55 protein-coding genes and 1 riboswitch (2 of these 56 cut by a window edge) are annotated in these 55,237 nt (G+C 73.0%); of the genes, 31 read left to right on the top strand and 24 right to left on the bottom strand.

Translation table 11 applies throughout. The features are described from left to right. A protein-coding gene (locus tag ACN9MM_RS06960) for a MerR family transcriptional regulator (RefSeq protein ID WP_382872945.1) crosses the window boundary here: on the top strand, positions 1-610 show its 3' portion. It extends 14 nt beyond the left edge of the window; the window shows 610 of its 624 coding nt (coding positions 15-624); its start codon lies off the left edge, out of view; it ends in the stop codon at positions 608-610. 241 nt (positions 611-851) lie between these two features. Beyond that, positions 852-2,210: a DNA polymerase IV gene (locus ACN9MM_RS06955; RefSeq protein WP_426362824.1), complete on the top strand. Its 1,359-nt coding sequence runs from the start codon at positions 852-854 to the stop codon at positions 2,208-2,210. A 52-nt stretch (positions 2,211-2,262) separates the two neighbouring features. On the opposite strand, the gene ACN9MM_RS06950 is transcribed toward ACN9MM_RS06955, so the two are convergent. After that, positions 2,263-2,637 (bottom strand): PRC-barrel domain-containing protein, encoded by a 375-nt coding sequence (locus ACN9MM_RS06950; RefSeq protein WP_382872951.1) that lies wholly within the window; start codon positions 2,635-2,637, stop codon positions 2,263-2,265. A 113-nt stretch (positions 2,638-2,750) separates the two neighbouring features. Further along, positions 2,751-2,850, top strand: a riboswitch (glycine riboswitch). Between the two features lie 179 nt (positions 2,851-3,029). Here ACN9MM_RS06950 and gcvP point away from each other — a divergent pair. After that, positions 3,030-5,915 (top strand): aminomethyl-transferring glycine dehydrogenase, encoded by a 2,886-nt coding sequence (gene gcvP, locus ACN9MM_RS06945; RefSeq protein WP_426362823.1) that lies wholly within the window; start codon positions 3,030-3,032, stop codon positions 5,913-5,915. Positions 5,916-5,997: 82 nt separating this feature from the next. Here gcvP and ACN9MM_RS06940 read toward each other — a convergent pair whose 3' ends face one another. Further along, the gene (locus ACN9MM_RS06940) at positions 5,998-6,204 is read right to left on the bottom strand and encodes a DUF5999 family protein (RefSeq protein WP_361406387.1); all 207 of its coding nucleotides are present in this window, start codon (positions 6,202-6,204) and stop codon (positions 5,998-6,000) included. Between the two features lie 332 nt (positions 6,205-6,536). Continuing rightward, positions 6,537-7,127, bottom strand: coding sequence for a hypothetical protein (locus ACN9MM_RS06935; protein ID WP_426362822.1), 591 nt, complete (start codon positions 7,125-7,127; stop codon positions 6,537-6,539). Positions 7,128-7,607: 480 nt separating this feature from the next. On the opposite strand from ACN9MM_RS06935, the gene ACN9MM_RS06930 reads away from it, so the two are divergent. Next, positions 7,608-9,107 carry a glutamate--cysteine ligase gene (locus tag ACN9MM_RS06930; protein ID WP_426362821.1) on the top strand — a complete coding sequence of 500 codons (1,500 nt, stop codon included), beginning with the start codon at positions 7,608-7,610 and terminating at the stop codon, positions 9,105-9,107. Positions 9,108-9,178: 71 nt separating this feature from the next. Then, the gene (locus ACN9MM_RS06925) at positions 9,179-10,018 is read left to right on the top strand and encodes a CPBP family intramembrane glutamic endopeptidase (RefSeq protein WP_426362820.1); all 840 of its coding nucleotides are present in this window, start codon (positions 9,179-9,181) and stop codon (positions 10,016-10,018) included. 55 nt (positions 10,019-10,073) lie between these two features. Here the strand turns inward: ACN9MM_RS06925 and ACN9MM_RS06920 are convergent, their stop codons facing one another. Then, a complete protein-coding gene (locus ACN9MM_RS06920) occupies positions 10,074-10,883 on the bottom strand; it encodes a PhzF family phenazine biosynthesis protein (protein WP_426362819.1) in 810 nt (269 codons plus the stop codon). Between the two features lie 122 nt (positions 10,884-11,005). Between ACN9MM_RS06920 and ACN9MM_RS06915 the strand changes: the two genes are divergently transcribed. Further along, the gene (locus tag ACN9MM_RS06915) at positions 11,006-11,368 is read left to right on the top strand and encodes a hypothetical protein (protein WP_426362818.1); all 363 of its coding nucleotides are present in this window, start codon (positions 11,006-11,008) and stop codon (positions 11,366-11,368) included. On the opposite strand, the gene ACN9MM_RS06910 is transcribed toward ACN9MM_RS06915, so the two are convergent. Genes ACN9MM_RS06910 through ACN9MM_RS06900 form a run of 3 tightly spaced genes read right to left on the bottom strand, consistent with a single transcriptional unit; the run spans position 11,346 to position 13,402 of the window. Further along, positions 11,346-11,891, bottom strand: a complete 546-nt coding sequence (locus tag ACN9MM_RS06910; protein WP_426362816.1) for a GNAT family N-acetyltransferase — start codon at positions 11,889-11,891, stop codon at positions 11,346-11,348. The genes ACN9MM_RS06915 and ACN9MM_RS06910 overlap by 23 nt on opposite strands. 17 nt (positions 11,892-11,908) lie before the next feature. Then, positions 11,909-12,649, bottom strand: a complete 741-nt coding sequence (locus tag ACN9MM_RS06905; RefSeq protein WP_426362815.1) for a GNAT family N-acetyltransferase — start codon at positions 12,647-12,649, stop codon at positions 11,909-11,911. Between the two features lie 27 nt (positions 12,650-12,676). Next, on the bottom strand, positions 12,677-13,402 hold the full coding sequence (locus ACN9MM_RS06900) for a TioE family transcriptional regulator (RefSeq protein WP_426362814.1): 726 nt from the start codon (positions 13,400-13,402) through the stop codon (positions 12,677-12,679). 68 nt (positions 13,403-13,470) lie between these two features. Here ACN9MM_RS06900 and ACN9MM_RS06895 point away from each other — a divergent pair, with 68 nt between their 5' ends. Together ACN9MM_RS06895 and ACN9MM_RS06890 are read left to right on the top strand one after the other, a co-directional pair. Then, positions 13,471-14,688 carry an erythromycin esterase family protein gene (locus ACN9MM_RS06895; protein ID WP_426362813.1) on the top strand — a complete coding sequence of 406 codons (1,218 nt, stop codon included), beginning with the start codon at positions 13,471-13,473 and terminating at the stop codon, positions 14,686-14,688. 290 nt (positions 14,689-14,978) lie between these two features. After that, positions 14,979-15,401 (top strand): PadR family transcriptional regulator, encoded by a 423-nt coding sequence (locus ACN9MM_RS06890; protein ID WP_426362812.1) that lies wholly within the window; start codon positions 14,979-14,981, stop codon positions 15,399-15,401. 64 nt (positions 15,402-15,465) lie between these two features. On the opposite strand, the gene ACN9MM_RS06885 is transcribed toward ACN9MM_RS06890, so the two are convergent. Together ACN9MM_RS06885 and ACN9MM_RS06880 are read right to left on the bottom strand one after the other, a co-directional pair. Beyond that, positions 15,466-15,894 (bottom strand): type II toxin-antitoxin system Rv0910 family toxin, encoded by a 429-nt coding sequence (locus tag ACN9MM_RS06885; RefSeq protein WP_382869654.1) that lies wholly within the window; start codon positions 15,892-15,894, stop codon positions 15,466-15,468. Between the two features lie 69 nt (positions 15,895-15,963). Continuing rightward, entirely contained in the window at positions 15,964-16,188 is a 225-nt protein-coding gene (locus ACN9MM_RS06880) for a hypothetical protein (protein WP_426362811.1), read from the bottom strand. Between the two features lie 196 nt (positions 16,189-16,384). Here ACN9MM_RS06880 and ACN9MM_RS06875 point away from each other — a divergent pair, with 196 nt between their 5' ends. From ACN9MM_RS06875 to ACN9MM_RS06865, 3 genes are all read left to right on the top strand, one after another. Beyond that, positions 16,385-16,969: a Clp protease N-terminal domain-containing protein gene (locus ACN9MM_RS06875; RefSeq protein WP_382869658.1), complete on the top strand. Its 585-nt coding sequence runs from the start codon at positions 16,385-16,387 to the stop codon at positions 16,967-16,969. Positions 16,970-17,010: 41 nt separating this feature from the next. Further along, positions 17,011-18,027, top strand: a complete 1,017-nt coding sequence (locus ACN9MM_RS06870; protein WP_426362810.1) for an EamA family transporter — start codon at positions 17,011-17,013, stop codon at positions 18,025-18,027. Between the two features lie 175 nt (positions 18,028-18,202). Next, entirely contained in the window at positions 18,203-19,168 is a 966-nt protein-coding gene (locus ACN9MM_RS06865) for a DMT family transporter (RefSeq protein WP_426362809.1), read from the top strand. Between the two features lie 43 nt (positions 19,169-19,211). Here ACN9MM_RS06865 and ACN9MM_RS06860 read toward each other — a convergent pair whose 3' ends face one another. Together ACN9MM_RS06860 and ACN9MM_RS06855 are read right to left on the bottom strand one after the other, a co-directional pair. Continuing rightward, positions 19,212-19,853, bottom strand: a complete 642-nt coding sequence (locus tag ACN9MM_RS06860) for an FMN-binding negative transcriptional regulator (RefSeq protein WP_426362808.1) — start codon at positions 19,851-19,853, stop codon at positions 19,212-19,214. 20 nt (positions 19,854-19,873) lie between these two features. Further along, positions 19,874-20,581: a pyridoxamine 5'-phosphate oxidase family protein gene (locus ACN9MM_RS06855; RefSeq protein ID WP_426362807.1), complete on the bottom strand. Its 708-nt coding sequence runs from the start codon at positions 20,579-20,581 to the stop codon at positions 19,874-19,876. A 35-nt stretch (positions 20,582-20,616) separates the two neighbouring features. Between ACN9MM_RS06855 and ACN9MM_RS06850 the strand changes: the two genes are divergently transcribed. From ACN9MM_RS06850 to ACN9MM_RS06840, 3 genes are all read left to right on the top strand, one after another. Next, positions 20,617-21,951: an aminotransferase class I/II-fold pyridoxal phosphate-dependent enzyme gene (locus ACN9MM_RS06850; protein WP_426362806.1), complete on the top strand. Its 1,335-nt coding sequence runs from the start codon at positions 20,617-20,619 to the stop codon at positions 21,949-21,951. Between the two features lie 265 nt (positions 21,952-22,216). Then, positions 22,217-23,080, top strand: a complete 864-nt coding sequence (locus ACN9MM_RS06845; RefSeq protein WP_426362805.1) for an isocitrate lyase/PEP mutase family protein — start codon at positions 22,217-22,219, stop codon at positions 23,078-23,080. Further along, positions 23,077-23,376, top strand: coding sequence for a hypothetical protein (locus tag ACN9MM_RS06840; protein WP_426362804.1), 300 nt, complete (start codon positions 23,077-23,079; stop codon positions 23,374-23,376). The genes ACN9MM_RS06845 and ACN9MM_RS06840 overlap by 4 nt, the downstream gene beginning before the upstream one ends. A gap of 71 nt (positions 23,377-23,447) precedes the next feature. Here ACN9MM_RS06840 and ACN9MM_RS06835 read toward each other — a convergent pair whose 3' ends face one another. Both ACN9MM_RS06835 and ACN9MM_RS06830 read right to left on the bottom strand, forming a co-directional pair. Continuing rightward, positions 23,448-23,633, bottom strand: coding sequence for a hypothetical protein (locus ACN9MM_RS06835; RefSeq protein ID WP_426362803.1), 186 nt, complete (start codon positions 23,631-23,633; stop codon positions 23,448-23,450). Beyond that, complete coding sequence (locus tag ACN9MM_RS06830) at positions 23,630-24,697, bottom strand: DMT family transporter (RefSeq protein WP_426362802.1); 1,068 nt, start codon at positions 24,695-24,697, stop codon at positions 23,630-23,632. The genes ACN9MM_RS06835 and ACN9MM_RS06830 overlap by 4 nt, the downstream gene beginning before the upstream one ends. 73 nt (positions 24,698-24,770) lie before the next feature. On the opposite strand from ACN9MM_RS06830, the gene ACN9MM_RS06825 reads away from it, so the two are divergent. Continuing rightward, positions 24,771-25,673 (top strand): LysR substrate-binding domain-containing protein, encoded by a 903-nt coding sequence (locus ACN9MM_RS06825; protein WP_426362801.1) that lies wholly within the window; start codon positions 24,771-24,773, stop codon positions 25,671-25,673. A 16-nt stretch (positions 25,674-25,689) separates the two neighbouring features. Here the strand turns inward: ACN9MM_RS06825 and ACN9MM_RS06820 are convergent, their stop codons facing one another. Further along, entirely contained in the window at positions 25,690-26,157 is a 468-nt protein-coding gene (locus tag ACN9MM_RS06820) for a pyridoxamine 5'-phosphate oxidase family protein (RefSeq protein ID WP_426362800.1), read from the bottom strand. Between the two features lie 76 nt (positions 26,158-26,233). Between ACN9MM_RS06820 and ACN9MM_RS06815 the strand changes: the two genes are divergently transcribed. Continuing rightward, a complete protein-coding gene (locus tag ACN9MM_RS06815) occupies positions 26,234-26,905 on the top strand; it encodes an isochorismatase family protein (RefSeq protein ID WP_426362799.1) in 672 nt (223 codons plus the stop codon). On the opposite strand, the gene ACN9MM_RS06810 is transcribed toward ACN9MM_RS06815, so the two are convergent. Continuing rightward, entirely contained in the window at positions 26,892-27,290 is a 399-nt protein-coding gene (locus tag ACN9MM_RS06810) for a Rieske (2Fe-2S) protein (protein WP_382869682.1), read from the bottom strand. The two genes, ACN9MM_RS06815 and ACN9MM_RS06810, sit on opposite strands and share 14 nt — an antisense overlap. A 163-nt stretch (positions 27,291-27,453) precedes the next feature. Between ACN9MM_RS06810 and ACN9MM_RS06805 the strand changes: the two genes are divergently transcribed. Together ACN9MM_RS06805 and lepB are read left to right on the top strand one after the other, a co-directional pair. Then, on the top strand, positions 27,454-28,485 hold the full coding sequence (locus tag ACN9MM_RS06805; RefSeq protein ID WP_426362798.1) for an AraC family transcriptional regulator: 1,032 nt from the start codon (positions 27,454-27,456) through the stop codon (positions 28,483-28,485). A gap of 103 nt (positions 28,486-28,588) precedes the next feature. After that, positions 28,589-29,197: a signal peptidase I gene (gene lepB, locus ACN9MM_RS06800; protein ID WP_426362797.1), complete on the top strand. Its 609-nt coding sequence runs from the start codon at positions 28,589-28,591 to the stop codon at positions 29,195-29,197. 6 nt (positions 29,198-29,203) lie between these two features. On the opposite strand, the gene ACN9MM_RS06795 is transcribed toward lepB, so the two are convergent. Continuing rightward, positions 29,204-29,803 (bottom strand): TetR family transcriptional regulator, encoded by a 600-nt coding sequence (locus ACN9MM_RS06795; RefSeq protein ID WP_426362796.1) that lies wholly within the window; start codon positions 29,801-29,803, stop codon positions 29,204-29,206. A 135-nt stretch (positions 29,804-29,938) separates the two neighbouring features. Between ACN9MM_RS06795 and ACN9MM_RS06790 the strand changes: the two genes are divergently transcribed. From ACN9MM_RS06790 to ACN9MM_RS06755, 8 genes are all read left to right on the top strand, one after another. Continuing rightward, positions 29,939-30,625: a DUF6230 family protein gene (locus tag ACN9MM_RS06790; protein ID WP_189803731.1), complete on the top strand. Its 687-nt coding sequence runs from the start codon at positions 29,939-29,941 to the stop codon at positions 30,623-30,625. A gap of 87 nt (positions 30,626-30,712) precedes the next feature. After that, the gene (locus ACN9MM_RS06785; protein WP_426362795.1) at positions 30,713-31,168 is read left to right on the top strand and encodes a DUF6114 domain-containing protein; all 456 of its coding nucleotides are present in this window, start codon (positions 30,713-30,715) and stop codon (positions 31,166-31,168) included. Next, positions 31,165-31,929, top strand: coding sequence for a DUF6230 family protein (locus tag ACN9MM_RS06780; protein WP_426362794.1), 765 nt, complete (start codon positions 31,165-31,167; stop codon positions 31,927-31,929). The genes ACN9MM_RS06785 and ACN9MM_RS06780 overlap by 4 nt, the downstream gene beginning before the upstream one ends. After that, positions 31,923-32,309 carry a DUF6114 domain-containing protein gene (locus ACN9MM_RS06775; RefSeq protein ID WP_426362793.1) on the top strand — a complete coding sequence of 129 codons (387 nt, stop codon included), beginning with the start codon at positions 31,923-31,925 and terminating at the stop codon, positions 32,307-32,309. The genes ACN9MM_RS06780 and ACN9MM_RS06775 overlap by 7 nt, the downstream gene beginning before the upstream one ends. Then, entirely contained in the window at positions 32,306-32,914 is a 609-nt protein-coding gene (locus ACN9MM_RS06770; RefSeq protein ID WP_426362792.1) for a hypothetical protein, read from the top strand. Before ACN9MM_RS06775 ends, ACN9MM_RS06770 begins: the two co-directional genes overlap by 4 nt. Beyond that, the gene (locus tag ACN9MM_RS06765; protein WP_426362791.1) at positions 32,911-33,603 is read left to right on the top strand and encodes a DUF6230 family protein; all 693 of its coding nucleotides are present in this window, start codon (positions 32,911-32,913) and stop codon (positions 33,601-33,603) included. Before ACN9MM_RS06770 ends, ACN9MM_RS06765 begins: the two co-directional genes overlap by 4 nt. Before the next feature lie 126 nt (positions 33,604-33,729). Next, the gene (locus tag ACN9MM_RS06760) at positions 33,730-34,818 is read left to right on the top strand and encodes a BTAD domain-containing putative transcriptional regulator (protein WP_426362790.1); all 1,089 of its coding nucleotides are present in this window, start codon (positions 33,730-33,732) and stop codon (positions 34,816-34,818) included. Positions 34,819-34,832: 14 nt separating this feature from the next. After that, positions 34,833-36,494: a peptidase M23 gene (locus ACN9MM_RS06755; RefSeq protein ID WP_426362789.1), complete on the top strand. Its 1,662-nt coding sequence runs from the start codon at positions 34,833-34,835 to the stop codon at positions 36,492-36,494. Between the two features lie 84 nt (positions 36,495-36,578). Here ACN9MM_RS06755 and ACN9MM_RS06750 read toward each other — a convergent pair whose 3' ends face one another. From ACN9MM_RS06750 to ACN9MM_RS06715, 8 genes are all read right to left on the bottom strand, one after another. Continuing rightward, positions 36,579-39,206 (bottom strand): P-loop NTPase fold protein, encoded by a 2,628-nt coding sequence (locus ACN9MM_RS06750; protein ID WP_426362788.1) that lies wholly within the window; start codon positions 39,204-39,206, stop codon positions 36,579-36,581. A 287-nt stretch (positions 39,207-39,493) separates the two neighbouring features. Next, positions 39,494-40,540: an alpha/beta hydrolase gene (locus ACN9MM_RS06745; RefSeq protein WP_426368690.1), complete on the bottom strand. Its 1,047-nt coding sequence runs from the start codon at positions 40,538-40,540 to the stop codon at positions 39,494-39,496. Positions 40,541-40,598: 58 nt separating this feature from the next. After that, positions 40,599-43,094: a penicillin acylase family protein gene (locus ACN9MM_RS06740; RefSeq protein WP_426362787.1), complete on the bottom strand. Its 2,496-nt coding sequence runs from the start codon at positions 43,092-43,094 to the stop codon at positions 40,599-40,601. Positions 43,095-43,200: 106 nt separating this feature from the next. Beyond that, a complete protein-coding gene (locus ACN9MM_RS06735) occupies positions 43,201-44,619 on the bottom strand; it encodes a serine/threonine-protein kinase (RefSeq protein WP_426362786.1) in 1,419 nt (472 codons plus the stop codon). Next, positions 44,616-45,425 (bottom strand): serine/threonine protein kinase, encoded by an 810-nt coding sequence (locus ACN9MM_RS06730; protein ID WP_383694309.1) that lies wholly within the window; start codon positions 45,423-45,425, stop codon positions 44,616-44,618. The genes ACN9MM_RS06735 and ACN9MM_RS06730 overlap by 4 nt, the downstream gene beginning before the upstream one ends. 503 nt (positions 45,426-45,928) lie before the next feature. Further along, complete coding sequence (locus ACN9MM_RS06725; protein WP_426362785.1) at positions 45,929-47,965, bottom strand: family 43 glycosylhydrolase; 2,037 nt, start codon at positions 47,963-47,965, stop codon at positions 45,929-45,931. A 10-nt stretch (positions 47,966-47,975) separates the two neighbouring features. Then, positions 47,976-49,475, bottom strand: coding sequence for a peptidoglycan DD-metalloendopeptidase family protein (locus ACN9MM_RS06720; protein ID WP_426368689.1), 1,500 nt, complete (start codon positions 49,473-49,475; stop codon positions 47,976-47,978). 76 nt (positions 49,476-49,551) lie between these two features. Then, positions 49,552-50,541 carry an alpha/beta hydrolase-fold protein gene (locus tag ACN9MM_RS06715; protein WP_426362784.1) on the bottom strand — a complete coding sequence of 330 codons (990 nt, stop codon included), beginning with the start codon at positions 50,539-50,541 and terminating at the stop codon, positions 49,552-49,554. A gap of 175 nt (positions 50,542-50,716) precedes the next feature. Here ACN9MM_RS06715 and ACN9MM_RS06710 point away from each other — a divergent pair, with 175 nt between their 5' ends. The 5 genes from ACN9MM_RS06710 to ACN9MM_RS06690 all read left to right on the top strand — a co-directional run. Then, positions 50,717-51,562 carry a HipA family kinase gene (locus tag ACN9MM_RS06710; RefSeq protein WP_426362783.1) on the top strand — a complete coding sequence of 282 codons (846 nt, stop codon included), beginning with the start codon at positions 50,717-50,719 and terminating at the stop codon, positions 51,560-51,562. Continuing rightward, positions 51,559-51,942 carry a DUF3037 domain-containing protein gene (locus ACN9MM_RS06705; protein ID WP_030686313.1) on the top strand — a complete coding sequence of 128 codons (384 nt, stop codon included), beginning with the start codon at positions 51,559-51,561 and terminating at the stop codon, positions 51,940-51,942. The genes ACN9MM_RS06710 and ACN9MM_RS06705 overlap by 4 nt, the downstream gene beginning before the upstream one ends. Before the next feature lie 168 nt (positions 51,943-52,110). Beyond that, a complete protein-coding gene (gene fabG, locus ACN9MM_RS06700) occupies positions 52,111-52,872 on the top strand; it encodes a 3-oxoacyl-ACP reductase FabG (protein WP_382869722.1) in 762 nt (253 codons plus the stop codon). A gap of 31 nt (positions 52,873-52,903) precedes the next feature. Beyond that, positions 52,904-53,671, top strand: a complete 768-nt coding sequence (locus ACN9MM_RS06695) for an SDR family oxidoreductase (protein ID WP_426362782.1) — start codon at positions 52,904-52,906, stop codon at positions 53,669-53,671. Between the two features lie 148 nt (positions 53,672-53,819). Then, positions 53,820-55,237 carry the 5' portion of an ABC transporter substrate-binding protein gene (locus tag ACN9MM_RS06690; protein WP_426362781.1) on the top strand. Its footprint extends 160 nt past the window's final position, so the window shows 1,418 of its 1,578 coding nt (coding positions 1-1,418); the start codon lies at positions 53,820-53,822; its stop codon lies beyond the right edge, outside the window.

The raw sequence follows: 55,237 nt of genomic DNA, 5'->3' as shown, positions 1-55,237 counted from the left end.
CGGTACGGCAGGGAGCTCGCTCGGGCGCGTGTCCGGGGAGAGCGGTCCGTATCCGCTTCACGGCAGTGTGGGCGACTTCGGGACGGACACCGGTGCCGGTGGTGGCATCGCCGACGCGGCGATCGGCTACCGCGGGCCGACGGCCTGCGCGGCCGCCGGGATCACCTATCGCCAGCTGGACTACTGGGCACGCACCGGGCTCGTGGAGCCGAGCGTGCGGCCCGCGTACGGGTCGGGGACACAGCGGCTGTACAGCTTCCGCGACGTCGTCGTGCTGAAGATCGTCAAGCGTTTCCTCGACACCGGGGTGGCCCTCCAGAACATTCGGGCCGCGGTGCAGCACCTGCGCGCCCGGGGCTTCCGGGACCTGGAGCGGATGACGCTCATGAGCGACGGGGCCACGGTGTACGAGTGCTCCTCGCCGGACGAGGTCGTCGACCTCCTCCAGGGCGGGCAGGGCGTCTTCGGTATCGCCGTCGGGGTGGTGTGGCGCGACGTCGAGGGCGCGCTGTCGCAGCTCCACGGGGAGCGGGTCGACACCGGCGAGACGCTCGTCGGGCACAACCCGGGCGACGAGCTGGCGCGGCGACGGCGCGACAAGGCGGTCTGAGGGCGGTTCTCCGTCCGGCGGATCCTTTCGGGGGCTTCCGAAGCCCCCGGTGCGTCCGCAGGGTCCTCCTGGGCCTCCGCTACATTCGCCGGGGTCCTCCTGGGCCCCCGGTACGTCCGCCGGGGTCCTCCTGGGCCCCCGGTACGTCCGCCGGGGTCCTCCTGGGCGTCCGGTGCGTTCTGCGGGGGCTCCTGGGCGTTCCGCCGGGGCGTTGTCAGTGGCGTAGGGCAGCATCGGACGTGTGAGAGCCGCGCCCACGATCCTGCATCTCGACATGGATGCCTTCTTCGCCGCCGCCGAGCAGGCGTCGAAGCCCAGCCTGCGCGGAAAGCCCGTGGTCGTCGGCGGTCTCGGGCCGCGGGGCGTCGTCGCCACCGCCTCCTACGAGGCCCGTCGGTTCGGGGTCCACTCGGCCATGCCGATGGGCCAGGCCCGGCGGCTCGCGCCGAACGCGGCCTATCTCGTGCCGCGCTTCGCCTTCTACCGCTCGATCAGCGACCAGGTCATGGAACTGCTCCGGCGGCTCTCCCCGCTCGTGGAGCCCCTGAGCCTCGACGAGGCGTTCGTCGACCTGGAGGCCGGCGGCGTCGCCGACGACAGCGCGAGCGCGCGGGCCTCGGGGGAGCGGCTGCGGGTCGACATCCTCGCGACCACCGGTCTGACCGGCTCCGTCGGGCTCGCCGGGTCCAAGATGATCGCGAAGATCGCCTCCGAGGAGGCCAAGCCGGACGGTCTCGTCCTCATCGAGCCCGGCACCGAGCGGGAGCTCCTCGGGCCCCGGTCGGTACGGATCCTGCCCGGGGTCGGTCCGGCCACGGGGGAGCACCTGAGACGCGCCGGGATCATCACCGTCTCCGATCTCTCGGAGGCGGGCGAGGACGAGCTCGTACGGCTCCTGGGGCGGGCGCACGGGGCCTCGCTGCACCGGATGGCCCAGGGGTACGACGACCGGCCCGTGGTGGCCGAGCGGGACGCGAAGTCGGTGTCGGTCGAGGACACCTTCGACGTGGACCTGCACGACCGGGTACGGATCCGGATCGAGGTCGAGCGGCTCGCGGAGCGGTGCGTGGGGCGGCTGCGTGCCTCCGGGCACTCCGGGCGGACCATCGTCCTGAAGGTCCGGCGCTACGACTTCTCGACGCTCACCCGGTCCGAGACGCTGCGCGGGCCCACGGACGATCCGGGCGTCGTGCGGGAGGCCGCGGGGCGGCTCCTGGAGGCCGTGGACACCACGGGGGGCGTGCGGCTCCTCGGGGTGGGGGTGAGCGGGCTCGCCGACTACACGCAGGAGGACCTGTTCGCCCAGGCCGAGGCCTCGGAGCGGCCGGCGGAGGACGTCGCGCCCGCGGGGGCCGACGAGGTGCAGGAGGCGCCTTCCGCCGCGACGGAGACCGCCGAGCGGGTGTGGTCGCCCGGGCACGACGTACGGCATGCCGTGTACGGGGCCGGGTGGGTCCAGGGGAGCGGGGTCGGGCGGGTCACGGTGCGGTTCGAGGACCCGTGGTCCGGGCCGGGGCGCGTGCGGACGTTCGCCGTGGACGACCCGGAACTCGAGCCCTCGGAGCCGTTGCCGCTGGTGCGGCGGGAGGAGGCGGCGTGACGGTGCCCACCCGCGCCGCCGCGCGAGTGGGTCCGTCCTCGGGGCCGGGTGCTCAGGCGCCGTCCTGGCCCGCCAGGCGGCCGAAGTCCTGGTCCGGGGCGTCCGTGGGCGGGGGCGGGAGCGCCAGGCTGTAGTGGCGGTAGAGCTGGAGTTCCTGCTCGGGTGAGAGATGGCGGCCCACGCCGAAGTCAGGGGCGTCCTTGATCAGGGCCCTTTCGTACGGGATGTGGAGGCCGTCGTCGAGCAGGTCGCTCGGCTCCAGGGGGACGAAGGCGTCCCGGCTGAACAGCCCGGTGCGGACCGCGGCCCATTCGGGGATGCCGGTCGCGTCGTCCAGGTACACCTCGTCCACGGTTCCGATCTTGTGCCCGCTCCGGTCGAACGCCTTGCGGCCGATCAGGCTGCGCGGATCGATATCGGTCTGCACGGTCCCTCCAACTGGTCGCAACTGCTCTACACCCCTACGAAAGTGCACAACTGGGATGTCGGCCACTTGAGCGATGGGAGCCGCAACCTCGCTGGTAGGCTGGTTGTGGCTGTCGACCCCGTGCGGGAGAGTCCCCCGGAGAAACCTTCCGGTGGGCGCCGAAGGAGCAAATCCTCCCCGGAATCTCTCAGGCCCCTGTACCGCGCGGACGAGGTCACTCTGGAAAGCAGAGCGGATGTCCGACGGCATCGCGCTCTCACCGACGGTGAAAGCCGGCGTGCCGCGAGGCGTGCCGGTGAAACTCTCAGGTTGAGATGACAGAGGGGGAGGCCGTCCGGGTACCCGCGCCGTGGTGCCCCTCGCAGGTCGTGACGACCAGGAGGCCTCCGTACATGACCGCCAACCGCACTCCGCTCTCCGAGCTCGAACAGGGCATCCCGTTCGAGCAGCGGCACATCGGGCCCGACGCCGAGGCCCGGGCCAAGATGCTCGCCCAGGTCGGTTACGGCTCGCTCGACGAGCTCACCGCCGCCGCGGTGCCGGACGTGATCAAGAACGCCGAGGCGCTGGGCCTGCCGGCCGCGCGCACCGAGGCCGAGGTCCTCGCCGAGCTGCGCACGCTCGCCGACCGCAACCAGGTCCTCGCCCCGATGATCGGTCTCGGCTACTACGGGACCTTCACCCCGCCGGTCATCCTGCGGAACGTGATGGAGAACCCCGCCTGGTACACGGCCTACACGCCGTACCAGCCGGAGATCTCCCAGGGCCGCCTGGAGGCCCTCCTCAACTTCCAGACGATGGTCGCCGACCTCACCGGTCTGCCCACCTCCGGTGCCTCCCTCCTCGACGAGGGCACCGCCGCCGCCGAGGCCATGGCGCTCGCCCGGCGGGTCGGGAAGGTCAAGAACGGTGTCTTCCTCATCGACGCCGACGCCCTGCCGCAGACCGTCGCCGTCATCCAGACCCGCGCCGAGCCGACCGGTGTCGAGGTCGTCGTCGCCGATCTGAGCGACGGCATTCCCGCCGAGATCGCCGAGCGCGGCGTCTTCGGTGTGCTGCTCCAGTACCCCGGTGCCTCCGGCGCCGTCCGCGACATCAAGCCGCTGATCGACGCCGCGCACGAGCTCGGCGCGATCGTCACCGTCGCCGCCGACCTGCTCGCGCTCACCCTGCTCACCTCGCCCGGCGAGCTGGGCGCCGACATCGCCGTCGGCACGACGCAGCGCTTCGGCGTCCCCATGGGCTTCGGCGGTCCGCACGCCGGCTACATGGCCGTCCAGGACAAGCACGCCCGCTCCCTGCCCGGCCGCCTCGTGGGCGTGTCCGTCGACGCCGACGGCAACCGCGCCTACCGCCTGGCCCTGCAGACCCGCGAGCAGCACATCCGCCGCGAGAAGGCCACCAGCAACATCTGCACCGCCCAGGTGCTGCTCGCCGTCATGGCCGGCATGTACGCCGTCTACCACGGTCCGGACGGCCTGAAGCAGATCGCCGAGCGGACCCACCGGTACGCGGCCATCCTCGCCGCGGGTCTCACCGCCGGCGGCGTGGACGTCGTGCACGGCTCGTACTTCGACACCCTCACCGTCCGCGTGCCCGGCAAGGCCGACGAGGTCGTCGCCGCCGCCCGCGAGGCCGGGGTCAACCTCCACCGCGTCGACGCCGACCTCGTCTCGGTCTCCTGCGACGAGACCACCGGGCGTGAGCAGCTCGCCGCCGTCTGGGGCGCCTTCGGTGTCGAGGGCGACATCGAGGCCCTGGACGCCGCCGTCGAGGACGCGCTTCCCGCCGCCCTGCTGCGCTCCGACGCGTACCTGACCCACCCGGTCTTCCACGCCCACCGCTCCGAGACCTCGATGCTGCGCTACCTGCGCAAGCTCGCGGACCGCGACTACGCGCTCGACCGCGGCATGATCCCGCTCGGCTCCTGCACCATGAAGCTGAACGCGACCACCGAGATGGAGCCGGTGACCTGGCCCGAGTTCGGCCAGATCCACCCGTTCGCCCCGATCGACCAGGCGCAGGGCTACGTCACGCTCATCACCGAGCTGGAGGAGCGCCTCGCCGAGGTCACCGGCTACGACAAGGTGTCGATCCAGCCGAACGCCGGCTCGCAGGGTGAGCTCGCGGGTCTGCTCGCCGTCCGCGCGTACCACCGCGCCAACGGCGACCTCCAGCGCACCGTGTGTCTCATCCCGTCTTCCGCGCACGGCACCAACGCCGCCTCCGCGGTGATGGCCGGCATGAAGGTCGTCGTCGTCAAGACGGCGGAGGACGGCGAGGTCGACGTCGTCGACCTGCGCGCCAAGATCGAGCAGTACCGCGACGAGCTGTCCGTGCTGATGATCACCTACCCGTCCACGCACGGTGTCTTCGAGGAGCACGTCGCCGACATCTGCGCCGAGGTCCACGAGGCCGGCGGTCAGGTGTACGTCGACGGTGCCAACCTCAACGCGCTGGTCGGTCTGGCCAAGCCGGGTCACTTCGGCGGCGACGTCTCGCACCTGAACCTGCACAAGACCTTCTGCATCCCGCACGGCGGCGGCGGCCCCGGCGTCGGCCCGGTCGGCGTCCGCGCGCACCTCGCCCCGTACCTGCCGAACCACCCGCTCCAGCCCACCGCGGGCCCGGAGACCGGCGTCGGCCCGATCTCGGCCGCCCCCTGGGGCTCCGCCGGCATCCTGCCGATCTCCTGGTCGTACGTGCGCCTCATGGGCGGCGAGGGCCTCACCCGCGCCACCCAGGTCGCCGTCCTCGCGGCGAACTACATCGCCAAGCGCCTCGAGCCGCACTTCCCGGTGCTCTACACCGGCCCGAACGGGCTGGTCGCGCACGAGTGCATCGTGGACATCCGTCCGCTGGCCAAGGCCACCGGCGTCAGCGTCGACGACATCGCGAAGCGCCTCATCGACTACGGCTTCCACGCGCCGACGATGTCCTTCCCGGTGGCCGGCACGCTGATGATCGAGCCGACCGAGTCCGAGGACCTGACCGAGCTCGACCGCTTCTGCGACACCATGATCGCGATCCGTGCCGAGATCGAGAAGGTCGCCTCGGGCCAGTGGCCCGCCGACGACAACCCGCTGCACAACGCCCCGCACACCGCGGCCGCGCTGGGCGGCGAGTGGAACCACGCGTACACGCGTGACGAGGCGGTCTTCCCGGCCGGTGTCTCGGCCGCCGACAAGTACTGGCCGCCGGTGCGCCGCATCGACGGTGCCTTCGGCGACCGCAACCTGGTCTGCTCCTGCCCGCCGCTGGACGAGTACGACAACTGAGCACGCGTCGAGGGCCGGTTCGGAGGATCTCCTCCGGGCCGGCCCTCGGCGTTTCCCTCGTACGGCGTCCGGCCGCGCGCCGTCAGGCGGCGGTCGTCACCCGTCCGGCCGTCAGCGGCCGGTGCGGGGCGATGATCTGCCCGTCCGGCAGCAGCTCACCGGTGTCCTCGAAGAGCAGGACGCCGTTGCACAGCAGGCTCCAGCCCTGCTCCGGGTGGTGTGCCAGGAGTCGGGCCGCCTCCCGGTCGGCGGAGTCGGCGGTCGGACAGGCAGGCTGGTGCTGGCACATGGGTGGGTTCTTTCGCTGCGTCGTGGTGGATGTCCTGCGGCTCTGCGCGCTCATGGCCGCCCCCGTCGGTCGGTTCGGTTCCGGTCCCAGTCTTGCCCCACGGACGGTCTTCCGCAGGTATTTCGCGGCAGCTCGTCCTTTCCTGGGAAGACGCATCACCCGCAGGGGCGGTTCAGGTCAACTGCACCGTCTCTTCGGGTGGTTCGGAATGGTCCGAGCGGGCTAGTCCGTACGGGAGGGGCGTTCGGGAGGCGCGTTCGGGCGCGCGGCCCGGACACGAGTGCGCCCCGTGACCCGGTCGGGTCACGGGGCGGGGACGCGCGTGCGGCGGATCAGGCGGGCGCCGGCGACCCCAGGAGGGGCGGCGGCGCGAGTCGCGTACTGAGCACGGGCAGGAGGTCGGCGACCTGGTACGGGCGGTGGGCCGCGATCCCCGGGGGTGCGGGGGCCAGGGGCACCATCAGATCGGCCGCGGCCGGGGCGACGGTCGTGCCGTCCGCCTCGGAGCCGGCCTGGAGCCAGAGCGTCAGCATGTAGAGCTCCGGTACGGACAGGAGCCTCGGCCGGTACGTGACGGGCAGGGCCTCGGCCTGGAGCAGGGCCCGCTCGGTGGCGGAGACGTACGGACCCTCGAAGAAGTGGGAGAAGGTCCAGCCGTCCGGGGTGAGCATGGTGTCCGCGGCGGCGATCGCCCGGTCCCCGTTGTGGATCAGGAAGCGCCAGCCGGAGAGCCGGGTGCGGGGGGTGAGCGCCGGTGCTCCGGTGACGTCGAGGACGTGCACGGGCAGGGGGTGTTCGGGGCTCAGGGGTCCCTGTGCGGCCCGCAGTGCGGGAGTTCGCGGCTCGCGGACGGCGGTCGGTGAGCCGAGGGCCGCGAGGACACTGCGGAGGGCCGGCGCAGGGGCCGGGGAGGGTCGGAGCATGGTGGGTCGCCTCTCACTCAGGAGACACGGTGATGCGTGGGCAGGTACGACGGCGCTGTCGGCGGCGGGGCCAGAGAGGGGCCATGGGGCCATGGCCGGGCGCCAACACTCTGCCTCGTCCGCGGAGTTTATACGACACGTGTTCACACAGTGTTTCCGCTAGACCTCGCGGATATTCCTGACAAGGCGTCATCAGGCCGTATTCGCAGGGAGTTGAAGCAGAATCGCAAGGACCGTACCGCCCTCACCTGCGTATTCCTCGCGAAGGTGGACGGCTGAATTCCAACCCCGGCTCCGGGGACAATACGACATTGGTATATGTCGCTTGTTCCTTGCCTTCGGGATGTGCCGGTGGAGTGCTTCGTCCAGCCTATCCTCCGACAGGCCGGTTCCGCAGGCGTTGTGGATCAGCGGGGTGGGCATCATCGTCCGTGACGCGCGGCCGTCCCGGCGGCTGCCCACCTTGGGAGGGACGCTTCGATGGGGGAGAAGGTCGTGGCCGACGGGTTCGGCCCGTCCGACCGGCAGCAGTACCGGAGAAAGCTCCAGCAGTGTCTGGCGGGACTGGCGCGACTGCTGGCGGAGAAGAGGTTCGACCGGCCGCGCAATCTCATGGGAGTGGAGATCGAACTCAATCTCGCAGGCTCCGACGGGCTGCCCAGGATGCTCAACGGCCCGGTTCTCGAAAAGATCGCCAGCCCCGATTTCCAGACAGAACTCGGAATGTTCAACCTCGAAGTGAACATCGCGCCCCACCAGCTCGACGGCCGTGTATTCGACCGGCTCGCGGAGGAGATCGGGACCGGCATCGGATATGCCGACCGCAAGGCGTCGGAACTCGACGCCGGCGTCGTCATGATCGGCATACTTCCCACGCTCAGCCAGCGCGACCTGGTCCCCGAGAACCTCTCGGACAACGACCGCTACACCCTCCTCAACGATCAGATACTCGCCGCCCGCGGCGAGGACTTCACCCTCGACATCCACGGCGTCGAACGCCTGCTGTGCACGTCGGAGTCGATCGTGCCCGAGGCGGCCTGCACCTCGGTGCAGCTGCACCTCCAGGTGACACCGGCCCGGTTCGCCGCCGTGTGGAACGCGGCGCAGGCCGTGTCCGGCGTCCAGATCGCCCTCGGCGCCAACGCGCCCTTCGTCTTCGGCCGCGAGCTGTGGCGCGAGTCCCGCCCGCCGCTCTTCCAGCAGGCCACCGACACCCGCCCGCCCGAGCTGCAGTCCCAGGGCGTACGGCCGCGCACCTGGTTCGGCGAGCGGTGGGTGGACTCGGTGTACGACCTGTTCGAGGAGAACGTCCGCTACTTCCCCGCCCTGCTGCCGCTCTGCGACGAGGAGGACCCGCTGCTCGTCCTGGACCGGGGCGGGGTGCCGCGCCTCCAGGAGCTGGTCCTGCACAACGGCACCGTCTACCGCTGGAACAGGCCGGTGTACGGCTGGGTCGACGGGGTCCCGCACCTGCGCGTCGAGAACCGGGTGCTGCCGGCGGGACCGACCGTCACCGACGTGATCGCGAACGCGGCCTTCTACTACGGGCTCGTCCGCTCGCTCGCCGACGACCCCCGGCCGGTGTGGAAGCGGATGGCCTTCCAGGACGCCGAGGCCAACTTCGACACCGCCTGCCGCCACGGCATCGAGGCGGAGCTGCGCTGGCCCCGCTCGGGGCGCGGCGGAGGCATCGCGACCCTCCCGGCCGTACGGCTCGTCCTCGACGAGCTGCTGCCGCTGGCCGCGGCGGGGCTCGACGCCTGGCACATCGAGCCGGCCGACCGGGACTTCTACCTGGGGGTGATCGAGCAGCGCTGCCTGCGGCGGGTGAACGGCGCCTCCTGGCAGGCCGACACCTTCCACCGGGCCGTGGAGTCGGGCCTCGACCGGGAGGCGGCCCTCGCGGCGACCACCCGCCGCTACCGGACGCTGATGCTCGCGGGCGAGCCGGTGCACACCTGGCCGGTGGGGATCGACTGACCTCCTCCGCGTCCCCCTCCATGGGTGATCATGTCAAGGTGGTCCCGGGCGGCCGGGGCCGCCGGAACGGCATGAGCCCGCGAGGGGAAGTGGAGACAGGTGTGGTGTCGGAGCAACGACTGAGGGACCCTTCCCCGCCCCCCGACGGCCTGCCGCGCGGGGTGCTGCGCTCCGAGACGCTCATCGTGCTCGCACTGTCGCTCGGGGCGAGCGGGGTGTCGGCGCTCATCAGCTTCATCGGCTCGCTGACCAGGCCGGGCTCGCTGAAGGAGCAGGCCGCGACGCTCAACGGCTCGTACGCCCCCGGGCGGCCCTGGCTCGACCTGTCCTGGCAGCTCTTCGGCATCGCCACCGCGCTCGTCCCGGTCGTGCTCGTCGCCCATCTGCTGATGCGGGAGGGGCCGGGGGCACGGGGGCTGCGGGCCATCGGCTTCGACCGGACCCGCCCGTGGTCCGACCTCGGGCGCGGAGCCCTCGTCGCCGCGGGGATCGGGAGCGCGGGCCTCGCGTTCTACCTGGCGGCGCGGGCCTCCGGGTTCAACCTGACGGTGGTACCCGAGTCGCTTCCCGAGGTGTGGTGGAAGTACCCGGTGCTTATCCTCTCGGCGGTGCAGAACTCCGTCCTGGAGGAGGTCGTCGTCGTCGGCTACCTGCTGCGCAGACTCGGCCAGTTGGGGTGGTCGCCGATGGCGGCCCTGGTGGCGAGTTCGGTGCTGCGCGGCTCGTACCACCTCTACCAGGGGATCGGCGGCTTCATCGGCAACATGGTGATGGGCGTGGTCTTCGTGCTGCTCTACCGGCGCTGGGGGCGGGTCGGGCCGCTGGTCGCGGCGCACGCGCTGCTCGACATCGTGGCCTTCGTCGGGTACGGGCTGCTGGCCGGGAAGGTGGGCTGGCTGCCCACCGTGTGACGGGGAGGGAAGGGAGGGGGCGGGCGGATCGGGCCGTACGCCCCCTCTTCGTGCGTCAGGCGTGCAGCTCGCCCTCGACGACCGTGACGGCGTGGCCGTTCAGGAGGGTGCGCTCGCCCCTCAGGCGGGTGCGGACGAGGCCCGTGCGGGCGCCGCCCTGGAAGCCGGTGAGCTCCTCGCGGCCGAACCGGGCCGACCAGTACGGGGCGAGCGCGGTGTGGGCGCTGCCCGTCACCGGGTCCTCGTCGATCCCGACGGCGGGGAAGAAGCCCCGCGAGACGAACTCGTATCCGCTGTCCGGGCGTTCGGCGGCGGCGGTCGCGATGATGCCGCGCGAGGAGAGGTCCTTCAGCGCGGCGAAGTCCGGCGTGAGGGAGCGGACGGTGGCCTCGTCGCGCAGCTCGACGAGGAGGTCGCCGATGTGGTCGGCGGTGTCGTGGACGGCGACGATCTCGGCGCCGAGCGCCTTCTCCAGGCCCTCGGGGACGGCGATCGGGGTGAGGGAGGAGGTCGGGAAGTCCATCGTGATCGTGCCGTCGGCCTCGGCGGTGGTGATCAGGAGGCCGCAGCGGGCGGCGAAGCGGACGGTGCCGCTCGCGGTGCCGGTGGTGTGCAGGACGTGCGCCGTGGCCAGGGTGGCGTGGCCGCACATGTCGACCTCGGTGGTCGGGGTGAACCAGCGCAGCGCCCAGTCGGCCTCCCCGCCGGCGGGGAGCGGGTGGGCGAAGGCGGTCTCGGAGAGGTTGACCTCGGCGGCGACCTTCTGGAGCCAGGCGTCGTCGGGGAAGGAGTCGAGGAGCAGGACTCCGGCCGGGTTGCCGGAGAAGGGCCGGTCGGTGAAGGCGTCGACGATTCGGATGCGCATGCCACCGACCGTACCGGGGACGGAAATCCGCGGGCCAAGGCCAATCGCGGAGAACTGGACCCGTTCTCCCGGGCGTCGTCCTCGACGGTCGTACGTGGGAACGAGTGGGCCCGGGGGCTTCGATGATGTTCGGCTACGGGGACGAGTGGTGGCTGCTGCTGTTCTATCCGGTGCTGCTGTGGGTGCCGTTCGGGCCGTTCCTCATGGGCGCGACGGGGGTGTGGTGCGCCCGGCGGCCCGGCCCGTGGCCGTGGGGGTGGACGGTGCTGCTGCCGCTGGTGCCGGTGGGGGTCTCCGCGACCGCGATGGTCCTGCCCTGGGACCAGCCGACGCGGACCGACGACCTCGTCGGCTACCTCCTCGTGTACGTCCTCGGCATCACGGTGCTGCCGTGGCTGCTGGGGTACGGGACCACCCGGGTCGTGCGTGCCGTACGGGCCCGCCGCGGTGGGGCAGGGGAGGTCACAGAGGCTTCAGGATCATGAGGACCTCGTCGCGGTCGTCGCCGGCCGCCAGGCGCAGGGCCCCGGGCCAGCGGCCGATCTCCCGCCAGCCGAGCCGTCCGTAGAACTCCTCGAGGCCGGTCCCGCCGCGTGCCGCGAGGCGCAACTGCTCCAGGCCCATCTCGTCGCGGGCGATCGCGCGGGCGTGCCGCACCAGACCGGCGCCGATGCCCCGGCCTCGTACCCCGAGGCGGGTCTGGACGTGGTGCAGGGTGCCCCAGTGCGCGACCAGCGGATCGGTGTCGCGGCGGAGGCACAGCCAGCCCGCGAGGGCGCCGTCGACGGTGGCGGTGACGAGTCGGCTGCTCGACGGGTCGAGTCCCGCGACGATGCGGTCGACCGCGGCGGTGACCTCGGCCGGGTCGACCGGCGGGAAGGGGAACCCGGCGGCCCCGCCCGCGTCGCTCACCTCGGTCCAGCAGTCGACGAGGAGCGGAGCGAGCCCGACGGGCAGGGCCCCGGGGGCGGTGAACTGGGTGAAGACCAGGGCGGTGTCGTCGGGCATGGCGGGATTCTCGCAGGTCACGAGGGTGTCGGCGCGATCGGGGCTGTCTCCAGGGAGAGTTGGGCGCCCAGCTCCTCGAAGCCCAGGGCGGCGGCGACCCGCCGGGAGGCCGGGGGACGCGCCCGCCACTGCGGGAGGAGCCCGGCGGCGAGGGCGTCGGCGACCGCCGCCGAGGCCGCCGTGCGCGCCAGCCCGCGGCCGCGTGCCTCCGGGGCCGTCAGCACGCTGATGTGGGCGGTCCGCCGGGGCCATGCCCGGTGTCCGGCGGCGGCCACCACCCGGCCGTGCTCGCGGACCACGAACGCCTGCGAGGTGATGTCGTCCAGGGCGGCCTCCTCGGAGTCCTCCCGGCCGGCGGCCTCCTCCAGGGCGCGCAGCGCCGGGTGGCCGCCGGGCAGCCGTTCGACCGCCGATACGCCGGCGGCCGGGCGGAAGCCCGCGGGGGAGACGTACGACAGGGCCGCGGGGCCGAGCACCCCGGCCACCGGCAGCACCGCGCGGAGGGCCGCCTCGTCCACCAGGGCCTCCACGGGCAGGCCGGACAGGGCGGTGCGTACGGGCTCGGCGGCGGACTCCGCCGGGACGGTCACGAGCGCCGATCCTCCGAGGACGACCACGCCGACCCAGCCGGGCGGGCACAGCGCCGACTCCGGGGACACGGTCACGGTCACACCGTCGCCGGGCGGGAACGACCGTGGCGCGCGGGCGAGTTCCTCCCACAGGCACCGGGCTTCGAGCAGCAGGGGATGCGTCGGCATGACGCCGATTCTGCCAGTCGGGTGGGCTCAGCCACGCGCCCGGAGGTACCCGTCCAGCTCCGCCGCCCCGGCCAGCATCGCGCGCCCGCGGGCCGACAGTCGTCCGTGCCACTCGGTCAGCGCGGCCTCCAGCGGCGCCAGTCCGCCGGCCGTGCGGACATGGGCGATCAGCGGGGCGATCCGCTCCAGCGGGTGGCCGCCGCGCCTGAGCTGGTGGGCCAGCCGGGCGTCCCGCACGGCGGCCTCGTCGTACACGCGGTATCCGGTCCGGGGGTCGCGCCGAGGCTGGACCAGACCGGCGTCCTCCCACGCGCGCAGGGTCGCGGGACGGATGCCGAGCCTCCTCGCCAGCGGCCCGATGAACGTGCCGCCGGGCTCGGGCGTCGCCGTGGACCCCGGGTCCAGGTCACGCAGGGCGCTCTCCACGGCCCGGAGGGTCCGCCGGTCCTCCAGGAGCTGCGCGTGGCTCTCGTCGATCAGGCGGAACGCCTCGTCGGCCGCTCCCTCGTTCACGGCCCGCATGATCGCCGTCGCCGTCGGGTGGCCGTGGCCGGGCAGCAGGGCCAGGAACGCGCGCAGGGCCCCGGCGTGCAGGGGGGTGTAGCTGCGGTAGCCGTGGGGGGTGCGAGCGGCGGCGGGGAGGATGCCGGCCTCCTCGTAGTTCCTGACCGCCTGCGTCGAGAGACCGTGCTCGCGCGCCAGGTCCACCGGCCGAAGCCTGGGACGCACCGTGCTTTGAAGGTTTTTCCCCATGACGCCGACGATATCGCGGGTGAGAAAGGAAAAGTCTCCACCGAATGTTCAACGATAGCGTTGAAGGCATGGCGACTGACATCAAGGACACCGCCCATCCCTTCGACTCCGCCTCCGTCATCGGGCTGCTCCGGGCCCGGCCCCGGCTGCTCGCCCTGGGCGAGCCCACCCACGGCGAGGACGTGCTGCTCGACCTGCGCAACGAGCTCTTCCGGCAGCTCGTCGAGCGCGAGGGCTACCGGACGATCGCGTTGGAGACCGACTGCCTGCGGGGCCTGACCGTGGACGACCACGTGACCGCGGGCACCGGCACCCTCGACCAGGTCATGGAGCACGGCTTCAGCCACGCATGGGGTGCCCTCGCGGGCAACCGCGAGCTGGTGCGCTGGATGCGCGCCTACAACGAGGGCAGGCCCGCGGCCGAGCGGCTCCGCTTCGCCGGGTTCGACGGACCGCTGGAGATCGCCGCCGCGGAGAGTCCCCGGCAGGCCCTCACCGCACTCCACGGATACCTCGCGGACCGGGTGGCGGCGGACCTGCTGCCCTGTGCCGCGGACACCCTCGACGAGCTGCTCGGCAGCGACGAGCGGTGGACCGAGCCGGCCGCGATGACGGACCCGGCCCGGTCGGTGGGGCGGTCGGAGCCGGCGGTCCGGCTGCGGGTGATCGCCGACGACCTGGCGGCACTGCTCGACGAGCAGCGGCCGTACCTGGTCACGGTGAGCTCGCCGGAGGAGTGGGAACGGGCCCGGCTGTACGGCCGCACCGCGCTCGGTCTGCTGCGCTACCACCACGGGATGGCCGACACCTCGTCGTCCCGCTGGGCCCGGCTGGCGGCCGCACGGGACCGGATGATGTCCCTCAACCTCCTCGCGCTGGCCGAGCGGGGCCCGACGTTCGTCCACAGCCACAACGGCCACCTCCAGCGGGAGAAGAGTTCGATGCGGATGGGTGGGCAGCGCCTGGAGTGGTGGAGCGCGGGTGCCCTCGTGAGCGCCGAACTCGGGGAGGAGTACGCCTTCGTGGCGACGGCCCTGGGCACGATCCGGCACCGGGGGGTGGACGCGCCGGCGCCGGACACCGTCGAAGGGCTCCTGTACGCGCTTCCGGAGGAGCGCTGTCTCGTCGACGCGCGGCGGCTGGCCGCCGCGCTCGGTGACGAGCGGCCCGCGCGGCGCGTGTCCCCCTGGTTCGGGTACGCCCCGCTCGACCCGGCCCCTCTCGCGGACTGCGACGGCCTGGTGTTCGTCAGGGACGTGCCGCGGGTCCGGCGCGACGTTCCATGACCGATGTGTCGGGTCTTGCTCGGTGAACAGTTCCGATATATCGTTGAGGCATCGCGACAGTTCGACGATGGATTCTCGATGAAAGGAGCGTTGCGATGCGTTCACATGGACACGAGCACGGAAACGGGCACGGCCGTGGAGGCTGCGGCCCCGGGCCTCGGGGGGACTTCGAGGGGCGGCGTGCCGCGTTCGGGCCGTTCGGGCCCGGGTACGGCGGCGGGCCGTTCGGTGGCGGCCCCTTCGGCGGGCGGGGTCGCGGTGGCGGCCGGGGACGGGCGCGGCGCGGTGACGTGCGCGCCTCGATCCTGGCGCTCCTGAAGGACCGCCCGATGCACGGCTACGAGATGATCCGGGAGATCGGCGAGCGCAGCGACGGGGCGTGGAAGCCCAGTCCCGGCTCGGTCTACCCGACCCTCCAGATGCTGGAGGACGAGGGGCTGATCACCAGTGCCAGCGAGGGCGGCAAGAAGCTGTTCACGCTCACCGAATCCGGGCGCACCGAGGCCGAGGAAGGCCCCGACGCACCGTGGGAGGAGGCCGGGCGCGGGGTCGACTGGGACGCCGTGAACGAGATCCGGCAGGCCGGTTTCGGTCTGATGGAGGCGTTCGGGCAGGTCTGGAAGACCGGCAGTGCCGAGCAGCGGCAGAAGGCGGTCACCGTGATCAACGAGGCCCGCAAGAAGCTGTACCTGATCCTCGCCGACGAGCACTGAGCCGCACGGCGGCCGGGGCCCCGCGACCGTCGTCGCGGGGCCCCGGCGTTTCCGGCGGTACGGCTCAGGCCACCAGGCCCGAGAGCTTGCGCAGGGACTCGGTCAGCGCCGCCGTCGCCGAGTCCTTGAGCTTGCCCGCCATCAGGGAGACCGCCGCACCGGTGAACTCCCCGTCGATCCGTACCGTCGTGGCCTCGCCGTCCGCCGCCAGCGAGTAGCGCGTGGAGACGACGACCCCCATCGGGCCCTTGCCCCGGATGGCGAAGGCCCGCTCCGACTCCAGCTCCTCCACCGTCCAGAGCACCTCGGCGGGGAAGCCCATCAGCTTCATGTTCTCCGTGAAGGTGGCACCCGCCTCCAGCGTGGCCGGGCCGCCGTTCGGGAAGCTGGTGTGGGTGGCGTTCCACTCGCCGTACGAGGAGAAGTCCGTGAGCCGCGCCCAGACCTTTCCGGTCGGCGCCTCGATCCGTGCCTCCGCGCTGACTTCGGCCATGAGACCACCCCTTCACGCGTGCCAACTGGGTTCCGGTGTCGCGGAACGTAGCGGGGCGGCCGTGAACATTCAATACTGATGAACCGTCAGTTCTGTGGTCGCCGGTCCCGTGCCGTCGCCGATCCACCAGATCTCGGCCGCGTCGAAGCTGTCCGAGGCCCGTGGCGCCCCGTCCTCCTCGTGGCAGTGGAAGGCCGCCCAGAACAGATCGGCCGGCAGCGCCTCCCGGGGTGCGTACACCCGGTACACGTACTGCCGCCCGTCGAGTGAGAGCAGAGCCACCATCCAGAACACGACCGGAGGACGAGCGGAGAGGGGCCCGTGGTTGCGTTGGGGGCGTAGAGCAAGGCGGCGCGCGCCCCTCGGGGGCAACGCGCGCGATCTCATCCGTAAGGAGGAGGAACCGCGCGCGCGTGCCCAACTCCGGTGGGATGCGGACATGCTTCTCCCCGGTGATGTTCCGGCCCTCCCGGCCTGATGAGGTGGGAGGGTGCACCATCCCGTCCCGCGCCCCCAGCCACTCCCGTCGTCCGCCGCCCCGCGCGCGGAGCTCGCCCCCTTCCTGACGCCGTCGCTCGCGACGGTCGTGTCGAGCGCGCGCCGCAGGGCCCTCAGGGACGGCGACCGCCAGATCGACACCGCCCACCTGCTGCACGCGCTCGTCGAGTCCGACCCCGAGGCCGGCGCCGCCTTCGAGGGCGGCCACCAGCTCGCCCGCGTCCTCGGCTATCTCGTCCAGCGGTCCATCGGCTACGGCCTGCGCTGGCAGCGCTCGGACGAGGAGTCCGCGACCCGCCGCCTGCTCCCCGCCACGCGCGGGGCCGAGCCCCCGGGCTCCCGCACCTCCCCCTGGTCGCCGACCGCGGCCGCCGCACTCGAAGGCGCCTTCCGGCGGGCCGCCGACCGCGGCGAGACGCAGGCCCGCGGCCTCGACCTGCTCGCCGCCGTCGCCGCGGATCCCGAGAGCCGGGCCGTCGAGGTGCTCCGTCGGGCGGGGGTCGAACCGGGCGCGCTGACCGCCCGGATCACCGCTCTTCAGGCCGCCTGCGACGAGGAGCCGTCTCAACAGGTGTAACGGGGGTTACGCCCCTGACGGCGTCCTGTCATGATGGCCCGATGCACGCGTCTCAGGGGAGAAGCGCCGGCCTGGGACTCGCCCTGGCCTCGGCCTTCGCATTCGGTGGTTCAGGAGTGGCGGCCAAGCCACTCATCGAGGCGGGACTCGACCCGCTCCACGTGGTGTGGCTCCGGGTCGCCGGCGCCGCGCTCGTCCTGCTGCCCGTGGCCTGGCGCCACCGGGACCTCCTGCGCCGCAAACCCGCCCTCCTCGTGGGCTTCGGCCTGCTCGCCGTCGCCGGAGTCCAGGCCTTCTACTTCGCCTCGCTCTCCCGCATCCCCGTCGGAGTGGCCCTGCTCATCGAGTACCTCGCCCCCGCCCTCGTCCTCGGCTGGGTCCGCTTCGTCCAGCGCCGTCCCGTCACCCGCGCCGCCGCCCTCGGCGTCGTCCTCGCCGCCGGCGGCCTCGCGTGCGTCGTTCAGGTCTGGTCCGGACTGAGCTTCGACGTCCTCGGCCTGCTCCTGGCCCTCGCCGCCGCCTGCTGCCAGGTCGGCTACTTCGTCCTCTCCGACCAGGGCGCCGACGGAGCCGAGGAGGCCGAGCGGGCCGACCCGGTGGGCGTCATCGCGTACGGACTGCTCATCGGCGCGGTCGTCCTCACCGTCGTGTCCCGGCCCTGGGGCATGGAGTGGGGCGTCCTCGGCGGCCGGGCCGACATGAACGGGACCAGCGTGCCCGCGTGGCTGCTGCTCGGCTGGATCGTGCTGATCGCCACCGTTCTCGCGTACGTCACCGGAGTCATCTCGGTGCGCAAGCTCTCCCCGCAGGTGGCGGGAGTCGTGGCCTGCCTGGAGGCGGTCATCGCGACCGTCCTGGCCTGGGTCCTGCTCGGCGAGCACCTGGGAGCGCCGCAGATCATCGGCGGTGCGGTGGTCCTCGTCGGAGCCTTCATCGCCCAGTCCTCGACGCCGAAGGCGCCCCCGAGCGGCCCGGTGGCGGGCTCCCCTCCGGCGGGCGCCGCGCAGGAGTCCGAGGGCAGGGACGCGGAGTTGTCGTCCGGGCGGACCGCCCCCTAAGGTGCCGATCATGCATGCGACCGTGCTTCCGCCTCCCGCCGCCTAGCGCGCGCGGAGACCTCCTCGACGAAGACCGGGCTCGGCCGGGCGACTCCTCGCCCCCGAGCGGTTCGTCGCTGCCCGCGCGCGGAGCCCAGCGACCACCCTTCCCTCCTGTCTTCCACGGAGCACCCACGTGTCGAACTCCTCGGGTCCCGCCCTGTCCGTCGGGCGGAGCCTCCTCTATCTGATCGTCGCCGGCATCGCCTGGGGCACGGCCGGCGCCGCCGCCTCACTGATCTTCCGTGTCAGTGACATGGGCCCGCTGGCCCTCTCCTTCTGGCGCTGCGTCGGCGGCCTCGTCCTGTTGCTCGGGGCGCTGGCGCTGCGGCCCCGCCGCGCCGCCGTCCGCACCGGGAGGGAACCGCGGGGCCGGCGGACGGCCCGCATCCTCGGCACGGGCATCGGACTCACCGTCTTCCAGAGCGCCTACTTCGCCGCCGTCGAGGCCACCGGCCTCGCGGTCGGCACCGTCGTCACCCTGGGGGCCGGTCCTGTCCTCATCGCGATCGGCGCCCGGCTCACCATGGGCGAGCGCCTCGGGCGCGGCGGGGTGACCGCCGTCGTCGGGGCGCTCGCCGGGCTCTTCGTGCTCGTCCTGGGCGGCGGGGCGGCGGAGGTGCGGCCGGTCGGGGTCGTCCTCGCGGTCGTCTCGGCGGGCGGATACGCGGCGATCACCCTGCTCACCCGGTGGCTCGGCCGGGACGGCGGCGGCTCGGACGCCCTGGCGACCACCACCTGGGCCTTCGCGATCGGGGCGGTCGGGCTGCTGCCCGCCGCTCTCGCCGAGGGCTTCGTCCCGCACACCGACGCGCCGGTGAGCGTCGTGCTGCTCCTCGTGTACGTGGCGGCGGTGCCGACCGCGCTCGCCTACGCCCTGTACTTCGCCGGTGCGGCCGTCGTCCGGGCCGCCACCGTCTCCGTGATCATGCTCCTGGAGCCGGTCAGCGCGGCCCTGATCGCGGTCTCGCTCCTCGGCGAGCGGCTCACCGCCGCGATCGTGCTCGGCACCCTGCTGCTCCTCGCCGCCGTGACGGGCCTCGCCCTGGCGGAGGCGCGGACGGCGGCGGAGGCGCGCAGGGGGGAGCCGGTGGCGGTGTAGACGGCAGGGGGCGGGATCCGTCATGGCTCCCGCCCCCTGTGCGTCATCCGTTCGCGCGGCGGATCTGGTGGGCCCGGGCGTTCAGGTCGCCGGGGCCGGCCCGCTCCGCGAGGCGCTCCGAGACCCGCTCCTGGACCTCCCGCGGCTTGTTGCCCGCGTACTTGAACTTCGCCCGTACGTCGGTCACCTCCAGGCTCAGCACCCGGATCCCCGCCAGCAGCCTGCCGAACGGGGCCTCGCCGGGGGCCACGGGCGCGGTGCCGCCCTCCGGCTGGAAGTGGGCGACCTGACGGTTGAGCAGGGCCGCCTTCTCCGCCGGATCGTCGACCACGCGCGCGGTGCAGCGCAGCTGGACGGCCGCGTAGTACGAGGTCGGGGTGCCGTGCTCCGACGGGGCCCCGTCGGGGGCCGTCCAGTGCCCCGGAACGTAGACGTAGTCGTCGACCACGCTCAGGAGCACCGCCGGGTTCGCCTCCAGGGCGCGCCAGAGCGGGTTCGGCCGGGCCAGGTGGGCCAGGGCCCGGCCGTACGGGCCGGGCTCGGGGTCGTACCGGAAGTGCGTCGGCTGCACCCACGGCGGCTCGCCGTCCCGGCCGTTGACGGCGAGCTGGCCGAAGTCGTGCCGGGAGAGCCAGTCGCGCCACTCGCCCTCGTCGTGCGCGGCGTCCCAGGGGTGGATCAGCATGGTCGGTCCGTCCTCCCGGCTCAGAGCGCGGTGAGGTAGCCGGGCAGGACGACCGAGGGGTCGAGATCGCCGGCCGGTACCGGCGTGCCGTAGCCGCCCCGCACGGGGACCACACCGGCCCAGTGGGGGAGGGCGAGGTCCTCGGCGTCGTCGTTGGGGCCGCCGGTGCGCACCTTCGCCGAGACCTCGTCCAGGTCGAGCCGGATGACGGCGGTGGCGGCGATCTCCTTGGCGTTGCCGGGGCGCGAGTCGGCCGAGCGGCCGGGGACGACGTGGTCGACGAGGGCGTCCAGAGCCGTTCGCAGCTCCTCGGGGTCGGTGACCTGGTGGGCGGTGCCGTGGACGACGACCGAGCGGTAGTTGAGCGAGTGGTGGAAGGCGGAGCGGGCGAGCACGAGGCCGTCGACGTGCGTCACGGTCAGGCAGACGGGCAGGCCCGGGGCCGTCACGCCGTCGCCGGCCGCGCGCAGCGGCCGCGAGCCGGTGGAGCCGTGGACGTAGAGGCGCTCGCCGACCCGGCCGAAGAGGGTCGGGAGGACGACCGGCGCGCCGTCGCGGACGAAGCCGAGGTGGCAGACGTAGGCCTCGTCGAGTATCGAGTGGACGAGCTCCTTGTCGTACGAGGCGCGCTGACGGGACCGCGTGGGCACGGTCCGGTCGGTCGGCGTGTAGGCCTCGCCCGGCGCGGACGTCTCGGTCACGGTGCTCGTGTCGGCGGCGGCGCTCATTGCGTACTCCATTGCACTAGTGCATAATGATGTTTGTGCTAGGAGAGTATCGGATCGAAGGTCGTCGCGCATCGGACATCGCCGCCAGCGTCGAGCGGGGCGTGGGCGCGGGCGCGCTCCAGCCCGGCCAACTGCTGCCGCCCATGCGGGAATTGGCGACCACCCTCGGCGTGAATCCCAACACCGTCGCCGCCGCCTACCGCACCCTGCGCGAGCGCGGGGTCATCGAGACGGACGGCCGGCGCGGCAGCCGGGTGCGGCCACGGCCCGCCACGACGGCGCGCGGATCGATCCGCGTGGAGGCGCCCGCCGGGGTCCGCGACGTGAGCAACGGCAGTCCCGACCCCGCCCTCCTGCCACCTCTCGCCGAGGCCTTCGCGGAGGTCGCCCGGCACTACGCCGAGCGGCCCGGCATGTACGGAGAGGCCCCCGTCGACGAGGAGTTCGGGCGCCTCGCGCGCGCCGCATTCGACGCGGACGGGGTGCCCGCAGGACCCGTCGGCGTCGCCTCCGGCTCCCTCGACGCCATCGAGCGGGTGCTCGCGATCCACCTCAGGCCCGGCGACGCCGTCGCCGTCGAGGACCCGGGCTGGGGCAGCCTCCTCGACCTCGTGCCCGCGCTCGGGCTGCGCCCGGTGCCGGTCGCCGTCGACGACGAGGGGCCCCTGCCCGAGGCGGTCGAGCGCGCGATCCGGCAGGACGGCGCGCGCGCCGTGATCGTCACCGACCGGGCGCAGAACCCGACCGGGGCCTGCGTCACCGAGGACCGCGCCCGCGCGCTGCGGAGCGTCCTCGCCGCGCACCCCGATGTGCTGCTCGTCGAGGACGACCACGGGCACGGCATCGTCGCGCAGCCCCTCCATCCGCTGGCCGGCGTCACCGACCGCTGGGTCCTCGTCCGCTCGGTCGCCAAGGCGTACGGGCCGGACCTGCGGATCGCCGCCTTCACCGGGGACGCCGAGACCGTCGACCGGGTGCTCGGGCGGCAGCGGCTCGGACCCGGCTGGGTCAGCAGGCTCCTCCAGCGGACCGTCGCCCACCTGTGGGAGACCGGCGCGGTGGACCCGGCCCTCGTCGCGCGCTCGTACGGGAAGCGGCGCGACGGGCTCGTGCGGGCCCTGGCCCGGCGCGGCGTCGAGGCGCACGGGCGCGGCGGCATGAACGTCTGGGTGCCGGTGGCCGACGAGACCGGCGCGGTGGCCCGGCTCCTCGCCGCCGGCTGGGCGGTCGCGCCGGGCGCCCGCTTCCGGATGGACACGGGGCCGGCCGTCCGGCTCACCGTCTCGGGCCTCGCCGTCGCGGACGTCGAGGCGCTCGCCGACGCGGTGGCCCGGGCGGCGGGGCCGGCGCCGGCGCGGAGCTACGGGTAGGGCCTGCCCTCTCGGATCGGGCCCCCGCAGGCCCGGCCCGATCCGAACGGCAGGCCTCGGGTCCCATCTGCCCTGCGAGGCAAGGGCGTTCCCCGCGCAAGTGACGTTTCCCCGGTGAATGCGCTACGCCTGGAGAGTGAGTAAAGCTCTCGTAGGGCGATGTTCGGCGGTGTCTCAGGAAATCATCAGGTTTTGGTAAAGGACCGCCGTGTTGCGGCGGTTCTTCACCGATGTCGTGTTTTCCGAGATGACCAGGAGCCACACCTTGAGTTACGGAAGCAGTCTGCGCGAGGCCGTCGCGGCGCCGGGAACGACCCCGCTGATCGGCGTGTACGACATGTACTCGGCGTCCGTCGCCGCCGACCACTACGACGGGATGTTCGTCTCCGGGTTCGGTTTCGCCGCCTCGTACTACGGGCTCCCGGACATCGGCTTCATCGCCTGGCCGGACATGGTGGCGTTCGTGCAGCGGCTGCGCGGCGCGTTCCCCCGGCACCACCTGCTCGTGGACATCGACGACGGCTATGTCGACCCCGAGGTGGCCTGCCACGTGGTGGAGGGCCTGGAGCGGATCGGTGCATCGGGTGTGATCCTGGAGGACCAGAAGCGGCCGCGCCGGTGCGGGCACGCGGACGGCAAGCAGGTGCTGCCGCTCGACGAGTACCTCGCCAAGCTGAAGATGGTGCTGGCCACCCGCCGGGACATGGTCGTCGTGGCCAGGACGGACGCCACGGACGAGGCCGACATCCTGCGGCGGGCGGAGTGCCTGGCCGCGACCGACGCCGACGTGGTCCTGGTGGACGGCGTGCGCAGCGTCGAGTGGATCCACCGGATCCGCGAGGTGGTCGGCGACAAGCCGCTGCTCTTCAACCAGATCGCCGGGGGCAAGTCGCCGCGGCTCTCCCTCGACGAGCTCTCCGACCTCGGCGTGGACGTGGCCATCTACAGCACGCCCTGTCTCTTCGCGGCGCACGAGGCGATGGACTCGGCCCTCGTCGAACTGAAGCGGGCCAACGGCCGACTGCCGTCCTTCGACCCCGAGAGCGGTGTCGGGGTCGCCGCCTCGACCCGGCTCCTGGAGCGGAACATCGCCCGCCACCAGCCGGCTCCCGAGCGGGTCGGCGCGTGAGCCCGTCGATCCCGCGCCAGGTGCCGTACGGATCCCCGCCGAGGGCGGCCGGGGTCAGGACGCCGCTGAAGGCGCTCGGTCTGGCCGCGGTCCTCCTCGCGGCGGGGGCCGCGCCCGCCGCGGCCGGCAGTCTGCTGACCGTCATCGACAACTCGCACGCCGACTCCGTCGTGGAGGTCGACCGGGCGGCCAACGTCCAGTACGGCAGCAGCGGTACGGCGGGGAGCGATCACGACGGCAGTGCCGTCGACGCCCTGCAGGCGCTCTTCGGAGGTGCGCGCCGGGGCGGCGACTGACGCCCGCCGCGCACGGAACGGCCGGACACCGCCCTCGTGGTGTCCGGCCGTTCACGTGCCCCGCTGCGCCGTCAGTCCTCCAACAGGTCGGAGAGGCCCGGCTCGTCGAGCTCGACCGGCTCCGGTCCGTCCACGGGGGCGACGGTCGTCACGGCACCGGCGGTGGCGGCGGCCTGCGCGGTGCCGGCGAGGCCGAGGAACGCGCCGGCCACGGCGAGGGCGGCGACGAGGGTGCGGGGGATCGTGGAGAGGTTCATGCCCGGGGAACGATCTTGTCCTCGCGGGAGTCACGGAGAGTGACACGGGAGAGGGAGAGGCGCCCGCCCGAAGCGCGCACGCCCGCCGTCCGGGTCGAGGCGCGCGTCTGGGTGAGGGCCGCGCCCGCCAGGACCACGACCGCACCCACCGGGGTGTTCCAGGTGAGCCGCTCGTCGAGCAGGGCCACGCCCGCCGCCGTTGCGATCACCGGGATGAAGTACGTGACCATGGAGGCCGTCGTCGGGCCGACCTCCGCGACGACGCCGTACTGGAGCAGCATCGCGTACCCCGTACCGAGCGCGCCGAGCGCGATCACGGAGAGGAGCGGCATCAGCTCCACCGAATCGGGGATCGAGGTGAACAGGGGGGTGACCACCGCCAGTTGCAGCGTCGCGAGCCCGACCTGGGAGCCGGCCAGCGAGAGGTTCGACGCGCCCGTGCCGCTCAGGTTCCTGCGGACGTGGATCCAGCCGACCGCGTAGCTGAAGGAGGCGAGCAGGGCCAGGGCCGTGCCGGTCACGTCGAGGCCGGAGAAGCCCTGCCAGGCGCCGAGCACGGTGAGCACGCCGATGAAGCCGATGCCGAGACCGGCCGCGCGGACCCGGGTCGGGCGGTCCTCGGAGAGCGCCACGAGCGAGAGCAGCATGCCCCAGAGCGGCGTCGTCGCGTTGCAGATGCCCGCCAGGGTGGAGGGGATGGTCAGCTCAGCGTACGCGAAGAGGGAGAACGGCAGCGCGTTGAGGAGGAAGGCCGCGACCGCCAGGTGGCCCCAGACGCGGGCCCCGCGCGGCAGCCGGTCGCGCTTCACGACGATCGCGACGGCCAGCACCGCCGTACCGAACAGGAGCCGCCCGAACGTGACCTGGAAGGGGGCGAAGCCCTCCGTGCCGACCTTGATGAAGAGGAAGCTGCAGCCCCAGATCAGGGCGAGGGCGCCGAACCGGACGCGCCAGTCGAGCAGGCGGGGAGCGGATGCGGATGCGGAGGCAGGGGCGGAGGCAGAGGCAGGGGCGGAGGTGGATGCGGATGCGGAGGCGGGGGAGGGCGGGGCTGCGGGGCTCATGCACTCAGGGTGACGGGAACGACGTCTTAGAACAAGCGAGAATTTCTCGACCCCTCCCCTTAGTATCGCTTACATGTTGAACCTGGAGCGCCTCCGCACCCTCGACGCCCTCGCCCGGCACGGTTCGGTCAGCGGCGCGGCCGACGGCCTGCACGTCACCACCTCGGCCGTCTCCCAGCAGCTGTCCAAACTGGAGCGCGAGGTCGGGCAGCAGCTGCTCGCCAAGAACGGCCGGGGCGTGCGGCTCACCGACGCCGGACTGCTGCTCGCCGAGCACGCCGCCCGGATCCTCTCCCAGGTCCAGATGGCACAGGCCGACATCGAGGCCCAGCGGGGCCGGGTGGTGGGCGAGGTGCGGCTCGCCGGCTTCCCCACGGCGGCGCGCGGACTGTTCCCGGCCGCGCTCGCCGCCCTGCGCGCCGGCCACCCCGAGCTCCGCGTCCGTACGACGGAACTGGAGCCGGAACCGGGCGTGCGGGCGGTCCTGCGCGGCGACGCCGACCTGGCGATCGTCCTGGAATGGAGCAACAAGCGGGCACCCGTCCCCGGCGGCCTGGAGCGCGCCCACCTCCTCGACGACTCCGCCGACGTGGCCCTGCCGACCGGACACCCGCTGGCCGGCCGGGACGCGGTGGACCTGGAGGACTTCGCCGACGAGGAGTGGGTCTCCTGGCCCGAGGGCGAGTTCTGCCACGACTGGCTCATGTTCACGCTGCGCTCGCAGGGCATCGAGCCGCGCATCGGGCACTTCGCGGGCGAGCACCACACACAGCTGGCCCTGGTCGCGGCCGGGCTCGGCGTGTGCGTCACGCCCCGGCTCGGGCGTCCGGTGCCGGACGGGGTCGCCTTCGTCCCCGTCCGGCAGAAGGTCCGGCGCCACGTCTACGCCACCTGGCGGGCCGACGCCGGCCGGCGCCCCTCCGTGCGGGCGGTCGTCGCGGCGCTGCGGGCGGTGGCGGAGCCCCTGGCGAGCTGAGACCGGGAGGCGCCGGTCAGAGGCCCGCGAGCTTCCGGAAGTCCCAGGACGCGATGGCGTCCGGGGTCAGCCGGAGCCAGGCGTGCCGGCCGTCGTGCGGCATGGTGTCCAGGCCGAAGTTCTTGGCGGTGAAGAGCTGTTCGGGCACGTCGAGCTCGGGGCACGGCTCGCCGGTCCTCGGTGCCTCGCCGACGAAGACGGCCGTACCCGACAGCTCCACCCCGCGCAGCTCCCCGTACTCCTCCCCGTCGTCCACCACCACCGCGATCCTCGGGTCGGCGCGCAGCTCCGCCCAGCGGCGGCTGTGCGTCAGGGAGTACAGCCACAGCGAGGAGCCGTCCCAGACGAACCAGAGCGCGCTCACGTGCGGGCGGCCGTCGGCGGAGACGGTCGCGACCCGGCAGGTGCGCTGTTCGGCGAGGAAGGAGTCGAGCTCGGCCGGGGTCATCATGATCCGGCGTCCACGGCGCTGTGCGACGGTCATCGTCCGCACCCTTCTGGATTTCTGATGAGACGTCAGAAAGCATGGGGGGCCATCCGCGCGCATGCAAGGGGAGACCATGGGTCAGAGTCCGAGAGAACGGCTCGGGGAGCGGATCCGCCCGGACGGCGGAGTCGTCCTGCTCACCGTCGAATGTCAGCGTGGTGTCGTCGGCCCCGACAGTGCCCTGCCCGAACTGGCCGCCGTCGCCCGGGCGTCGGGCGCCCTCGGCAACGTCGCCCGGCTCGTCGCCGCCGCGCACGCGGCGGACGTCCAGGTGATCCACGCCGTCGCCGAGCGGCGCCCCGACGGCCGGGGCGCCAACAGCAACGCCCGGCTCTTCGCGGCCGCCGCCCGGCTGCCCGTGCAGCAGCACAGCGGCAGCGCGGCCGTCCGCATCGCCGAACCGATCGAGGTCGCCGACGAGGACCTGATCGTCCGGCGGCTGCACGGGCTCTCGCCGCTCGCGGGCACCGACGTCGACGCGCTGCTCCGCAACCTCGGCTGCCGCACGCTGATCGTCACCGGGGTCTCCGCGAACGTGGCCGTGCCCAACGCGGTGTTCGACGCGGTGAACCTCGGCTACACGGTCGTGGTGCCCGCGGACGCCATCGCGGGGGTGCCGGCCGACTACACCCCCGCGATGATCCGGAACACCCTCGCGCTCGTCGCCACGATCACCACGACGGACGAGGTGCTGGGGTGCTGGAAGGCCCCCCGGAGGGCCGGGGGTGCCGTCAGCCGGGGCTGATCTCCTCGCCCACCACCTGGATCGGCTCCGGCGGCAGCGGAGCGGGCGCCGGTCCGGACTTCACGCTGCCGTCCGAGATGTCGAAGTGGCTCTGGTGGCAGGGGCAGACGATGACGCCGTCCTTGATGCTGCTCACGGCGCAGCCCTGGTGGGTGCACTTCGAGGAGAAGGCCTTGAACTCGCCGGCCTTGGGCTGGGTGATCACCAGGCCCTTGTCGGCGAGGATCTTCCCGCCGCCCACCGGGATGTCCCCGGTCCGCGCGAGCGCCGTTCCCTCCGGGGCCGCGTTCTTTTCGTCCGCGCCGCCCCCGCAGGCGGCGAGCGCCGCCGCCAGGCCCGCGCTGCCCGCCGCCGCGACCACCGTCCGGCGTGCCACTCCGCTCATGTACTGCCCCTCTTCGCTCGCTGTGTCCGGGCACGGGTGTGCCGGCACCCGACGGTACGGCTGTGAGCTGTGTCCCGTTCACAGGATGCCCACTTCGAGAGCCTTACAGTTCTGAGTAGAGTGTCTGGATCTGGACATCCTTCGATGAAAGTGTCTAGCTTCGGTGAACTCGTCGGTCAGCACCCATCACCTACGGGCCGTACTGCTCGGCGCCGAGCGGCGCGGGATCGCCCCGGGACTTCTCCTCGCCCGCGCCGGACTGCCCTCCGCCCTCCTGGAGGAGCCGTCGGCCAGGGTCCCCGCCGAACAGTTCGGACAGCTCGTCAGAACGCTGTGGGCCACGCTCGACGACGAGCTGATCGGCTTCGGCGGCGCGCCCAGCAAGGTCGGGACCTTCGCGATGATGGCCCACGTCGTGGTCCACGGCAGCCGGGACCTGCGCGAGGCGCTCCGGCGCGCCCAGACCTTCTACTCCCTGTTCCCGGCGGGACCGCGCTTCCGGCTGCTCGAACCCGGCGCGGGCGGGACCTGCGGACCCGACGAGGCGCGGATGGAGTTCGACGTCTCCGGGTACGACGACCCCCTCCACTTCGGCGCCGAGTCCACCGTCCTCGTGGCGCACCGCTTCGCCGGCTGGCTCGTCCGGCGCCGGATCGGCCTGCGGCGGGTCGAGTTCGTCCACCCGGAGCCCCGGCACGCCCGCGAGTACGGCCTGCTCTTCGGCGCGCCCTGCGTCTTCGGCGCGGAGCGGACGGCCGCCGTCTTCGACCGGGCGGACCTGGACGAACCGGTCCTGCGGGACGCGGCGGCGCTCAAGGCCTTCCTCCGGCGCGCCCCGGTCGACGTGCTGGTCCGCGCCGACTACGGCAGTACGGTGACCGGCCGGGTGCGGCACCTGATCGGGCGGGCGCTGCCCGGCGGGCCCGTACCGACGCCCGAGGAGCTCGCCGACCGCCTGTCCGTCAGTCCGCAGACCCTGCGGCGCCGACTGGCCGCCGAGGGGACGACGTACCAGCGGCTCCGCGACCAGGTGCGGCGCGACCACGCCATCGCCGAGCTGACCGGCGGCCGGGTGTCCATCGAGCGGCTCTCCCGCCAGCTCGGCTTCTCCGAACCCAGCGCCTTCCACCGGGCGTTCAGGCGCTGGACCGGTGAGACGCCCCGGGCTTATCAGACGCGCGGTCAACAACCCTGAGCGGTACGGTCACAGCCGCCGTCCGCCGCCCGGCCTACCGTCCCGCCATGACCGAAATCGACCGGTCCGGAGGCCCCCGGCCGCCGGACCGCACGGGGCGCCCATGAACGCGCGCCGGGCGGCCGGCGCCGTCCTCGGCGCCGGTGTCCTGCTCTGCCTGCTCGCCGGGGTCGCCGTCACGGCCCTCGGCGTCCGGGTCGACGGCACCAGCATGACCCCCACCCTCCACCAGGGCGACCGGATCCTCGTCGCCCCGGGCTCGGCGGGCCGGGCGCGCCGCTTCGACGTGGTGCTGCTGCGGGCCACCGGGAAGGACGCCCTCCTGGTCAAGCGGGTGATCGCCCTGCCCGGCGACCGGGTGGCGATCCTCTCCACGCCGGACGAGCCCTTCCAGGTCCTTCTTCAGGAGGGGGGCCGCGGTCCCGTGCGCCGGGTGGTGGCGCCCCAGTGGGCGGCGCAGGCGCACCGTACGAGTGCCTGCTGCGGGCCGGACGGCACCCGGTCGGCGCGGGCCGAGCTGCGGACCGTGCCCGAGGGCGCGTTCTTCTACCTGGGCGACAACCCCGACCTCTCGGACGACTCGCGGGCGTACGGCTGGGGCAGGCTCGACCGGATCGAGGGCCGGGCCGGCGCCCGGGCCTTCCCCGTCTCCGCGTCCCCGGACATCGGCAACCGGCCCGTCCTGGAGGAGTACCGGGGACCGGGCCCCTGACCGCTCCTACGGGATCCGCTCCCGGCCCGTGCTCGCGGCGACCCGGAGCACGGTGTCCGCGATACGGCGGGCCGACTCCTCGGGGGAGGCGCCGGCCTGGACGATGTGACTGGCGGTCAGCCGGACCGCCGCGTCCACGGCCAGTTCGCGGGCCACCGGGTCGACCGAGGGCCAGGCCTCCGTGGCGTACGCGTCGGCCATGGCCGTCGCCATGCCGAAGGCCGCGGCGGACCGGGTCGTGAGGTACGGGAGGAGTCCGTCCTCGCCGGTGCTGGTCAGCATGGCCTTGATCAGCGGGTTCCGGCCGGCCAGCGTGAGGGTGAAGCCGACGGCGGCCTCGACGGCCGCGCGCAGGTCGTCCCGGTGTGCGTCCAGGCCCTGCTGGATGCCGACGAGGCAGCGCTCCAGCTCGCGCTGGAACAGGGCCTCGCCGACGGCCTCCTTGGAGGGGAACTCCGAGTACAGCGTCTGCCGGCTGACGCCGACCGCGCCGGCCAGGTGGGACATGCGCAGCTTGTCGAAGCCGCGGTCCGCGACCGCCTCGTACGCGGCGTCCAGGAGGCGCTCGCGCAGCAGTGTCCGGACCGTCTCCCTGAACCGTGGCATCGGCCAAGCCTAGTCCAGCGGGAAAAATCCTCAGGATTGTCAGAAGTGTTGACACTTCTTAAGTAAGTGTCCAATTCTCGAACAGGGAGCCGCGAAGTGTCATTCGACCAGTGCGGCACGACGGTTGGAGATCAGATGCAGCACGAGACCCGGGGCGTCACCCGCTGGCGGAGATCGGCGTTCCTCGCCGTACCCGCGACGGCCGCCATCGCCGCCATGGCCACCGCCATGGTCCAGGGCGCGCTCGCCGCGAACCTCTCGCTCACGAGCGTCCCCTTCACCCTCAGCTCCAAGACGGTCGCCGCACCGCAGGGCATCGGCGCCGTCATGCACACCATCGACGCCGGCGGGGCCAAGGGCGCCGCCGAGGTCGGCATCGCCAAGGCCGGCCTCGACGGCATCTGCGTCCACGCCGTCCAGTCGGTGAACCTCCCGGTCATCGGCAGCCTCGGCACCTGGTCCCTCAACATCTCCTCGCCCGCCGCCGCCACCCCGCTCACCAGCGACCAGCTCGTCGCCGGTGCCGGACTCCAGGCGAACAAGCTCGTCCTCGACGCCCAGGCGCTCAAGGCGGCCACGGCGACGCTCAACGCGAGCGACACCACCCCGAACGTCATCGGCGCGGCCGCCGACGGCGCCGGGATCAAGGGCACCGGCATCAACGACGGCACCCCTGGCCAGTTCGGCCTCGACGCCACCGGCGGCCGGACCGACATCAAGAACCTCAACGCCGACGCCAACGGCGCCACGATCGCCGGCGCCATCACCCTCCCGGACCTCGCGATCGGAATCGCCCACGGCGACAAGACCTGCGGAGCCTGACCCCCCCGCACCACCACCGGGGCCCCGCGTCCTCCGTACGGCGCGGGCCCCGGCCCTCCCACCCCGACCCACCGCTGCGAGGCACCCATGACCACCGACCCGCCGCCCGAGCCGACCGAAGGAACCGCCCCCGGCCGCGCCCGCCGCGCCTTCCGCCGCTGGCGCCGCACCCGGCCGTTCTGGGCGGCCCTGTGGACCGGACTCGGCGGCTTAGTCATCTTCTTCCTGCCCATGGCGCCGCTCGGCAAGATCCTCCAGGTCGGCGTCGGAGGGATCGCGGGCATGGCCGGCGGCGTCCTCCTGATGGCGATGGCCCTGCTCATCCTGCTGCTGCCCGGTCAGCGCCACACGGCCGGCGTCATCGCCGTCATCGCGGGCGTCGCCTCGTTCCCGCTGTCCAACCTCGGCGGCCTCTTCGTGGGAATGGCCCTCTCGGTCCTCGGCGGCTCCATGGCCTTCGCCTGGCTGCCGGAGAAGCCAGCCCGCCGCCGCGGCCCCTACGCCCGTACGGCCCCGACCGCCGAAGGGAGCGGAACCGCGTGAACGCCCTCACCTCAGGAGCCCGTTCAGGCCTCCGGTCCTGCGGCCGCGCCGCCGCCGACTGGAACGCCCGCATGCTCGCCCAGGCTGCCGACGGCACCCGCCGCGGCACCCGCTGGGGCCGCGGGGCGCTCGCCCTCGTCCCCTCCGCCCTCGCCGTCGGCGTCCTCGGCACCGCCCTCGCGCAGGGCGCGCTCGCCGCCAACTTCAGCGTCACCGGACAGCCCTTCACCCTGACCTCCAACGGGGTCCAGGGCAGCGGCTTCGGCGCCGTCGTCAACACCCCCGCCGTCGGGCGCCCCGACGGCACCACGACCACCACCACCGCGATGGCCCGCGTCGGATTCGCCAGCGCCGGGCTCGCCGGACTCTGCGGGATCGTCCACCAGACGATCGCCGGAGTCCCGTACTCGCTGCTCCTGACGGGCGGCCAGAAGGTGACGGCGGCCCCGCCCGCCGCCTTCACCACCGACATCGACGCCTCCAACCTCTACATCCAGGCCACCGAACTCCAGGCCTACGGGCCCACCACCCTGCAGAACGCGGTGATCGGACAGTCCGCCGACCAGGTCACCGTCGCAGGAAAGCCGCTCACCGGCGCACTGCCCGGCGGCTTCGGACTCGGCTCCGCCGGCGGCGAGGGCGGCAGCTCCATCACCCTCCACGGACTGAACGCCACCGCGTACGACGCCGAGATGGCCGGGGCGCTCGTCCTGCCCGACCTGAAGATCAGGGTCGTCGGGGGAACGGCGACCACGTGCTGAGCCGGGCGAGGGCCGCGTCCACCTGGTTCCGCGCCTTCCGCCGCACCCGGCCGTTCTGGGGCGGGGTGTGGCTGGTCGCCGGCGGCTGGACCGTCCTCAAGTTCTCCCTCAGCTCCCTGCAGTTGATCGTGAGCACGGGCTTCGGGGGAGTGGCCGGATACCTGGTCGGCGGCGGGATGATCCTGTGCGGCCTCATCCCCCTCGCGCTGCCCGCCCAGCGGTACACCTTCGGGCTCATCGGCGTGGTCCTCGCCGTCGTCTCGCTCGTCGTCTCCAACCTGGGCGGATTCCTGCTCGGCATGACGCTCGGCGTGCTCGGCGGCTCCATGATGGTCGGCTGGGGCGCCAGACGCCCGCGCCGCCGGGCGGTGGAGGGATGACGGCCGGCCGGCGGGCCCTCGCCGTGACCACGGCCCTCGCCCTCGCGCTCGGCACGGCCGTCTGGTCGGGCCTGCCGAGCAGCGCCTCGGGCGAGGCCGCCGCGGTCGCGCCGCTGGGCGTGCCCTTCCTGCCCTCCCCGGACCCCCTGCACGTCACCATCGACAGCATGGTCGCCGTCTCCATGACGGTCGAGAAGAACGTCACCATCCGGCTCTCCGACGGCTCGACGCGCACCACCACCCAGTACACCTTCACCAAACTCAAGATCCGCTCGCACATGAACGTGGTCCAGCGCGCGGCCGGGCACACCGTCACCATCGACGTGCCCGGCGAGGGCTCGCTCGGCGGCTACGACAGCGCCGGGAAGGCCGAGACGACGACCATGTGGGGGAGCATCACCAACGTCTGCGTCCGCGTCCTCGTCAAGATCTGCGGCGTGCAGGGGCTGCTCGACTTCTTCGGCTCCCTCATCCCGCTCACCGCCGGGGCCGAGGACTTCACCGGCGACATCTACGCCATCCGGACGGTCGACGACCACGCGGCCCTCGACTCCACCGACAACCCCGTCCACCTCCCCGGCACCCTCACGGTGACCACACCATGACGGCCCCTCAGGAAGGACGCACCCACTGGCGCCGGTCCCTCGCCGTCGCCCTGCCCGCACTCCTCGCCGCCGGCGGCCTCGGCTCCGCCATGGCGACCGGCGCGCTCGCCGTCGGCCTCCGCATCCAGGACCGGCCCGTCGACTTCACCACCAGCAGTCTCTACGGGACCCAGTACGGCGCCGCCGTCGTCGACCAGGCCGTCGTGAGGCCCGACGGGTCCACCGGCAGCGAGCGCGTGCTCCGGATGGGCTTCGCGGACGGCGTCATCAACGGACTCTGCCTGAGCCAACGGCAGCAGATCGCGGGAGCCACGTACACCCTGCTGCTCACCCTCGGCGACGACGACCCGGGCTCCTGGGAGATCAGGACGAAGAACACCGTTCTCGACCTGCGCACCGCCACGGGCGTCCTCGACATGGACGGCGTCGTCGACCTCAACGTCAACGGCGCCGACGTGAGGACCGTCAAGGACGCCACCGGCGCCTACGTCGTCAACCCGCTCGACAGCCCGCAGCACCGCTTCGGCATCCAGGCGCGCTACGCCAAGTTCGACCGGATCACCGGCACCGCCCAGGACTTCCAGCTCCCGGGCCTCCTCACGACCCCGAAGCTCTCGCTCTCCATCCGCCCCGGCACGGTCGCCTGCCCCGCCCCGCCGGCCCCCACGGGGACCCCCGGCACGCTCTGACCGCCGACCCCCGCGCTCCACCGCGTGTCACTCCGGATCGTTCCGGATGCCTTCCCCGGCACCCCCGCCTCTACGTTGGCGACGGCGTCCGCCAGACCGACACGTCCGGAGCCCGGGGGAGCAACGATGCCGACGACCGTCACCACCGGCCGGCCCGTCGCCGCCCCGCTCCGGCACCAGGAGCGCAGGGTGCTCTCCGCGGTCGGCTGCGGCCTCCGGGACGACGAGATCGCCGCCGCCCTCGCCATCCCCGAGGACACCGTCGCGTCCGACCTCGCGGGGATCCTCGCGAAGCTCGGGCTCCGCGACCGGGCCGCCGCCATCGTCCACGCCTTCGACTCCGGCCTCGTGGTCCCCGGCCGGGGCCCCCGCACGGAGGCGGGCCCGCCGCCGCGGACCATCCCCGGACGGGCGGCCGGACCGAAGATACGGCTCTCCCTCCTCGGACCCCTGACGGCACGACAGGACGGGCGTCCCCTGGACCTCGGGCACCCCCGCCGGCAGGCCGTCCTGGCCGCCCTCGCGCTCGCCGCGGGGCGCACGGTCACCCAGCGCCAGCTCCTCGACGGCGTCTGGGGGACGGACACCCCGGTCGCGAACGTCGTGCCCGTGTACGTCTACCGCCTGCGCAAGACCCTGCGCGCCGCGGACGGCGCCGACGCGGTCATCGAGCGCGACCCGCGCGGCTACCGGATGGACCCCGGGGCGATCGACGTCGACGTGGCACGCCTGGACGAACTCGCCGCCGCCGTCACGGCCGCCGACCGGGCCGGCGAACCGGCCGAGGCGGTCCGCCTCTGCGCCGAGGCGCTCGGCCTCTTCCGCGGGGAACCGCTGGCCGGACTGCCCGGACCGCTCGCCGAGCGGGAACGCCTCCGGCTCACCGAGCGCAGGATCGCCCTCGTCCAGGGGAAGGCGACGCGCCAGCTGTGCCTCGGCCGCCACGCCGAGGCGACGGCGGAGCTGTTCGCGCTGTCCGGGGCGCACCCCCTGAACGAGCCGGTGGCCGCCATGCTCATGCGCGCGCTCTACCGCGGCGGCCGGCAGGCCGAGGCGCTGGACGTGTACGGCCGGGTGCGCCGCCGGCTGGCCGAGGACCTCGGCGTACCGCCGAGCCCGATGCTGCGGCGGACCCGCCGCATGATCCTGCGCGGGGACGAGGCGGGCCTCGCCCTCACGGCCGGAACGCACACCCCCGCCCCTCTCACCCCGTGACAGAAAGGCCCACCATGCCAAGAGGCTTGTTACGCCGCGTGCTCACCCGGCTGGCGGTAGTCGCCGGTACCGGGGCCCTGGCCGTCGGGGCCGTCGCCCCGGCCGCCACGGCCCGGCCCGTGCCCGAGCCCGTCCCGGGCAAGGACCGGGCCGGCGTCTCCCGGTACTTCGGCGGCCCGGAGGGGTTCGCCATACCGACCGTGCCCTGCGACCCGGCCGGCCCTTCGGCCACCGACGGTCTGCTCGCCGACCAGCTCAACCCGCAGCTGAACGCGAAGATGGCCGGCTATCTGGACGCGTACAAGATGTCCTGCGCGCGGAGGGTGACACAGGCGGTCAAGGACCGCGGGCTCAACCCGAGGGCCGCGGCGATCGCCATCGCCACGATCATCGTGGAGAGCAGCATGAACAACTACGCCCAGGCCGTCGACTACACCAGCCTCGGACTGTTCCAGCAGCAGGACTGGTGGGGCACCCGGGACGAGCGCCTGGACCCGGTGTACGCCACCAACGCCTTCTTCGACGAGGTCGAACGGCAGTACCCGGGCGGCTCCTGGAACGACGAGGCGATCGGCGAGGTGTGCTGGCACGTCCAGCGCCCCCGGGAGGACCTGCGCTACCTGTACGGGGTCGAGGCGGGCGACGCGACGCTCATCGCCAACGCCCTCTGGTCCGGGATGGCCACCGGCCCCCGGCACCCGTACGGCTCGGGCCGCGTGGTGTCCGGCCGGTCCGCCGACGGGCGCCTGGAGGCCTTCGCCGCCGGCGCCGACGGGGTTTATCACGCCTGGCAGACCGCGGTGAACGGCGGCTGGTCGCCGTGGCGGTTCGAGGGCGGCCCGCGCAACGCGCAGCTGGCGGTGGCGTCCAACGCGGACGGCCGGCTCGAACTCTTCGCGCTGTCGGACAGCACCTTCGACCACATGTGGCAGACCGGGCCGAGCGCGGGCTGGTCCGGCTGGGCGAACTTCGGCACCGGCGGCCACCGGCTGGCCGCGGGCAGCAACGCCGACGGCCGCATCGAGGTGTTCGCCTCGAACGCCAACGGCGTGTTCCACCGCTGGCAGACGGCGCCCAGCGGGGGCTGGGCGAACTGGGAGGGCGCCGGCGGCGGCCCGGCCAACGCGCGGCTCGCCATGGAGACCGCGCCCGACGGGCGCCTCGAGGTGTTCGCCCTGTCGGACACGACGTTCGGGCACCTGTACCAGACCGGGGTCAACGGCGGCTGGTCCGGCTGGGAGGACTTCGGCGGCGGCGGGCACGACGTCGCCGTCAGCCACAACCAGGACGGCCGTCTGGAGGTCTTCGCCTCCAACGCGAGCGGGGTCTTCCACCGCTGGCAGACGAGCCCGGCCTCCTGGTCGGCGTGGACGGGCACCGGCGGCATCGCCGACGCCGAGCTGACCACCGCGCGTTCGGTCGACGGCCGGGTCGAGGTCTTCGCGATCAACTCCGCCACCGCGAGCCACTCCTGGCAGACCGGCCCGAACGCCGCGTACTCCGGATGGGAGACCTTCGGCGGCGGGGGCACCGAGATCGGCTCGGCCAACAACGCCGACGGCCGCATCGAGGTCTTCGGCACCAGCCACGCGGGCGTCTACCACCGCTGGCAGACCGGCTTCACCAGCTGGGCGGAATGGGGCTGGCTGAACGACTCGGGGCCCGCGGTCGACTAGGGACCGAAGGGCCGACCGCGCCGGGGGCGGCCGAGGACGACCGGGGGCTCCGTGAGCCGCCTCGTCCTCGGCCGCCGCGTGCGGTCAGGACGGCCGGGAACGTGCCGCAGGGATGCCCAGGGGCGCGTGGCCGCTCCGAGGAGGCGAGAGACTCCACGCCGTCCGGGCGGCGTCGATCAGCGGACGCGCGCTGAACGGAGAGACGGAGAGCTCGAGTCTGGCCTCGGCGAGGAACTGGAGGTCGCCCGCCTGGGCGGCGCCGGCCCGGTCGCGGCGGACCTCGTAGCCGTCCGGCTGGAAGACCTGCAGCAGGGTGAGCCCGAAATAGGTGTAGGCGGACGCTTCGGCGATCAGCTGGGCGGCCGTCTCGGGAGGTGCCCCGGGAGACCCGGCCGGCGGTGCCGAGGCGGAGGACGCGAGGTACTCCAGGGCCCTGAGCAGCTCATGGGTCGACGCGGGGTCGGCGTACCGCAGGTGATCCATCACGACGCGGTACGTGGACAGCCAGCCCGCGTTCTCCTGGTTCCACCGTTGCTTGGCCAGCAGGGTGCGGAAGCCGGACAGCGTGTCGTTGAGCTCCTCCACGATGAGCCGTCGCGAGATCTCCGTGAGCTCGACCGCCTTCGCCTCGCGCGCGGACGAGATCTCCTCGTGCATCTCCAGCATGCGGCGCCCGTACCGGATGAGGTCGCGCGGAACGCCGCCGGACAGGGTGTGCGCGAGCTGGACGTAGGGCCGGGGAAGGTCCGTGGCGCGCTTCCCCATGATGGCCTCGGACTGTGCGAGGGTTCCGGCCTGCACGTGCAGGATGTCGTCGAGCGAACTGTCCGTCGCGTCGCGGTCGGGCAGGCCCCGTCTGACGAAGGCGGCACCCACGTCCTCGGCGACGGAGATCAGGTAGTGCACGCGGGGGACCCCCAGGATCGCCTTGACCTCGCTCAGGAAGAGGAGCGCCTGCTGATCCGTCGCCAGGCGGTCGAGCTCGTCGATGCAGACGAGGGTGCGCCCGCCCCGGCCGTGCACATGGGCGGCGATGTCCGAGAGCCTCTCCCGCAGGTCCTCGACGAGCTGGGGGAAGTTCGGGGGGACGCTCGCCAGCGCCGAGGTGTGCGCACTGCCCGCGGCGGCCGCTCCGGCGAGGCCGAACGTGGCGGTGGTCGAGACCGATTGAGCGGTGCGGAGCTGGTACAGGTGGTCACGGCACCGGGCGACCAGCTCGGCCTCCGGCTCCCGCAGCCTCCAGCGTCCCCCCTTCAGGAGCAGGGATCCCGCGATCACGCAGGCCAGCCTGAGGGGGTTCTCGGACTCGGACAGGATCGCCCGTACGTCCGCGCTGCGCAGGAGGAGCACGCCGGCCGCGGCCAGGAGGACGCCACCGGCAGCCTTCCAGCCGCCGGGGTAGATCACTCCGAGCCCTACCAGAGCGCGGCCGAGCGCGAAGGCGCCCAGACCGAAGCAGAGCGACATCAGGAACACGTTGCCGAACCCCGCTCCCGACAGGGTGAAGAGTTCCCCGAACAGCCGCCTCACGTCCGGATCGGCGGGGAGGCTCACGACGGCGCCCGCGACAAGGCCCCATCCCGTGGCGCGGAGAAGGACGGCAGGAGCTCGCCGCACCCGACGCCGCCACACGGCGGACTTCCCCAGACTCCAGAACAGAAGCCCCGCCGAGGTCACCACGAGCCCCGCCGCGACGCTGCGGCCCTGCCAGATCTCCTCGCCCCGTCGCAGCAGCCAGTCACCGGCCGTGGCGAGCCGGCCCAGCACGGCGCTCTCGTGGCGGCCCCACAGGGCCCTCACGGCGGCCGTCGATCCGAGGAGGACCAGCGCGCCGGCGGGAACGCCGAAGAACACCGTCCTCCGCAGGCCGCGGGCGTACCGGCGCAGCGCGTCCCGGGTCCGCACGAGGCCCGACAGCCGTGTCAGCTGCGGCACTTCGCCCGTCTCCCGGGCGAGGAAGCCCTCGCAGACCTTGACGAAGGTCGACAGCACCAGGTCGTACGGCGTGTAGGCGGCGGGCACCCGGATGGTGACGGCGAAGTCCTCGTCGCGCACCGCGCCGTGCAGCAGGGTGGTCTTGCCGACCCCGCGGGGGCCGGACACGGCGATCGTCCCACCCTGGAGGGCCGCGAGCTTCCGTTCGAGCTGGCGGGACGCCTCGCCGGGAACCGGGGTCCCCTTGCCGTCGGCGGAGCGCAGGCCGTCGAAACGTCCCGGCAGCAGAACCGAGTGCGGGTCGGCTCCCATGAGCTCCTCGATCACCGCCGAGGCGGCTCGGGGAACGCCGTTGTCCCGGAGGTCCTGCTGCCAGTGGCGGGCCGCCCTGCGGACCGCCGCGGTGTCGAAGGGCAGACTCCCGAGGCGGTACGCCAAGGAGAGATAGTGCCGCAGGCTCCCGGCGGTCGGCGGATGACGGAGGGCGGCGACGACCGGTGCGACCCCGGCCAGCAGGACGCAGGCGGACAAGCCGATCCGCGCGAGGGCGGACAGCCCTTCGACGCCGTCGACGTAGAAGAACGCGTACACGACGGCCGGCATCCAGGCCAGAACGAGCAGGGCCCGTACGTCCCACGGCAGCCCGGACCGCAGCTGCGACAACTCCCGCCGGGTCCGCGCCAGCTCGCGCACGGTCCGGCGGTACGCGTTCAGGGTCACCTCGACGTGCCGGAGCGCCCGGCTCACCGTCTCCGGCGACCTCATGGAGGCGCGCACGGCGGCTTCGGTCACCCTGGGCCGGGCGTCGAACCGCCGGCGCACCTGGGTGGAACGGAGGCCCGCCGTGACGGCCTGGCGGTAGGCGATCCCTTCCTCGGGGGTTTCGCACCTCAGTAAGGAGGAGGCCGGGGGCTCCGGTTGAGCCGTGTTCCGCATCGAGTGAACCCTTCGCCATGGACAGCGGCGCGAGTGTACTTCCGCGCCGCGGCCCACAGGCCGGAGCCCGGCGGGCGGGTGGACCTCGCTCCCGTGGAGGTCCGCCCGCCGCCGTGGTCGTCGTCCGGTCAGGAGGCGAAGGCGCGCTCCAGGCGGGGGATCAGGTCCTCCAGGTCCCGTTCCCAGCAGCCGGCGTTGTGGCCGCCGTCGCACTGGGTGCCCCAGCCCGCGCCGTCGCCGTAGTCGACGTAGTAGTACGGCAGGCCCCGGGCGTCCATGCGGGCCTTGACGTTCTTGGACGCGCCCGACACCCAGAACTCCATGTTCGTCGGCGAACCGCCCCCGTCGCCCGTGTAGATGGACACGCCCGTCCCGGCGAACCTGTCCACGTGCTGCGAGGGGTCGACCTCGTTCCAGCGCCGGTCGACGTTGAAGATCGGGTAGGGCGAGCCGAACAGGGCGTCACTGTCCACGCCGGGCTTGTAGGCCGATTCGTTCGGGTCGCAGTAGCCCGAGGACGACGCGCACATCGCGCCCATCGCGTCGGTGACGGAGGCGACGACCGCCAGGCGCAGGTCCATCGAGTTGGCCGACAGGTCGATGTCCCCCGACAGGGACGCCGTCTGGCCGAAGAGGTCGGGCCGGGCCTGGGCGTAGTGGAAGGCCCCGAACCCGCCCATGGAGATGCCCGCGATCGCCCGGGACTTCTTGGTGGCGATGGTCCGAAGGTTGGCGTCGATGAACGGGATCACCTGGTTGAGGTGGAAGGTCTCCCAGTTCTGGGCGCCGAGCACGGTGTTCTGGTTCAGCCAGTTCGCGTACCAGCTGCGGGCGCCGCCGTCCGGGATGACGGTGATCATCTCGTTCGACATGGACAGCGCCGGATAGTTCTGCCGGATCGGGTCGTCGGGGGAGCCGTGCAGGAAGTACAGCACGGGGTAGCGCCGGTTCGGGTCGTCGCCGTACCCGCTCGGCAGGATGATCTTGATGTGCTGCTCGCCCGCGACCTGGGGCGTGGTGACCGTGAGGTAGAAGTTCGTGGCCGTTCCCACGGCCGGGGCGACCTGTGTCAGGCCGAACCCGTCGGTCAGCTTGGGCGGTTCGGAGCCTTCGGCGGCCTGAGCGGAGCCCGCCGGCGCGAGGACGGCGACGGCGGCCACCAGCCACGCGACCAGCGTGTTCCACCAGGTCGGCGTCCTTCTCGGTGATCTCTTCACAGTGCTTCCCTTCGTGTCAGTCGAGGACCTTGACGACCAGGGCCGGAGAGGCCGCGATCTGCTCGTCGGTGAACCGTTCGGTCACCCATCCGCCCGCCGAGAACAGCCGGGTCTGGTCGGCGTGGTGCGGAGAGTTCGGGTCGGCCGACTGGGAGTACGTCATGACGGAGTACGCCTCCGGCGGACCGTCCGCGGTGAAGCGCACCTGCTGGACGAAGCTGGACCCGAAGACGATGTCGAACTTCCCGTCGACCTGGCCGGGGGTGATCACGTTCAGCACGCCCAGATCGCCGATGGACCCGTGGATCGGGATCTGTTCCCCGCCGCGCTTGATCCGCTGGACGTCCGAGAGCGGCGCGTTCAGCGGGATTCCCGCCTTGCGCAGAGCGAGGACGGCGCGGCCGAAGGCGTCGCGGACGGCGGAGCTCCCGGAGTCCAGCGAGTTGGGCGTGTGGACCGGGTCCTTGGGGTCGAAGGGCACCTTCCACGGCACCTTGTCGAGCTTCTGGCCCCCCGCGAGGTAGGCCCAGTAGGTCGCGAACAGCCACGAACCCCGGCTGTCCAGGGCGTAGTCGTGACTCCTCCAGGCGGCGAGGATCGGACACGCCTCACTGACGTTGACCAGGTTGCCGTCCACCAGGATCAGTCCGAAGGCGACTCCCTGGCACATCGCCACCGTGGCGTTGAGGGTGAGGTCGGCCGCCCTGCTGTTGTCGGCGAACAGCAGCCGCCCCATCGTGTCGGGCGTGAAACCCCTGCCCGGCAGGCCGTCGGTGCCGTCGATCCGGTTCCGCGCGGTCAGGAGCAGCTCCTGGGTGCGCAGCGAGCGGGGCGCCGCCGTGTCGCCCATCACCCGGGGGAAGGACAGGGGCTGTTCGGGGTTGGCGAGCCAGGGGCTGTCGTTGGCGTTGCCCACGAAGTCGGACCGGATCAGCCGGGGCTGCCTGTGCGGGTCGAGGAGTCCGGGCGCGGCCGCGTTCGGGTCGTCGGGCCAGTCACAGGCGCTGCGCTTGCCGTCGAGGATGGAGACGGGCGGTACGTTCGGCTGGGGGAGCGCCTGGTCGAAGAGGAGCTTCCCGGTCTCGGTGAGGCACGCGTTCGCGTGCTCGTCGGTGATGTTCGGGACGGCCTGGATGTCGGCGTACAGGGCGTTGCCCGCGCGGTCGGAGGCGACCGTGTTGAAGAAGGGGACGCCCTGCGTGGTCTCCAGGACGTCGACGACCTCGTGGACGTCCTTCGCCCGGTCGAGGCCGAACCAGGTGTTCAGCGCCCGCAGGTTGTCCATGTTCGGGTCGCGCACCACGTGGGCGCTGACCACCCAGGGCAGCGGGATGCCCACGATCGAGTTGGTGACCGGACCGTAGCGGGTGGACCACAGGGTCCTGGAGACCTTGCCGAGGGAGCCGTCCGCGTTCCGGACGTCGACCTCGACCCGCTGCGAGGTCATCTGCTCCCAGGCGCCGTCGACCAGGTACCTGGTCGGGTTGAACGGGTCGACCTGCACGTCGAAGAGGCCGAAGGGAGCGACCGTGGCGACGGTGTGGCTCCAGGCGACGTCGTCGTTGTGCCCGATGTTCACGGCGGGCAGTCCGAGCAGGCTGGCGCCGGACACGTTGAGCTTCCCCGGGATGGTCAGCTGGCTCTGCCACATGCGGTTCTTGCCCTGCCACGGGAAGTGCGGGTTGGCGAGGAGCATGCTCGTGCCACCGGAGACGCCTCCGGAGCCGACGGCCAGGGCGTTGCTGCCCATGTTCTGCTGCCGGCTCCTGGCGAGGGCGTCGCTGATCCGCTTCGCGGTCGTCGCGGGGTCCAGGGGCTTCGCGGGCTTCGCCGTCCGTGCCGTCTTCGCCGTCCTCTCGGCCGGTGCGGCGGCCGACGCCCCCGGGGGTACGGCGTTGACCTGGCCGTCGAGCAGCGGGTCGGCGCTGCCCATGATGATCTCGGCGTGGGCGTGCCGGTAGACGTCCAGCTCCGTGATCGGCCGCACCCAGGCCGCACCGCGGCAGGCCGGGTCGGAGAGGTTCGCCACCCCGGTCTCCGCCAGGTAGCGGTTGTACCCCTGGACGTAGCCGCGGATGGCCTCCCTGACCTCGGGCTCGGGCCCGTCGGGCGCGGGCCGGTTCAGGAGTCGTTCCACCACCGCGTTGTCCTTGAGGCGCTGGAAGTACAGATCGCTGTTGAGGTTGGTGGTGGTGTTCTGGTTCTGGCCCGGGCTCGTCCGTCCGTCGGGCCCGAGGTACCGGGACCGCTGGGCGTCGACCATCAGATAGGTGTCGGCGAGAGTGCAGATGTTGTCCTTGGCCGCCGCGTATCCGTAGCCCTGCCCCAGCCCCTCCCAGTCCGAGGCGATGATGTGCGGGATGCCGTACTCGGTGTACCGGATCGTCGGCCTGTCCGGCCCGGCGGCGGTCGACGCGGTGGCCGGGGATCCGGCGACCGCCGTCGTGCCCAGCACCGCCACCGCGGCCATGACCGCCACCGGCAGCCGCGCTCGTGATCTCGTCCGTGCCATGGAACCGTCCCTCCCTGGGATGAGGCCTGTGTCCGAACGCGGCCACGCTAGGGAGGAGCGATGAAATTCCGATGACGCCGCGGACGCGGCCGTCCCGGGCGCCGGATCAGCGCGGGGCAGGAGGACGCGGGCACCCCGGCAGCGACGGCCTGTCCTTCGTGCGTACGGCGGGGAGCCAGGCCGCGGGGTACGCGGAGCCGCGCGGGAGGCGGACGCGGAACCAGAGGGTGGACGTCAGGTCCTCCTCGTCGATGACGGGCTGTCCGTCGGGGAGCCGGCATTCCGCCGTGAGGAGATCGCCGTGCCACACCCGGGTCGGGACGACGTTGCCCGCGGCGTACGGCCGGAGGGGATCGATCGCCAGCCCCAGACTGCACTGCCGGTCCCGGTCCGCCCGGTCCTGGCAGCCGCGCTCCGCGTTGAAGACCGTGACGGCGGCATGCCCCGCCGGGGCGGCCGCGCCCTCCAGGACCGCGTCCGAGCCCAGGGCCGCGCCGGCGGTCCCGCAGAGCACCGCGGCGAGCACGGCGGCCCGCGCCCGGCCCCGCGGCCGCCGCGTCCCGGTCCCCCCGCCGTACGGGCCCTCCCCGGCGGCGATGCGGGCGAGGAGGCTCTCGGCCGTGTGCGGGGCGCGTTCCGCGTGCGTCGGGGCCAGGCAGTCGGCCGCGAGCGCGCGCCAGAACGGCGGCACCGCGAGGTCCATGCGCAGCGGCGCGCGCCCCTCCCCGTACTCCTGCACGGCCGCGCCCCGCGCCACGGGCGTGGCACCGGGGAACGGCGACGCGCCGGAGGCGAACACCTCGTGGATGACGACCCCCAGCGCCCAGATGTCGGCGCTCGGCCGGACCTGCACGCCGAGTTCCCCGAGGGGCGCCCTCCAGCGCTCGGGCGGGAGGTAGTCCAGGGTGCCCAGGGGAGGCACGTACCCGTGCGTCCCGGTCAGCTCCGTGGCGAGCCCGAAATCCGAGAGCTTCACCGAACCGTCCGCACCCAGCAGGACGTTCTCCGGCTTCAGGTCCGCGTGCACCCAGCCCGAGCGGTGCAGATGGGCCAGGCCCTCGCAGATCCCCGCGATCAGCCGGCCCCGGTCGTCGCCGGACACCCCGGCGTCGAGGAGCTCGCGCAGACTGCCCGCCGCCCGCTCCATGACCAGCACGATCGCTCCGTCCACGGCGGGCAGGTCCGGCGCGGCGAGGACGAAGGACTCCCGGAGGCCGATCAGCCGGGGATGGCCCGCCCTGCGCCCGAGTTCGACCTCGCGGCGCGCCGACTCCACGATCCTGCGTGCCTGGCGCGGCGCGAGCCCGGCGGTCGGCATGATCTTGAGCGCCACCTCGCCGGGCCCGGGCACCCCGCCGGCGCGGTCCCGTCGCCCCTCCTGCGCCGGGCGCGCCGCGTACACCGTGGACCAGCCCCCGGCCCCGATCAGCTCGGTGACCACCCAGTCGCCCACCCGGTGGCCGGGCGGGATCAGCTCCGTACGCTCGTGTCCCGTCGTGTCGGCGAGGTCGCGGGGCGGCGTCATCGCGGCCCCTGCCGCTCCCGCCCGCCGCCGCCCGCCAGGGACGGCAGCAGCGCGAGGTGTTCCTCCCGCACGAGGCCGAACCGCAGCGCCAGCCCGACGATCTCCTCCCGCTTGCCGTTGCGGCGCTCGCCCTTGCCGGGCTCCCGGTCGTCGAGGACGCCGATGCGCAGCTTCTCCTCGGCGAGGTAGTCGATGTGCGAGCTGATCGCCCGCGCGGTCGGCGCGCCTCCCGGGACGTGCCCGCGGAGCCGCTCGACGATCTGGGGCGTGGTGGGGACCGCGACACGGGACTGGTCGCGCAGCCGGGGTTCGCAGAGCGCGACGAGCACCAGGAAGTACGTGGCCGACTCGTCCAGGGAGTACGCGGTGACCGTGCGGCTGCCCCAGGGGACGCCCATCGCGTCCGGGTCCAGATAGACGTGGTCGGGCGCGAACACCTGGAAGGAGACCGTGAGGTCGCCGCGCGTCGGCAGCACCACGCGCGAGAACTCGAAGGGGACGGGCGCCCCGACGCGCCGGGGCGGGACCCTCAGGTACTCGCCCGCGCCCTCGGGGTTCTCCACCAGGTAGCTGTGGCTGGTGCTGTGGTTCGTCAGCTGCCAGTGGTCGTCGGTCGCACGGATCTCCCCGGCGAGCCGGGAGATCGCCGCGTCGGCGAGCCGGAGCTCGACCGGGGTCGTCGCCGAGCCCCGGCCGAAGCGGGCGACCTCGCCGGGGCCGAGGCGCAACGTGACCGGGTCACCGCACGGTTCGCCGTCTTCGGCGCCACCGTTCCCCCGCGGCAGATGGACGACTACCCCGCTCACCGCTCCCCCTCTTCGCCCCGTCGCGGTTGTCGGACGAGCGGAACGATACTCACCAGTCAGGGGAGTTCACCGGCGTGCTTCGGCCACTTCGGCCGGGACCGGCCGGGGCGGCCGGAGGGGCGGCCACCCCGGCGCGCGGAAGCCTCCGCGCGGCCCGGCCCGGGGTGCCCGCCGGTGTCGCCCGAGGCCTCGCCCCCCGCTGTGACCCAGGCCACCCGAGAGCCCTGGCAGGGCGGTGATTTGATGCCGTTTCCGGTCCTCTGCGGCGCCGATCCGCCGGCGGTCGTACGGGGTCGGGGCGGAGGCGCAGGGGGCGGCGGCCGGCCGGAGCCCGCGGCCCGGGCGGGGCGTCCGTCCCGGCGTCCCGCCGTACGCAAGGTGGGATAGGTCACCGCACCCGGAGGGGGAGTAAGGGCCGATCCGGGAGGTTCGTGAGGGGCCAGGACCTCCCGTTCGCCGTCCGAGCGTGGCGCAATCCGTACGCAGCGCTGCCGGTTCCGTACTCAGAGTGCGGGGCTGCCCGAGACGAGGGGCGCGATCGCGCGGTCGCCGAAGGCCGTCCACGCACGCCACCCGCCGCTCGGCCGCTCCTGGACCCGGGTCCGTACGAGGCCCCCGGCGGTGACGGCGAAGACGTGCAGCCGCCCGGTCGAGTCGGGCGCGACCGAGGGCGTCGCGGCGAGAGCGACGCCGGGCTCGCCGAACTCCCCGCCGGGATCCCAGCTCCCGCCCGGCGCCGTCTGCCAGCGGTGGCTCAGCAGGGCACCGCCGGGGCTCAGCGAGAAGGCCTCCAGACGGCCGTCGGCGTTGGCGGCGAACGCCGGGGCGGCGGCGCTCCAGCCGAACAACGGCTGCCACTCCTCCCAGCCGCCGCTCGGCACGGCCTGCCGACGGAAGAACGTCCCCACCCCGGACGGGCCGACGGCGGCGACCGTGAGCCGGCCGCTGCCGTCCCGCGCCACCCGCGGCGCGGCACCGGCCGCCGTGCCGAAGGCGTGCCACGCGCCGGTCCAGGCACCGGCGGGGGCCTCCTGCCACCGGTGGCGGATCCCGGAGCCGCCGGCGGCGAGGACGAACACCTCCAGACGGCCGTCCGCGTTGGCCGCGACCACCGGCGGCGCGCCCGCGGCGCCACCGAAGCCCGGCTCCCACGCGTCCCAGAGCGTCGAGCCGGGGGACCGCTGCCGTCGCCGGGCGAAGGAGGTCGCGCCCGGGGCCGACGCGAAGACCTCCAGCCGGCCGGCCGCGTCACGGGCGACGGCGGGGGCCGCTCCCGCCGCGCCGCCGAACTCCTCCCAGTCGTACCAGCCGCCGTCCGGCCGCTGCACCCGGTGGTGCAGGTTCACGCCGCCCGGGGCGAGCGAGAACACCTCCAGACGGCCGTCGGAGTTGCGCCCGAGGGTGGGAACCGCTCCCGCGGGCCCGCCGAAGGACTCCCACTCCGACCAGGTGTCGGCGTCCGGGTCGAGCTGGACGCGCCGCAGCATCGAGCGGTCGGCCGCGTCGAGCGCGAACACCGTGAGCCGGCCCGTGAGATCGAGCCCCGCCACCGGGTTGTCCGGGCTCTGCCACGGCGGGGGAGCGTCCCGCCACTCCAGGGGTGCGACGTACAGCCCCTGCCCGAACCAGCCCGCGGCGCTCGCGAACCACGCCTCCCCGTCGGCGAACACCTCCACCGCGTGCCCGGGGACATGGCCCGCGGCGCCCGTGAGGTCGAAGCGGAACGGGTCGCGCGAGGCCAGCACGTCGGTGCCCGTATAGCCGTTGCGCGGCCCGATGAACAGGTAGTACCAGCCGTCCCGTTCGACGACGTACGGCGACTCGGTGACCGAGACGGTCGTGTCCGTGCTCGCGTCCGTGAACGCGACGCCCGGCTCGCTCCAGCGCACCAGATCGGCCGACCGCCGGAAGGCCACGACGTGGTGGCCGCCCGGGGCCGAGAGCTCGGTGTAGTACATGACCCACTCGCCGCCGACCCGCAGCACCATCGGGTCGCGGGCGGCGAGCCCCCGGAAGAGCGGACCGGACGGCTCGCGGGTCCAGGTGGACAGGTCGGTCGAGGTGGCCAGGTTGACCGCCGCGCCGCCGCCGTTCGTTCCCCCCGCGGCGTAGAACATCCAGAACCGGCCGCCCGCCTCGACGACGTGCGGCGCCCACAGGTGTTCCTCGCCGAAGTAGGACGGATCGACGGTGAGCGCGTCGGGGTGCGAGGTCCACGGGCCGTGCGGGTCCGGCGCCGAGGCATGGGCGAAGGAGACCTCCGCCGTGCTGTCCGGGGCCTCGCCGCGCTCCGCGCCGTCCCCGACGATCCCGAACAGGTGCCAGCGGCCCTGGGCCCTGATCAGCGTGTGGTCGTTGAGGTAGCGCGGCCGGGTGGGAGTGGAGGGGTCGTAGACGGGGGCGAAGGGGCCCGCGCCGATCCACCGGGCGGGCGGGACGGCCGGGGCGGCCGCGGCCACGGCCCGGGCGGTGCCCGGTACCGTGAGCGCGCCCACCCCGGCGGCGCCGCGCAGCAGGTTCCGTCTGCTGATCGGAAGCAAGGGTCTCTCCTCAGCCGAGTCCGGGACCCGCGGTGCTGTTGACCCAGACCCAGGACGACCAGCTGGTGAAGCCGGTCTGCCAGATGTGGAACGTGCCGGCCGTGCTGGTGCCGAAGACCTCGATCCGGCCGTCGGCGTTGGAGGTCGCGGTGACCTCGGTGCCGCCGCCGCCGAAGGTCTCCCACGGGCCGTAGGGGGCGTTCACCCCGGTCTGCCAGGTGTGCATGGCCGTCTCGCCGTTCATGGCGAAGACCTCGACGCGGCCGTCGGCCGTGCGCTCGCTGCTGAGCCGGGAGTTCGCGGGGCCGCCCGTGGACTCCCACCCGGACCAACTGCTCGGACCGGTCTGGTACCGGTGGAAGACCCCGACCGGGCCTGAGGCGAAGACCTCGATCCGGCCGTCGGCGTTGTGGTCGATCGTGAGGTCGTGTCCGCCGCCGCCGAAGTCGTCCCAGGCGGACCAGCCGCCGTTCGGGGCCGTCTGGTACCGGTGCTGGAAGGTGCTGCCGTTGAGCGCGAACACCTCCAGGCGGCCGTCGGGCGACTTCTCCATCTCGATCCGCCCGTCGACGGGCCCGCCGCCGGTCGGTTCCCACGCCGACCAGCCGCCGTTCGGCGTCAGTTGGTACCGGTGGAAGACCCCGACCGGGCCTGAGGCGAACACCTCGATCCGGCCGTCGGCGTTCACACCGGCCGCGATGTCACGACCGCCGCCGCCGAAGTCCTCCCAGCCGGACCAACTGCCCGAGGGGGAGAGCTGATAGCGGTGCCGGAAGGTGTTCCCGTCGATCGCGAACATCTCCAGGCGGCCGTCCGCGTTCGGAGCGATCGCCAGCTCGGCGTTCACGGGCCCGCCGAGGCGCTCCCACTCCGACCAGTCGCGGTTCGCCTCCCGCTGCCAGGCGTGGTGGACGCCGTCCGCGCCCGCGGCGAAGAGCTCCAGGCGCCCGTCCGCCGACCGCGCCGCCACCACCCGCCCCGACTCCGCCGGATACACCAGCGGCGTGGGGTGCGGCCCGCTGCCGGGGACGCAGGGCAGCGTGATGCCGCCCTCCGCGAGGTAGACCTCGGGGTCGATCCCGTACGAGAAGGAGTCGTCGCCCCAGATCCGCAGGTGGAGGTGGGAGCCGTCGGCGTTGCCCTCGGCGCCCATCAGGGCGATCTGCTGGCCGGCCGTGACGTGGTCGCCGACCGAGACGTCCCGCCGGTACATGTGCCCGTACTCGGAGGTCCGGCCGTCCGGGTGCCGGACGCGGATCCACTGGCCGTAGTCGCCGACGTACCCGGAGATCGTCACCTCGCCGTCGCCCACGGCGTAGATCGGCGTGCCGATGTCGGCGGCGATGTCGACGCCGTTGTGCCCGGGATGGAACGGCTGGCTGACGAAACCGGTGGTCGGGCAGGCCGTGGCGGAGCCGGTGGTCCCGGCCTCGGCCGGGGTCGTGACGGCCAGCACGGGCAGCAGGAGGGCCGCCGCCGCGAGGACCCGCGTCAGCGCGCGGCGGGTCAGCGTGCGGGGGGACCGTGCGGGTGGGGTCGGCGCGCCGCGCGCCGGGGCGCGTCGGGACAGTCCGCGGAGCACCGGCTCAGGCCTTGCGGAGGCGGTCGACGATGCCGTCGATGTCGCGCTGCATCATGTCGTGGCGGATGAAGTGGCCGCCGGGCAGCTCGTACCACTCGTGCGGGATCCCCGCGTTGCCGAGCAGGGACCGGAACTCCCGCTGGCCCCACAGCACCTGCGTCTCGTTGGCCGTGTCGAACCAGTTGATCGGGTCCGGGCTGGTGCCGGCGACCAGGAAGACCCGCTTGTTGCGGTAGCTCTCGATCCGCTGCACCGGGTTGTCCGCGCTGACCCGGGCCTCGTCCCAGAACGGCGCCCCGTAGATCGTGCCGCCGTTCAGGTCGAGGGCCGCGGAGCTCGCGTTGGCCCAGTGGGCCACCAGACCGTTGTCCCGGCGCAGGCTGGCCGGGCCGGAGTGGGCGCTCACCGAGGCGAAGTGGCCGTAGTACTTGGCGGCGTACTTCAGCGCGCCGAAGCCGCCCATCGAGAAGCCGGACACGGCACGGCCGTCGTACTCGGCGAACGTGCGGAAGTTCGCGTCGATCCACGGGATCAGCTGAGAGATGTGGAACTGCTCCCAGTTCCGCGGCCCGACATTGGAGCTCACGGGGTTGGAGTACCAGCCCGCGTGCCCGCCGTCGGGCATGACGACGATGAGCGGCCTGCCCGCCGTCCAGGCGCGGATGCCCTCGCGGTCAAAGGTGATGAAGTCCTGGTCGCTGCCGCCGCCGTGGAACAGGTACAGCACCGGGTACGTGCGTCCGCTCCAGTGGTAGTCGTCCGGCAGCAGCACGTTGACGCCCGGGTTCCAGCCGATGGCGGAGGTCTGGAAGCGGTAGTACCACATGCGCGCGTCGGCCTCGTTGCGGTCGACGATGTGCAGCCCGAAGCCGTCCCCGGCCGCGGCGGCCGGCGAGGCCGCCCCGAGGACGCCTGCGCCGCCCAGGGCCATGGCGGCCGAGAGGCCTCCGGCGGTCTTGAGGATGTTCCGGCGGGTGGGGTTCTTCGCGCTCAACGTGACCTCCGGGTCGGGAGCCTGACGACGGTCCGGAACGTAGCAACGCGACCGCGCCGGGTGACCCCGGAAGATTGCGGACTGACAGACGGCGGCCCGTCGGCTAGGAGGGTGTACGGGGGAGGCGGCGCCCGGTGATGACGGGCGCGGGCCCGCGAGTGGATAGCCTGAGCGGATGCTCACCGAAGTCACTGCGACCCGCTATGTGACGCCGCTGCGCGAGGGCGGCTCACTCCCGGGCATCGTCGAGGCCGACGATCTCGGCACGTACGTCATGAAATTCACCGGCGCCGGCCAGGGCCGCAAGACCCTGGTCGCCGAGGTCGTCTGCGGGCAGCTGGCCCGCAGGCTCGGCCTGCGGGTGCCGGAGCTCGTCACCATCCAGCTGGACCCGGTCATCGGGCTCTCCGAGCCCGACCAGGAGGTGCAGGAGCTGCTCAAGGCGAGCGGCGGGCTCAACCTCGGCATGGACTTCCTGCCCGGCTCGCTGGGCTTCGACCCGCTGGCGTACGAGGTCGACCCCCGGGAGGCCGGCCGGGTCGTCTGGTTCGACGCGGTGATCAACAACGTCGACCGGTCCTGGCGCAATCCGAACATGCTCGTCTGGCACGGCGACCTCTGGCTCATCGACCACGGCGCCACCATGATCTGGCACCACAACTGGCCGGGCGCCCAGGCCTCCGCCGCGAAGCCGTACGACGCCTCCGACCACGCGCTCGCCCCCTTCGGCCCCGACATCGCCGCCGCGGCCGCCGAGCTCGCCCCGCTCGTCACCCGCGAACTCCTGGAGGAGGTCGCCGCCGACGTCCCCGACGAGTGGCTCGTCGACGAGCCTGGCTTCGACGGCACGGACGAGGTGCGCGCCGCGTACGTCTCGGCGCTGCTGCCGCGGGCCGCCACCATCCACGAGCGGATCACGCTCGGGCCCCGCACCGAGAGCCGGCCGCAGCAGCCGCCCGGCTGGCTCGCCGAGCGCCTCGCGCCCCGGACCCACTCCACCGAGAAGGACAGCACCACGTGACCGACCGCGATGTCTTCGAGTACGCGCTGCTGCGCGTCGTGCCGCGGGTGGAGCGCGGCGAGTGCTTCAACGCGGGAGTGGTCGTCTACTGCCGCGCCCGGTCCTTCGTGGCCGCCCGTACGCATCTGGACGAGGCCAAGCTGACGGTGCTCGACCCGGCGGCCGACGTGACCGGCGTACGGGCCGCGCTGCGCGCCGTCGAGGGGGTCTGCCTGGGCGGTGACGCGGCGGGCCAGGCCGCGCGCGACGACGCGGGGCGGCGCTTCCGCTGGCTGATCGCGCCGCGTTCCACGGTGGTGCAGCCGGGGCCCGTCCACACGGGTCTGACGGCCGACCCCGAGGCCGAGGTGGAACGGCTGCTCGACCTTCTCGTCCGGTAGGGGCAAGGGGAGTGACCTGGTGCACCCGGTGGGCCGTTGACACCGGGTGCCAGGGCTTCTAGCGTCTCGTCTGCGGACGATACTAAGCGGTCGCTCATGTGCGGGACGCAGGAGCGGCGGGCGGTTCGGCCGCGACCAGGGACGATCCAAGGGCGAGGAGAACCAAGCATGTCCACCACCGAGCAGCGCGTAGCCGTCGTCACGGGTGCCGCACGGGGCATCGGCGCGGCCACCGCGCTCCGCCTGGCGGCCGAGGGCCGCGCCGTCGCCGTACTCGACCTCGACGAGGCGGCCTGCAAGGACACCGTCGAGAAGATCACCGCCGCGGGCGGCACCGCTCTCGCCGTCGGCTGCGACGTCTCGGACGGCGCGCAGGTGGAGGCCGCGGTCGCGCGGATCGCCGCCGAGCTCGGCGCGCCGACGATCCTCGTGAACAACGCGGGCGTGCTCCGCGACAACCTGCTCTTCAAGATGTCCGAGTCCGACTGGGACCTCGTCATGAACGTCCACCTCAAGGGCGCCTTCCTGATGGCGAAGGCCGTCCAGAAGCACATGGTGGACGCGGGCTTCGGCCGGATCGTCTCCCTCTCCTCCTCCTCGGCGCTCGGCAACCGCGGCCAGGCCAACTACTCGGCCGTCAAGGCGGGACTCCAGGGCCTCACGAAGACCCTCGCCAAGGAGCTCGGCAAGTTCGGCGTCACCGCCAACGCCGTCGCCCCGGGCTTCATCGTCACCGAGATGACCGCGCAGACCGCCGAGCGCGTCGGCATGGGCTTCGAGGAGTTCCAGGCCGCGGCCGCCTCCATGATCCCGGTGCAGCGGGTCGGCCGCCCGGAGGACGTCGCCAACGCGATCGCGTTCTTCACGGGCGACGACGCCGGCTTCGTCTCCGGCCAGGTCATGTACGTGGCCGGCGGCCCGCTCAACTGACGACGACCGGCAGCGAGAGGAAGAGGCGCGCATGAGCACTCAGGAACGGCCGGAGCCGTCCGGCAAGGTCGCCCTCGTCACCGGCGCAAGCCGGGGCATCGGCTACGGGATCGCGGAGGCCCTGGTCGCCCGCGGCGACCGGGTCGTCATCACCGGGCGCGGCGAGGAGGCCCTCAAGGAGGCCGTGGAGCGGCTCGGGGCCGACCGGGCGATCGGCGTCCCGGGCAAGGCGCACGACGAGGTCCACCAGGCCGCCGCCGTCGAGGCGGCGATGGACGGCTTCGGCCGTCTGGACTTCCTCGTCAACAACGCCGGCACGAACCCCGTCTTCGGGCCCATCGCGGACCTGGACCTCGGGGTGGCCCGCAAGGTCTTCGAGACGAACGTGATCTCCGCGCTCGGCTTCGCCCAGCGCAGCTGGCACGCCTGGCAGAAGGAGCACGGCGGGGCGATCGTGAACATCGCCTCGATCGCCGGCGTCTCCGCCTCGCCTTTCATCGGCGCGTACGGCATGAGCAAGGCCGCCATGGTGAATCTGACCCTTCAGCTGGCGCATGAATTCGCGCCGGTCGTGCGGGTCAACGCGATCGCCCCGGCCGTCGTGAAGACGAAATTCGCGCAGGCGCTCTACGAGGGCCGTGAGGCGGAGGCGGCTGCGGCCTATCCCCTCGGCCGGCTCGGCGTGCCCGCGGACATCGGCGGCGCCGCGGCCTTCCTGACCTCGTCCCAGTCGGAGTGGATCACCGGCCAGACGCTCGTCGTCGACGGCGGCATTTTCCTGAACGCCGGAGTCGGCTGACCGATAATCGGACACTTTCCGGATTCCATGTCCGGATTGAGCCCGGTTATACGTCGAATGCCTCAAGTGCCCCGTCAGACTCGAACATTGACCTGACGGGGTGCTGCGGTATCGTCGGCCGACCCATGGCTGAACGAGGAGCGTGCACGTGTTCAACCGGACCAGTCTGCAGGCCGCTGCAGCCCTTGTGTCCATATCCCTGGTGACCGGATGCGGTGTCTTCTCGGACAGTGAATCCGCCGGGGATCAGAGAATCGTCGTCGGCACGATGAGTTCTCCCACCACGCTTGATCCGGCCGCCGCCTGGGACAATTCCTGGGAGCTCTTCCGGAATGTCTTCCAGACCCTGGTGGCTTTCCCGACGGGCAGCACCACCCCGCAGTCGGACGCCGCCGACTGCAAGTTCACGGACACCTCCAGCCGGGTCTTCGAGTGCAAGCTCGTGGAGGGGCTGACCTTCTCCAACGGGCACAAGCTGGACGCCAAGGCCGTGCAGTACTCGATCGAGCGCATCCGCTCGATCAACGTCAAGGGCGGCCCCAACGGGATGCTCGGCTCGCTCGACAAGATCGACACCGTCGGCGACCGCACGGTCGTCTTCCGGCTGAACAAGTCCGACGCCACGTTCCCGTTCGTCCTGGCCACCCCCGCGATGTCGCTGGTCGACCCGGCCGAGTACCCGGCGGACCAGCTCCGCAAGGACGGCAAGATCATGGGCTCGGGCCCGTACGTCCTCGACTCGTACACCGAGCGCGAGACGGCGGAGCTGACGAAGAACCCCACCTACAAGGGCTTCGCCGACCGTAAGAACGGCGGCGTCACCATCCGGTACTTCGACGACTCCGAAGCGATGGTCACGGCTCTCCGGAAGAACGAGATCGACGCCACCTACCGCGGCCTCACCGCCGAGGAGGTCGTCAACCTCCAGGAGGACAAGCCCGAGAACAAGGGCCTCCAGATCGTCGAGTCGACCGGCGCCGACATCCGCTACCTGGTCTTCAACACCGAGGACGAGTCCGTCGCCAAGCTCCCCGTCCGCAAGGCCATCGCCCAGCTCGTCGACCGCGACGAACTGGTCAACAAGGTCTACCAGGGCACCGCCGAGCCCCTGTACTCGATGGTGCCCAAGGGCATCGGCGCCCACACCACCAAGTTCTTCGACCGCTTCGGCACGCCGAGCAAGGAGAAGGCGGAGCGGATCCTCCGCAAGGGCGGCATCACCGAGCCCGTCGAGCTGGACTTCTGGTACACCACCGACCGGTACGGCTCCGCGACGGCCGCCGAGTTCGCCGAGCTCAAGCGGCAGCTGGAGGAGTCCGGACTCTTCAAGGTCACCCTGCACGGCAAGCCGTGGAAGGAGTTCCAGGCGGGCTACCAGAAGGGCGAGTACCCGGTCTTCGGCCGCGGCTGGTTCCCCGACTTCCCGGACCCGGACAACTTCGTCGCCCCCTTCCTGGGCAAGGAGAACGTCCTCGGCACTCCGTACGAGAGCCCCCGGATCACCAACGAACTCCTGCCGAAGTCCCGTCGCGAGAGCGACCGCGGGACCGTCACGGACGAGTTCGT

Source organism: Streptomyces sp. E-08 (genome assembly GCF_049913095.1).
In the GTDB taxonomy this organism is placed as follows: Bacteria; Actinomycetota; Actinomycetes; order Streptomycetales; family Streptomycetaceae; genus Streptomyces.
This window is presented reverse-complemented; position numbering and strand designations above follow the sequence as displayed.

Bases quoted from the DNA above. Each gene is read 5' to 3' on its own strand.
- ACN9MM_RS06910 (WP_426362816.1), bottom strand. From the start codon at position 11,891: ATGCCCGACGACACCGCCCTGGTCTTCACCCAGTTCACCGCCCCCGGG.
- ACN9MM_RS06710 (WP_426362783.1), top strand. From the start codon at position 50,717: ATGCTCACCGAAGTCACTGCGACCCGCTATGTGACGCCGCTGCGCGAG.
- ACN9MM_RS06815 (WP_426362799.1), top strand. From the start codon at position 26,234: ATGGGTCAGAGTCCGAGAGAACGGCTCGGGGAGCGGATCCGCCCGGAC.
- ACN9MM_RS06760 (WP_426362790.1), top strand. From the start codon at position 33,730: ATGCCGACGACCGTCACCACCGGCCGGCCCGTCGCCGCCCCGCTCCGG.
- gcvP (WP_426362823.1), top strand. From the start codon at position 3,030: ATGACCGCCAACCGCACTCCGCTCTCCGAGCTCGAACAGGGCATCCCG.
- ACN9MM_RS06755 (WP_426362789.1), top strand. From the start codon at position 34,833: ATGCCAAGAGGCTTGTTACGCCGCGTGCTCACCCGGCTGGCGGTAGTC.
- ACN9MM_RS06935 (WP_426362822.1), bottom strand. From the start codon at position 7,127: ATGCTCCGACCCTCCCCGGCCCCTGCGCCGGCCCTCCGCAGTGTCCTC.
- ACN9MM_RS06735 (WP_426362786.1), bottom strand. From the start codon at position 44,619: ATGACGCCGCCCCGCGACCTCGCCGACACGACGGGACACGAGCGTACG.
- ACN9MM_RS06930 (WP_426362821.1), top strand. From the start codon at position 7,608: ATGGGGGAGAAGGTCGTGGCCGACGGGTTCGGCCCGTCCGACCGGCAG.
- ACN9MM_RS06870 (WP_426362810.1), top strand. From the start codon at position 17,011: ATGCACGCGTCTCAGGGGAGAAGCGCCGGCCTGGGACTCGCCCTGGCC.
- ACN9MM_RS06740 (WP_426362787.1), bottom strand. From the start codon at position 43,094: ATGGCACGGACGAGATCACGAGCGCGGCTGCCGGTGGCGGTCATGGCC.
- ACN9MM_RS06695 (WP_426362782.1), top strand. From the start codon at position 52,904: ATGAGCACTCAGGAACGGCCGGAGCCGTCCGGCAAGGTCGCCCTCGTC.
- ACN9MM_RS06940 (WP_361406387.1), bottom strand. From the start codon at position 6,204: ATGTGCCAGCACCAGCCTGCCTGTCCGACCGCCGACTCCGCCGACCGG.
- ACN9MM_RS06855 (WP_426362807.1), bottom strand. From the start codon at position 20,581: ATGAGCGCCGCCGCCGACACGAGCACCGTGACCGAGACGTCCGCGCCG.
- ACN9MM_RS06920 (WP_426362819.1), bottom strand. From the start codon at position 10,883: ATGCGCATCCGAATCGTCGACGCCTTCACCGACCGGCCCTTCTCCGGC.
- ACN9MM_RS06895 (WP_426362813.1), top strand. From the start codon at position 13,471: ATGGCGACTGACATCAAGGACACCGCCCATCCCTTCGACTCCGCCTCC.
- ACN9MM_RS06860 (WP_426362808.1), bottom strand. From the start codon at position 19,853: ATGCTGATCCACCCCTGGGACGCCGCGCACGACGAGGGCGAGTGGCGC.
- ACN9MM_RS06820 (WP_426362800.1), bottom strand. From the start codon at position 26,157: ATGACCGTCGCACAGCGCCGTGGACGCCGGATCATGATGACCCCGGCC.
- ACN9MM_RS06790 (WP_189803731.1), top strand. From the start codon at position 29,939: ATGCAGCACGAGACCCGGGGCGTCACCCGCTGGCGGAGATCGGCGTTC.
- lepB (WP_426362797.1), top strand. From the start codon at position 28,589: ATGAACGCGCGCCGGGCGGCCGGCGCCGTCCTCGGCGCCGGTGTCCTG.
- ACN9MM_RS06885 (WP_382869654.1), bottom strand. From the start codon at position 15,894: ATGGCCGAAGTCAGCGCGGAGGCACGGATCGAGGCGCCGACCGGAAAG.
- ACN9MM_RS06915 (WP_426362818.1), top strand. From the start codon at position 11,006: ATGATGTTCGGCTACGGGGACGAGTGGTGGCTGCTGCTGTTCTATCCG.
- ACN9MM_RS06900 (WP_426362814.1), bottom strand. From the start codon at position 13,402: ATGGGGAAAAACCTTCAAAGCACGGTGCGTCCCAGGCTTCGGCCGGTG.
- ACN9MM_RS06770 (WP_426362792.1), top strand. From the start codon at position 32,306: ATGACGGCCGGCCGGCGGGCCCTCGCCGTGACCACGGCCCTCGCCCTC.
- fabG (WP_382869722.1), top strand. From the start codon at position 52,111: ATGTCCACCACCGAGCAGCGCGTAGCCGTCGTCACGGGTGCCGCACGG.
- ACN9MM_RS06795 (WP_426362796.1), bottom strand. From the start codon at position 29,803: ATGCCACGGTTCAGGGAGACGGTCCGGACACTGCTGCGCGAGCGCCTC.
- ACN9MM_RS06830 (WP_426362802.1), bottom strand. From the start codon at position 24,697: ATGAGCCCCGCAGCCCCGCCCTCCCCCGCCTCCGCATCCGCATCCACC.
- ACN9MM_RS06835 (WP_426362803.1), bottom strand. From the start codon at position 23,633: ATGAACCTCTCCACGATCCCCCGCACCCTCGTCGCCGCCCTCGCCGTG.
- ACN9MM_RS06810 (WP_382869682.1), bottom strand. From the start codon at position 27,290: ATGAGCGGAGTGGCACGCCGGACGGTGGTCGCGGCGGCGGGCAGCGCG.
- ACN9MM_RS06905 (WP_426362815.1), bottom strand. From the start codon at position 12,649: ATGCCGACGCATCCCCTGCTGCTCGAAGCCCGGTGCCTGTGGGAGGAA.
- ACN9MM_RS06765 (WP_426362791.1), top strand. From the start codon at position 32,911: ATGACGGCCCCTCAGGAAGGACGCACCCACTGGCGCCGGTCCCTCGCC.
- ACN9MM_RS06825 (WP_426362801.1), top strand. From the start codon at position 24,771: ATGTTGAACCTGGAGCGCCTCCGCACCCTCGACGCCCTCGCCCGGCAC.
- ACN9MM_RS06785 (WP_426362795.1), top strand. From the start codon at position 30,713: ATGACCACCGACCCGCCGCCCGAGCCGACCGAAGGAACCGCCCCCGGC.
- ACN9MM_RS06925 (WP_426362820.1), top strand. From the start codon at position 9,179: ATGAGCCCGCGAGGGGAAGTGGAGACAGGTGTGGTGTCGGAGCAACGA.